The following is a 57671-nucleotide window of genomic DNA, read 5'->3' as shown; positions in this document are numbered from 1 at the left end:
TTCCTCCTCTCCCTCAATAACAGGCCATATTTCTTCGGATTTAAGAGCCTTGAATTTTCGATAGCTGTATCCTCTGGTCTTTAAATCAAAGCCGCAGACGCTGTGGTAGGGGCAGTAATCGCAGGCGCTTTTCATTCCCTGCTTATAGGGAGCCACGTCAACGACCCCATCCAGAATATCCTGGCCCTCTGATTTTAATTTCTCCCGGACAAACTGGCGCAGCGCATCAAAGCGCTTTCCTCCTGCCACTGAAGATCTGGCTTCCTGGATGATTCCGTTTTTCATGGCAACAGGGATGACGTCTGATTCGGTTTCAATCTCATGGTCCAAATGGGAAATGGCATTTAAATCGCTGTTGACCAGGCCATTCATCCGAAGCTGTTTTAGCATCTGCCTGCTGATATCCTCTTCCGTCATGTCTCCTTCCCGTTCAACCACCGGGTCATTAATATTATAATAGAAGATTCCTGCCGGAACTACCGTCTTGTCGGGGCGGCGCCTTCCTTCCATTTCCAGGGCAGCATCCATATAGACCACAAGCTGCATCTGAAGACCGTAGTAAAGGGATGTTAAGTCAAAGGCAGTGCTTCCCGATTTATAATCAATGATTTTAACATAGACTGCATCCTCGTCCTCGTACAAGTCCATGCGGTCAATCCTTCCCCGCAGATGAACGGCTTCATCCTTAGATAAGGGAATCCTCATGGCATTTAAATGATCAGCCGCAGAAAAGGAGACCTCAAATCCCACCGGAGTGAAATCTCCCTTTTTTAATTGTTCCAAAAGAGCCCACACCGTCCTGTCGGTGATCCGCTCCACCTTTCCGGCCAGATAGGCATTTCTGGCAGAGCTTTTTAAAATGGTATTGCCATATTCCTCCGTCACCTCAGCCACACATTGACGAACCAAAGTCTTCCGCTCCTCTTCGGAAAGGGTTTTAAAATCCCGTCCTTCCTCCTTCATCCGGTTGAACCATAAGTCAATGGAATCGTGAAATAAGTTTCCGATGTCCATGGCTGCAAGCTGAAACTCCTGTCTCTCCATTAATTCCAGCCCGTAATTTAAGAAATGGGCGTATGCACAGGAGGCATACTGCTCCATCCTGGTCACGCTTCCGCTTATGACCGGGCCGTAAAGGGCTCTTGCCGCGATCTTTCCGATCCCTCTTTTTTCATAGGAATAAAAGGCAGCTTCCGCCAGCTTCTTCCCTTCCTTCTTATGATCTTCTGAACGGAGAAATGCCTTAAACAGCTCCAGAAACCTTCCGTCCCCTCCCGTATGTTCATATTCCCGCAGCCCTTTAACCAGACAGTCCTTGGCCTCCCTCATGGACAGAGGGACTGCCCCATCTTCCGGCACCTTTTCTGTCAGAAGGGGAAACAGCTTTTTCAGCTCTCCGATCAGGGTGGAGGGACGCAGGCTTTTTCCGCTGCTGTTCATGGCTGAATGGGATAAAATCAATTCCTGTTCCGGTTTTGTCAGGGCCAGATACAGGTAAAAACGCTGTCTTAAGCCTTCTTCGCTTGCAGTGGGGGCCAGTTCAATGGCCTGGTTTCCTAAAAATTCTCTTTCCCTGTCTGTCAGCAGGCTTTTGTTGTCCTTTTTAACGGGAACAATTCCGTCATTTACTCCCACGAAAAACAGGACCTTAACATGGTCTAACCTTGTTCTGGTGATATCACCCACCACCACCCGGTCTACGGAAGCAGGAATTAAGCCCACCTTGACCTCGGAAAACCCTGCATCCAGGATTTCCCCGTATTCCCTGGGGCTTACGTGTTCCTCTCCCAAAAGGCCGGCCAGACGGTCAAATAGGTCTATGACCAGACCGTATACCTGTCCGTACTCCCTGGCAAGGCCGAATTCTCCCATTTCCTGAAATTCCGATTCATAGGCGAGAATCTTTTCTTCTATGCCCAGCTCCATCAAAAGGGCAGTCAACCCTGCCGTCATGGACTTTACTGTGGATTCCTTGCCCCGGAACGCTTCCAGAAGGGGCTTTAAAGGGGTTATGATCTCTTCCCGGAAGGTATTTAACTCCTCCAGATTCAGGTCCTTTCCACCCCGGTACCAGCCCTCCCATAAGCTGTTCCACCGTTTGAATCCCCGGATTCCCATGGCAATGACGTAGTTTTCCATCCGGTCTGTTTTGGACGAATCTTCCTTTGAGGCCACCAGTCCGGTTCTTAGATACCGAAACACCGATTCATAGGAAAAATCCTTCTGGATCATATCAACGGCGGCCCGGATCAGCTCCACCATTGGATTTTTCAAAATGCTTTTTTTGTCATCCAAAAAATAAGGGATGCCGTTTAAGGGAAACTGGTGGGAGATTTCATTGGCATAGGTCCCCAGATCTCCGGTTATGACAGCCATATCCCGGTAACGAAGTCCCTGCTCCCGGATGCGTTCCTCCATGGAACGGACCACAAAGGCGATTTCCTCTGAGGGGCTTAAAGCCTTTATTAGCTTCACGGAGCCGGGAACAGAATCGCAGGATCTGCCTTTATACCGGTATAAATTCTGTTCCAGAAAATCCAGGGCATTTTCTCCATTACACATGCCGGAACACTCTTGTTCCAGTCCTTCCCGTTGGTAACGGACAGCCGGATGGTCTGTAAGGAAAATATCTTCATCTCTGGAGGTTTCAGCTTCCCTTGCCAGCTCATTCAGTTTCCATATCATCTGGCGGCTCATGTAAAACAGCTCCTGGGCTCCGGTTTTCCGGTTCATATTCTCCGACGGATCGATGGTTACGGTGACAATGACCTGCTTGGCATACTGCAGAAACAGCTTTAAAATCCGGTACTGAACCGGAGTAAATCCCGTGTATCCGTCTAAGGTGATGACACTGTTTTTTATCAGCTCAGACCTTGGAAGGGCACCGCATAAAACATCTAAAATCTCCTCTGTGGTGATGTACTTTTCCTTAATATAATCCTTAAACCCCTGATAAATTACGGAAATATCCAAAAGCTTCTGCTTTAACATAGGGCTTACGTGTTCCGTCATTTCCCCGTTTAACATCTCCGGTGTCACGCCGTATTGGTAAAGCTCTGACAGCATGGATTTTAACTGGGAAATAAACCCTGTTTTTGACAAGTGTTCCTTGTAAAGAATCAGTTCCCGCTTTTTGCCTGCGGCCACCTTCCGAAGCACCATGGACTTTCCCATGTCGTCAAGGACCTGGGGATTTACAATGGCAAGCTCCTCAAATATCCGGTAGGCCAGTCTCATAAAGCTTACGATATCAATATTCATGACCCCGTGATTGGGGTGAAGGGTAACGATCTCCTTTTGGGTCTGCATCGTAAACTGCTCCGGGACAATGGCAATGAACCGGGTATCCGGCTCCTCCATGGACCGTCGGATCAGCTCCGTATACAAGCGGCTGGTCTTTCCGGAACCGGAACCGCCTAATATAAATTGAAGGGACATGGCATGTTCACTCCTTTTCCCGTTTTTTCTTCTGATGAATCATAGGATGTGCTCTATATCCATTGATTCGCAAACGCATGTTCGCATCTTATTTTATCACAGATTTCCCCCGTCAACAACGAATTCTAGGAATGAAATTTCCAGCCCAATAATACATTATAACAAAACTGTACGGAGGGCTTCTTTTATGAGCTCTAAAACAAAAATCATTGTTTTACGAATGAAGGAAATCATTTACACTGCAATCTTTGTGGGCCTTGGAATTCTCCTCATCACTTTGTTTTTAGTCATGTTCCGCCCCAAGAGGGATTCTGTTCAGACCTCCGGTGATCCAGTGATCTACGTTCCGGGAGTCTATACCTCTGCTATTATGCTGAACCATCAAGAGGCAAACGTGGAAATTACCGTCGACTCCAAACAAATCACCTCGGTCACCCTGGTTCCTTTAAGCGAAACCGTAGCCACCATGTATCCGCTGATACAGCCGGCCATGAATAACTTATCAGAGCAGATCGTCAAAAACCAGTCCACCAAAAACGTCTCTTATTCCGCTGAAACCAGGTATACCTCAGGGATGCTTTTAAAGGCTGTAGACCAGGCCATTTCCAAAGCACAGGTAAGTGAATAATCGGGATTGTATTTTCCCATTTAAGACTGTATAATGATAAGGCAAAATACATAATTACCTAAAAGAGGAAGCGCCCTCCGGGCATACCATTATGCCCAGAAAGCATGGGCCAAAAGAGAAAGCACCCTCCGGGCATACCATTATGCTCAAAATACATGAGCCAAAAGAGGAAATCAAAATGAATCAGAATACAAAGACACTTGATGCCCCAGGGCATAATCAGATTACAGAGGGAGTGATATGGAAGCAGCTTCTTCTGTTTTTCTTTCCCATTTTATTCGGAACTTTTTTTCAGCAGCTTTATAACACTGCCGATGCCGTCGTGGTAGGACGGTTTGTGGGCAAGGAAGCCCTGGCAGCCGTCGGAGGCCCTACAGGAACCCTGATCAATTTGCTGATCGGAATTTTTGTCGGGCTTTCCTCAGGCGCCGGAGTGATTATTTCCCAGTTTTACGGGGCAAAAAAGGAAAGCCAGGTGAGCCTGGCCGTTCATACTGCTGCCGCCTTTTCCATTATAGGCGGTATTGTTCTGATGTTTGTGGGATTTTTTTTGGCGCCTTCTGCTTTAAGGGCCATGGGAACTCCAGACGACATCATGGATTATTCTGTTTTATATCTGCGGATTTATTTTTTAGGTGCCATTCCAAACCTTTTTTATAATATGGGAGCCGGCATCTTAAGAGCTGCCGGAAATTCCAGGCATCCACTTTATTTTTTAATCGCAAGCTGTTTTACCAACATTGTTCTGGACCTGGTGTTTGTAGTCTACTTTCACATGGGAGTTGCAGGAGCTGCCGCTGCCACCATTATCTCCCAGTTTGTCAGCGCCGTTTTAGTGGCCCGTGTGCTGGCCAGAACAAACCAGTCTTACCGGCTTAAGGTAAAAGACATAGGGATTGACCGGGAAATGTTAAAGCAGATGACCAGAATCGGCTTTCCTGCCGCCCTCCAGTCAGTGATGTACTCCTCTTCCAATGTGATCATCCAGGCTGCCGTCAATTCCCTGGGAACCGACACCATTGCTGCATGGACAGCCTATTCAAAGATTGACAGCATCTTCTGGATGATCATCAGCGCCTTTGGAATTGCAGTCACCACCTTTGTGGGACAAAACTACGGAGCAGGCAAAAAGGACAGGGTGTACAAGGGCATCCGGATCTGCATGGTCATGGGCTTTATTTCCGCCTTTGTCTTAAGCGTTTTACTGTATTACTTCGGCAGCTACATCTATTTACTGTTTACCAATGACCGGGATGTGATTGAAAAGGGAATGGAAATACTCCGCTTCCTCTCCCCCGCATTCTTTACCTATGTGTGCATTGAAATTTATTCCGGCTCCCTCAGAGGAGTAGGAGACAGCTGGATTCCCATGATCATTACAGCTCTGGGGATCTGTGGACTCCGGGTTTTCTGGATACTTGTGGCCGTTCCCATTCGCCCCGGAATCAGGACCCTGATCTTCAGCTATCCTCTGACCTGGGTTATTACCTCACTTTTATTCATCGTGTACTTCAACTGGTTCAGCCCCTTAAAACGGTTGAGGCTGCCCCGCTTGGGCCAGTAAAAATTCACTCCATGGGAGCCCTGTAAAACCTGCCGTAAAACTGCTGTGTTTTTAACATGTTTACGATGACGTTTTCATCCACTTCCAGGAACAGGGTTACCATATCGGGCACCTCATAAGAGGAAACCACTGTATGAAGGAGGTACATATCCCTTCCGCTGTATCCTCCCACTGCCTCCACACAGGAAATGCCATGGCGGAAGGTTTTTACATACTCCTTCGCCATCTCAGGCCCCTTTGTGGTGGTGATCTGAAGGGTGACCCGCTCATACCGGTGATGAAAGGTGGATATGACCATGGTGCTCACAAACTGGAATAAGATGGAATACCCGGCGTAGTCCCAGCCAAAAATAGCTCCAAAAATGGAAAGCAGAATCACGTTGCCCATAAAGACCTGAGTCCATATGGATTTCCCGGTTTTATTGGATACATACAGGGCGATGAAGTCGGTTCCTCCGGAGGAAGCATTTCCCCTGAGGGCCATGACAATGGCAAATCCATACAGCACCCCTCCGTACAGCACATTGAGTATGATATCTTCAAAAATAGGCTCAAAATGCAGGATTTTCAAAAATGCACTGGCTAAAAAAACCTGGATCAGGGAAAACATGGTGAACCGTTTGCTGATGCTTTTGCTGCAGGCCCAGGCAACGGGAAGATTTAAAAGGATCATTCCCAGGGAAGTGGAAAAATTACTTCCAAAAAGGGAAGTGATCCGGTCAATTAAAATCGCAATTCCCGTAAACCCGCCTGACAAAAGGCCAGACGGCCGTATAAATGTCTGTATGACAAACGTCTGTAAAAATGCGGCTGCCACAACAGCCACTGCTGTTATCACATTTCTGCCCCGCTTATCTCTCCTCAACTTTTTCAACATAAACTTAACTTCCTCCTTGTCACTAAGTGATAGTATATGTAATTTTTTCCTCTATATCAATACTTTTCAGAAATAAAGAATCCCGCTTGCGGGATTCTCCGCCTGCGGCGGGTCGCTTTTGCGACATCCAACCCTACTGCCGCAGTGCGATCCCCCGGAGGGTTTTTATCGCATAGGACGAACTTTCCTATGCGATAAAAAAAGGATTGCCCTTCCCCCACAGAAGGCAATCCTTTGTCACGTTCTTAAGCCGTCACATTATAAAATTTCTGCTTTCTAAAATTCACGTGTCAAAACTGTACATCTCGTGCACTTCCTTACGCTTCTCACATCGATGATAATACCATTTATTTCCTCAAAAGTCAATGTTTTTAGTGTATTTCACCAAAAATAACCTTGTATACAAGAAACATTATTGGAATTTTATATATAAAATCCCGAAAAACTCTGAACATATTTTTTATAAAAATGCACATACTATCCTTATATCTTTTCATAAGCCATAAGGAGATCATCACCATGGAATTTTCCCCAAAGTTATCGGACAATATAAAACGCCTCCATGAAAAACTGGACGTTCAATCGAATTTTGATGTGGTATACCGGGTTATACACATGGCAGGCCGGGAGGCCTGTATCTATTTTATCGACGGCTTTACAAAGGATGAGGTCTGGTTAAAAATCCTCCCCGGCTTCGCCGCCATCAAAGAAGAGGACATGCCCCCTGATGCCCATACTTTCTCAAAAAAGTATCTGCCTTACGGTGAGATCGGGCTGGTTAAGGACGAGGATCAAATGATAACCCAGCTTTTAATGGGTATATCCTGCCTGTTTATTGACGGTTACGACACCTGTATCACCGTGGACTGCCGCACCTACCCTGCCAGGGGAGTATCAGAGCCGGAAAAAGACAAGGTTCTAAGAGGCTCCAGAGACGGATTTGTGGAAACCCTGATCTTTAACACTGCCCTCATCCGCCGGAGAATCAGGGACCCAAAGCTCACCATGGAAATCATGAGCACCGGTGAAAGCTCCCACACGGATATTGCCATCTGCTATTTTAAGGGCAGGGTGGATGAAAAGCTCCTTGCCATGATTAAGGACCGCATATCAAAGCTGGAGGTAGATGCCCTGACCATGAACCAGGAAAGCCTTGCAGAGTGCCTTTATCCCCATAAATGGTTCAATCCCTTTCCCAAGTTTAAGTTTTCCGAGCGCCCGGACACGGCTGCAGCTTCGATTTTAGAGGGAAATATCATCATCCTGGTGGACAGCTCTCCTGCTGCCATGATACTTCCCTCGTCTGTATTTGACATCATTGAAGAAGCTGATGACTATTATTTCCCTCCTGTTACAGGCACTTACCTGCGCCTTTCCAGGCTGATCATTTCCATACTGACCCTGTTTATGACACCTTTATGGCTGCTTCTCATGCAGAATCCGGAGATCATTCCCTCCTGGCTCCAATTTACCAAGATGACGGAGGCCCCCCAGGTTCCTTTGATTTTCCAGCTTTTGATTCTGGAGTTTGCCATTGACGGCTTGAGGCTTGCCGCGGTTACCACTCCCAGCATGCTGACCACTCCTCTGAGCGTTATCGCCGGTATTGTACTGGGAGAATATTCAGTAAAATCCGGCTGGTTCAGCAGTGAAACCATGCTTTATATGGCCTTTGTGACCATTGCAAACTACTCCCAGTCCAGCTTTGAACTGGGCTATGCCTTTAAATTCATGAGAATGATCATGCTGATCACAACAGCCCTGTTCAATTACTGGGGTTTTGCGGGAGGTGTCTTGCTTTCTCTTGGCGCCATTGTATTTAACAAGACCATTGCCGGAAAGAGCTATATCTATCCCTTGATCCCCTTCCATTTTTCAGAACTGAAAAAGCGGTTTTTCCGGGGACGGCTTCCTCATAAGAAGAAATAACTTCCTTGATTTCTTTCCTCTCCTATAATACAATAAAGGGCGAGGAGGATTGCCATGAACATCGTTATCATTGACGGACAGGGCGGAAAAATGGGACAATCCGTCATTGTCCAGCTTAAAAAGTCTCATCCCGAGCTTTTCATCACTGCCGTAGGAACCAATTCCATCGCCACCTCTGCCATGTTAAAGGCAGGAGCCGATGCAGGGGCTACCGGCCAAAATCCGGTTATTGTTGCGAGCCGTCAGGCGGATGTGATCATCGGCCCTATAGGAATCGTCATTGCAGACTCTCTTCTGGGAGAAATCACACCGGCCATGTCAGAGGCCATAGGGAAAAGCTCTGCGTATAAAATACTGATTCCGGTAAATAAATGCAACCATCACGTAGTGGGCTGCGAAAGTCTGAATTTAACAGAGGCCATTAGCCTTGTAATCAAAAAGGTGGAGGATCTTTTATGATCTCCACCTGCTTTTATTTTATAAGAAACTTTTATTCATCAACGCTGTAGTTAGGCGCTTCTTTTGTGATATGAATATCATGGGGATGGCTTTCCTTTAAGGAAGCTGCCGTGATCTTCACAAATCTTCCGTTTTCCTGCAGCTCTTTAATGGTCTGTGTTCCGCAGTATCCCATTCCGGACCGCAGGCCTCCCAGCATCTGGAATACGGTATCCTCTACCATTCCCTTATAGGCCACACGGCCCTCTACCCCTTCGGGAACCAGCTTTTTGGCATCAGCCTGGAAATACCGGTCCTTGCTTCCGTTTTCCATGGCTGCAATAGAACCCATGCCGCGGTATACCTTGTATTTTCTTCCCTGGTACAATTCAAATGTTCCCGGGCTTTCGTCGCATCCGGCAAACATGCTTCCCATCATACATACGCTTCCGCCGGCTGCAATGGCCTTTGTCAGATCACCGGAGTACTTGATTCCGCCGTCGGCAATGATAGGCACTCCATATTCCTTGGCTACAGCGTAGCAGTCCATAACTGCGGTAATCTGGGGAACGCCGATCCCGGCTACCACACGGGTGGTACAGATGGAACCAGGTCCGATTCCCACCTTCACTGCATCGGCTCCGGCCTCAATCAATGCCTTTGTGGCCTCTCCTGTAGCTACGTTTCCTGCAATGACCTGAAGCTCCGGATAAGCTTCCTTGATCAGCTTTACGCAGTGAATAACATTTTCAGAATGACCATGAGCAGAGTCTAAAACCACCACATCTACCTTGGACCCTACCAAAGCTCCTACCCGTTCCAGCACGTTGGCTGTAATTCCCACGGCAGCGCCGCACAACAGCCTTCCCTGGTTATCCTTAGCGGAAATTGGATATTTGATCTGCTTTTCGATGTCCTTAATGGTAATCAGACCCTTTAAATTAAAGTCGTCATCTACAATAGGAAGCTTTTCCACTCTTGCCTTGCCAAGAATCTTCTTGGCCTCCATCAGAGTAATTCCTTCTTTGGCTGTTACCAGGTTTTCAGAGGTCATGGATTCCTTGATCTTGCGGCTGAAGTCCTCTTCAAATTTCAAATCCCGGTTGGTGATGATACCCACCAGTTTTTTTCCTTCTGTAATGGGAACTCCTGAAATGCGGAACTTGCTCATAAGATCATTGGCATCCTTTAAGGTATGCTCCGGGGAGAGAAAAAATGGGTCTGTGATAACACCGTTCTCAGACCTTTTGACCTTATCAACCTCCTCTGCCTGCTGATCAATGGACATGTTCTTATGGATAATGCCGATTCCTCCCTGTCTCGCCATGGCAATGGCCATGCGGTGTTCCGTCACCGTATCCATTCCTGCGCTCATAAGGGGGATATTCAGCTTAATCGTTTTGGTAAGACTGGTTGTTAAATCAACCTGATTCGGGACCACTTCTGAATAGGCCGGAACCAGGAGCACATCATCAAAAGTAATGCCGTCGCCAATAATTGTACCCATTAATTTAATCTCTCCTTTTCTTTACGATTTGTACGGTTGCTAAGTATTCTTGCCTGCTTATTAGTTACATAGTTTAACAAATTTTATAAAGGTTGTCAACGGACAAAAACTTAATTAATTGTTTACTTGTTTTTGACTCTGTGGTATCATAAAACCATCATATCAAATATCTTTTTAAATTCTTTTTTCAGCTTCAGAAATTTCTTTTTTGTCATTTTTTATTCCATTTTAAAATTATCTTCCAAGTCTTCCTCTCTATCCCGTTCTTGCAACAGAATCCTTAAAATGATATAATTCTGATATAAGGTATGTTTGCTGCAATGCTCTGAGGGAGATATTTTCCGGCAGGACATTGCTGACTGGCTTTTCCTGCTGTTTATACAAATACCCTGCAGCAGGAGGCACGAATGATTAAAATGAAAACTGATTGGAACTCCCTGGGAATATCCAATGACTTTATTTTTGGAAAGGTCATGACAGATCCGGCGCTGTGCATGGAGCTTTTGCAGAAAATACTTCCGGAATTAAATATTTCCAGCATTCAATACCCGGAACTTCAAAAAAGCATCCGCCTGGATAAAGATGCCCGCAGCATAAGACTGGATGTTTATGTAATCGGAGATAACAGCACAGTGTATAACATTGAAATGCAGACAATCGACACAAAAGAACTTCCCAAAAGAACAAGGTACTACCAGTCCATCATTGATTTGCAGTTAATTGATAAAGGAGAGACATATACAAAATTAAATAACAGCTATATCATTTTTATCTGCCCATTTGACTTATTCGGTAAAAACAGGCACATTTATACATTTGAATATATTTGTAAGGAAGATAACTACATACATTTGCAAGACGGAACAACCAGGATTTTTTTGAATGCTGACGGCAATACCGGTAACATCAGTGAAGGGCTGAAAGCTTTTCTCGACCTTGTGGCCGGGAGACCGGTCAGTGATCCCTTTGGAAAAAAGCTGGAAGATGCCGTAAAAGAGGCAAAAAAGAACAGAGAATGGAGGCATGAATATATGACATTACTAATGCGTGATATGGAAAATATAGAAAAGGGCATGGAAAAGGGTATAGAACAGGGAATGGAACAGGAGCGCAGAAAAATAATCATGAAAATGCTCAGCCAGGAATTTCCGGTAGAGCAGATTATGGCTGTCTGCGATGCATCAAGAGATGAAATAGAAGTCTGCCGGAAAAATCTGTCTTCTTTTTCAGAACTCAACCAAAATCCTTTATAAAATAAAATAAAAAAATCAGGAGGCAGGCAGTCCATTCAAACCGCTTGTCTCCTGATTTCTATTATATTCCCTGAATCACCTTCCGCGGCGCTGTCATTCTCATACAGCGAAGCAGCTTTTCATCGGGCTCAAATATGATTTTGGTCCGTTCTCCGCCGGACTGGCTGATCAGGGTATAAGTCTTTACTCCCGGCATATGGGAAGAAAAATCCAGTACTTTTATATTTCCTGTCTCGTGATCTCTGGCCTCTGTGGAACCTGTAGGCGCAACAATCTGGATATCATTCATGGAACCTTCCCAGGCTTTCTTTCTCTTACTCTTGCCGTAAATCCGGTCAACGGAAAGGCTGTTGGTCACATAAAGATATTCAAATTCCACCTCGCTGTTGCGGAATACAAAGTAGGTTCCTGCAATAGCCGCAAAGAGAATTACCACTCCAAAGACTCCCAAAAGCGGAGTGATGGAAAGGAAAAATGCGATTACACATAGAACTCCCATTGCGATTTTTAACAGCATAGTATAGGCTGGGGATTTGCGTTTTACAAGACATTCTGCATACATTTCATTCATATGGTACTGGGTCCTTTCCTCTTTGGTGCCTGACATTTCCGGGAGTCCGCAGTGCAGATTTCCTGCAGTGCAGTAAGTCCGCAGTGCAGCGGGTAAAGCCTGCGGCTCTACCCGCTGTCGGGCATTCGCCCTATGAAACAAGACATAAACAAGTTTTCTTATGTGCAAGCACAACGAAAATTTGTTCACGTCCTGTTTCGCACTGCTCATTGCTTACATCATATCCATTCCGCCCGGTGCAGGCATTGCTGGTGATTTTTCTTTAATATTAGCAACAACGGACTCAGTTGTCAATAGGGTAGAAGCAACGCTGGTTGCATTCTGAAGTGCGCTTCTGGTTACCTTAGTAGGATCCAGAATACCTGCTTCAACCATATCTACATATTCTTCCTTGTATGCGTCAAAACCAGTTCCAACCTTGGATTCTTTCACCTTATTGATGATAACGCTGCCTTCCAGACCTGCGTTGGCAACAATGTGGTATAACGGAGACTCCAGAGCCTTTAAGATGATCTTTCCTCCGGTTTTCTCATCGCCTTCCAGTTCACTTACAACATGTTCAATCTGAGTAATCGCATGAATATAAGCAGAACCGCCGCCTGCGATTACACCTTCCTCCACTGCTGCTCTTGCTGCAGATAAAGCATCTTCCATACGAAGCTTTGCTTCCTTCATCTCAGTTTCTGTTGCAGCACCTACACGGATTACTGCTACGCCGCCGGATAATTTTGCAAGTCTTTCCTGTAATTTCTCTCTGTCAAAGTCAGAAGTGGTTTCCTCGATCTGACTCTTGATCTGGCCGATTCTGGCGTTGATGGCATCTTTGTCGCCGTTGCCGTCTACGATGACTGTATTTTCCTTCTGAACCTTAACGGATTTTGCACGTCCTAACATATCCAGGGTAGCGCTCTTAAGATCATAGCCCAATTCGTCGGAAATTACGGTACCGCCTGTTAAAACTGCGATATCCTGAAGCATCTCTTTTCTTCTGTCGCCGTAGCCAGGTGCCTTTACACCTACTACATTGAAGGTTCCTCTTAATTTATTTACAATCAGGGTTGTCAGTGCTTCGCCTTCTACGTCTTCTGCAATGATGAGAAGTCTTGCGCCGGACTGAACCACCTGCTCTAACAATGGAAGGATCTCCTGAATGTTGGAAATCTTCTTATCTGTAATCAGGATGTACGGATCATCTAAGTTAGCTTCCATCTTCTCCATGTCAGTACACATATAAGCGGAAACATAACCTCTGTCAAACTGCATACCTTCTACCAGGTCCAGCTCTGTCTTCATGGTCTTAGACTCTTCAATAGTAATAACGCCGTTGTTAGAAACCTTTTCCATAGCGTCAGCTACCATCTCGCCTACTTCATCATCTGCTGCGGAAATAGCTGCAACTCTTGCAATAGAAGCTTTTCCCTTAATGGGCTCGCTCATCTTTGCAATAGCCTCTATGGCTGCTTCTGTCGCTTTCTTCATACCCTTTCTTAAAACGATTGGGTTTGCGCCAGCTGCCAGGTTCTTCATGCCTTCGTTGATCATAGCCTGAGCCAGAACAGTTGCAGTTGTAGTACCGTCACCTGCCACATCATTGGTCTTTGTGGCAACTTCTTTTACTAACTGAGCTCCCATATTTTCAAATGCATCTTCTAATTCAATTTCCTTTGCAATGGTCACACCGTCATTGGTGATTAAAGGTGAGCCAAAGGATTTATCCAAAACAACGTTTCTTCCCTTGGGTCCCAAGGTCACACGAACAGTATCTGCTAACTGATTTACTCCGGACTCCAGTGCTTTTCTGGCGTCCACGCCATATTTAATCTGCTTTGCCATGTTTCATTCCTCCAGTTTTCGTCTAAAAATATTAGTTTTAATATAATTATTTAGGACCTCCGATGAGAATAATGGTGCAAAAATCATCTTACAAGCAAGCTTGACACTGATTTTAACCCCATTATTCCGCCGTACTGAACAGTTACGTTCAAATTCTGATTGCCCGGTTATTCAATTACCGCTAAAATGTCATTCTGCTTTACGATTACAAATTTCTCATCGTCTTCCCCGGTTTCAATCTCTGTTCCGGAATATTTGGAGAAGATTACCTTATCGCCCACTTTTACCTGCATGGAGACTTCTTTTCCGTCTACCAGACCGCCAGGTCCTACTGCGATGACTTCCGCCTGCTGTGGTTTTTCCTTTGCCTGACCTGGCAGGACAATTCCTGACTTGGTTGTTTCTTCAGCAACCAGCGGTTTTAAAACGACTTTGTCAAATAATGGAACTAATTTCATTGCAATTCCTCCTCATAGACATTTGATTATTTTCTTTCTTCAGGTTCACCTAAAGAAGTTTTATTTTATTTACATACTAAGTTATATCACTCATTATTAGCACTGTCAAGAGTTGAGTGCTAACTTTATATATTTTTTACATTTTTCCCATATTTAAGGATTTTTGTCCTCATCTACATAGTTTATAGAAATTTTCTTATTATATACCTTTATTTTTTCTTTTGGAAGTATTACAATATTAAACAGAGTAAATCGCCTTTCAGGCGTATCATTATGCCCAAAAGGAAAGGAGTGTTTTAAATGGCAAAAAAAGGTAATGGTTTTGGGAAATTTGTAGCACTTGCAACGATAGCAGGCGCTGCCGCTGCCGGCATCTCTTACTTTACAAAATACAAATCCTTTCACAAGGAACTGGAAGAAAACTTCCATGACTTTGAAGATGACGACGATGACATTACCAAAATTGACAGCACCATGAACCGCAATTACGTTTCCTTACATGCCAATAAGGACGAATTTAAGATCGCAGCCTCTGATACGGCAGAAGCAGCCAGAGATGCGGCTAATGCGGCAAGAAACATGGTAAAGGATGCGGCAGGCATTGTTACCGATACGGTAAAGGAAGCAGCTTCTGCCATGAAATTTACTGCAAAGGATAAGTTTGACTCTGCTAAAGGACAGGCAAAAGCGGCTTTAGACCAGGAGGACATGACTGAAGACGGAGGCCTGGATTACGCTGCCGGAGCAGCAGATTATCTGGCTGATAAGGCAGTAGACGCAGCAGACGTTATAGAAGATGCTGTTGAGGATGCTGCTGACACCGTAAAAGAAACGGCTGAAGATGTAGTTGATCAGGCAAAAGATACAGCAGAGGATGCTGGAAAAGCTCTGAAAAACCTGGCCGAAGAAACCACCACCATTGTGGAAGATATTATGGAATAACTCCCTTAAGACAGGAGACAAACCGCCGGAACTCAACTGGTTCCGACGGTTTTTTATTTTCTGTCACAAATTACTTTTCATAAAGGAATTCTTCCGGTAAGGCCACCTTGAAATCAACTGCCAGATCGCGGAAGTTTTCTGCGGTTATGGTCTGAAGCTTATCAGGGCGGATTGAGAGCACCTTAACAAGGATTTCAGCAGACTTTTCCACCGTATGCATCAGGCCGAAGGTCAGGTCAAAATCCTCTCCTGAAGCAAACAGGCCGTGATGGGCCCAGATGGCTGCATCGTATTTTTTCATCAGTTCGCTGGTTGCCACCGCAATATCCCGTCCCCCCGGAACCATCCAGCCTACCACTCCAATACCGGAGGGAAATACAACCGGACACTCCGTAGCCATTTCCCATAATTTTCTGGTAAATACCTTGTCTTCTAATGGAAGCACAAAAGTGAGGGCAATGATATTAGTGGGATGGGCATGGTAAATCACCCTGTGTCTTCCATCTGTGGCCTCTTTTTTCACTTCATGGTTCATGAGATGGGAAGGAAGCTCGCTGGTGGGGCGGCCGCCATTTACCAGTCCCCAGCAGATTCTGTATTGTTCCCCTGTTTCATCGATTTCAATGATACACGTATTGGCTTTGGGATCCAGGATCACATTGCGGAAATACTTCCCGCTTCCGGTCACCATAAAATACTCTCCGGCCAATCCCTTTACTGCAGTGCCAATGGGCTGCCAGGGTTTTTCCTTTGTCAGCTCCTCTTTTATCTCTTCCACTTCTGACGGCTTGATCCGGTAGCTTAAGTTGCCTCCGTTTCTCTCATGCCAGTTCTGGCGAAATCCGTCGTCACATAAGCGGATAAAGCCTTTTACAAATTCAGCATCTAAAATTTTCATATTCTTCCTCCTTATTTCCGGTTAACCAGCACTTCTTTTTCATAGGCACGGACTTCTTCAAACCAGTCCTCTTTTGCGGGAACTCCATTGATTTCACAGAAATAATTCCACACATCGCCTATGGGGTAAAGCTTCATCTCCTCCTGAACCATCATCTGCTCGGTGAAATTGCGCTCCTCCTGCAATTTTGCCAGCCTTTCATTGGGAAGAAGGAGGGCATTTAGCAGAGCCTTCTGCATGTTGCGCATTCCCACGATCCAGGCGCTTAAACGGTTGATTCCTGCGTCAAAGAAGTCCAGGGCCAGAAGAACACGGCCAGCGTCTCCCCGTACGATTTCCTTGGCAATCTCCTTCGTTTCATCGTCAAACAATACCACATGGTCACTGTCCCAGCGCACAGGCCTTGTAACGTGAAGGGCCACTTTGTCAAAGAACAGGAGCATGGAAGAAATCTTGTCAGATACTGCTTCTGTGGGATGATAATGTCCGCTGTCCAGCAGGCAGAGAATATCATTTTTAGAAGCATAATTCATATAAAACTCATGGGAACCTACGGTATAACTTTCCATGCCGATTCCAAACACCTTAGATTCCACTGCCACATATACCTTGCTCTTGTCATAATCCATAGAAAGAATCTGATCAAGAGAATCCTTAAGCCTTGCTCTTGGAGCCGTCCTGTCGGCAGGGATATCCTTCAGTCCGTCGGGAATCCATATATTCATGGTACAGGGAGTTCCCTGTTCCTCTGCAAGATACTGGGAAATACGGATACATGCCTTTACATGGTCAATCCAGAAGCTGCGGATTTCAGGATCCTGGCTTGATAAAGTGGCATTCTCGGCCTTTGGATGAGAAAACAATGTAGGGTTAAAATCAATGCCAATGCCCCTCTCCTTGGCAAACGCCACCCATTTTGCAAAATGCTTTGGCTCCAGCTTATCCCTGTCAGCCCATTCTCCTTCTTCAAAAATAGCGTAACTGGCATGAAGGTTAATCCTGTGCTTTCCCGGAATCAGGCTCAGAGCCTTATCCATATCTGCCATCAGCTCCCCCGGATTCCTGGCCCGCCCCGGATAATTGCCGGTTGCCTGGATTCCGCCGGATAAAGCGCCTTCCCGGTCAAATCCATTTACATCATCACCCTGCCAGCAATGCATGGAAATGGGGATTCTTTTTAAGGCTTCCACCGCTGCATCCACATCAATACCTGCTCCCTGATACATTTCTTTTGCCGCCTCATACCGTTCTTTTATTGTCATGATCGTTTCTCCTTCTATATAATTTGATTTAATCCAAGTGAAACACAGGTTTTAATCCGACGGAAACCGGGCTGTTGTCAGGGTTGGTTTCCATAATATCTGCCATAAAGTCCCACCATTTCCGGTTAATAGCCGTATCCGCCGATGCAGCCCATTTCTCCTCATCTTCAATTTCTATGTAGCCGTAAAGGACATTTGTTTCTTCATCCAGGAAAATAGAATAGTTATGGCCGCCGCATTGATGAATCATCTCTTTCATTTCAGGCCATAGCAGGTTGTGCCTCTTTTCATATTCCTGAGCCATTCCTTCATTTAAATACATTTTAAATGATTTCCGTATCATAAAAATCCCTCTCCCTTCCTATCACTGGTGATCCGGCTTGTATTCTGTTATGGCAAAAGAACGGTAAACCCTTTCTCTTGCTGATTTTAAATCCTTAAATTCTCCTGCTGCCAGCATCTGGGCCAGCAGATTACCGATGGCAGTGGCTTCTCCAGGCCCCGCATAGACAGTCCGCCCTGTGCGGTTTGCTGTTAACTGATTTAAATACTCTGCATTGGAGCCGCCTCCCACCACATGAATGGAGGAGTAATGCTTTCCTGTAATGGCTTCCAGTTCCTCAACTGTGTCCCTGTAGCAGGCAGCAAGGCTGTTGTAAATGACAGCCGCCACTTCCCCTGCCGTCTCAGGCACCTGCATTCCGGACCTTCGGCAAAAATCCTGCACTGCTTTCACCATGCTCTCCGGTGCCAGAAATGTACTGTCATTGCAGTCTACTATAGAAGCAATAGTTTCCTTTGAAGCCATCTGACACAGCCCGGCAAAGGAGTAATTCTGCCCTTCAGATGCCAATTCCTTCCTTACGGACTGGATCATCCAAAGCCCCATAATATTCTTTAAATACCGGAACCGGAAATCGTAGCCGCCCTCATTGGTAAAGTTAGCTTCCATGCTTTCCACAGAACAATCCGCCTTGCCCAGTTCTGTTCCCATAAGAGACCAGGTTCCTGAGCTTATGTAAAGAATGTCTTCCAAGGAATCTCCGCTGCCCTCCTCCATTGGAACTGCCATAACAGCGGAACCGGTATCATGAGTGGCCGGAAGAACCACTTGGCAGTTAAATTCCAATTCCGCTTCTATTTCCGGCTTCAATGTTCCCACTAAAGTTCCCGGCATGGAAAGCTGATGAAAAAGCCTTTCCGGAAAGCCCAGTTTCTCAATCAATTCGTAATCCCAGTTTCCTGTTTCCGGGTTCACTAATTGGGTGGTGGTTGCATTGGTATACTCCTGCCTCTTTAACCCTGTCAGAAGATAATGAAAATAGTCAGGAATCATAAGGAAGGAAGCCGCCTTTTCCATATATTCCGGTCTTTCTTCCTTTACAGCCGTAAGCTGATAAATGGTGTTAAAAATCTGCTTCTGGATTCCAGTTTTCTTATATAAGTCCTTCAAAGAAATGATCTCATATACCTTATCATCCATTCCCTTTGTCCTGTCGTCCCGATATCCCACCGCATTTCCCAGCAGCCGGTTTTCCTCATCCAAAAGAACAAAATCCACTGCCCAGGTATCAATTCCCATGGTAACAGGAATTTTCCCAAGTTTTTTACACTGCTTCATGCCCTCTTTTATTTCCGCAAATAAGGACTCCATATCCCAGCACAAATGTCCGTCTTTGAGTTTCATGCCATTGTCAAACCGGTAAATCTCCTCAAAGACTATCTTTCCTTCTTTTAAAGAACCCAGGATATGACGTCCGCTGGAGGCACCGATATCTATGGCAAGATAGTACTTTTCCATATAAACCACTCTCCATTCCTCTTTTCTTTCCCGCCACCCTATTGGGACATGCAGAAATACCCAAAGGATGTTTCTGTTTCTATCATAACGGATATGGAGACAAAAAATAAGGACGCAGTTTAATTAAAACTGCGTCCTTATTTGCACGGCTTCCTAAGCCACATAAATCTTATTTATTCCGCTTTCGATGAAATCAGCAATTCCTTTAAATCCATAATTGACATCTCATGCTCGTCCAATATTGATGATACTTCTTTAAATTCTTCCAGCTTCATTTTATCCTGAATGGTTTTTTCTTTTTCGTTTAAAGTAACAAGGCAGTTTTTATACTGCTGAATGGATTCCTGCACCTCTTTTAACTCTTCCTGAAGCTTTTCAAGCGGTGTTTTTCTTACTCCTCTTGGCATAATGGTCCTCTCCTTTATAAAAATTTTTATATCAGCCATATATTACCAAGTATATGTAATATTCCCTTTGTTTATTACTTTATAACTTCTGTTTCTATAAAATTTCGGATAAACTTTTTCGTAAAATTCTTGGGTTTTAAGGATTTTCAAATTCTTTCTTAACCCTTTACTCCCGTATGTGCCACTCCTTCAATGAATTGCTTCTGGAAGATAAAAAACAGAATAACCATTGGAATAACCGCCAGAACAGATCCTGCCATCTGGGCCGGATAATCATTAATATACTGCCCTTGCAGCGTGGAAAGAGCAGGAGCCAGAGTCATTTTAGAAGTTGTGGTATTGACGATCATGGGCCACATAAAATCATTCCAGGCAAACTTAGCTGTAAAAATAACAAGGGCCACAATTCCCGGTTTAATCAGAGGAACCATAATCTTAACGAGAATCTGGAATCTGCCGCAGCCGTCAAGAATGGCCGCTTCTTCCAGCTCATCAGGCAGGGATAAGAAAAACTGCCGCATCATAAAGGTTCCGAAGGAACTGAATAAATTAGGCAGGAAAAGGGCAAACAGAGTATCTAAAAGGCCCATTTTCTGTATAATAAGATACTGAGGCACCAGAAAGATCTGCCCTGGCACCATCAGGATAGAAAGAACCAGCAGAAACAATGCATCTCTTCCCGGAAACTTAATTCTGGCAAAGGAATAAGCTGCCAGAGTACAGATTATGACTTGTCCCCCAACTGTTACAAGGGTAGAAAAAATGGTGTTCATATAAATCTTCCCAAAGGGAAGTGCGGTTACAACAGAATAATAGGAATCTGTAACCAGTCGCTGAGGCAGAATCGTAGGCGGAATGGCCATTGATTCTCCCTTTGTTTTAAACGAAGTGAAGATCATCCAAAGAAAGGGAAACACGGTAATACCGATTCCTGCAATCAGAATCAGATGGATCAATAGCTTTTTACGGCTGCTCACGTTCTTCATCCGGCTTCTCCTCCTTTAGTCGTAATTAACCCATTTTTTCTGCCCTAACATCTGGAACAGTGTCACCAGCATGATAATAGAAAAGATTAAAATGGATATGGCTGCTGCATAACCCTTATGACCGTAATCAAAGGCATTGCTGTAAAATATCATAACCAGTGTCTGGGTGCTTTTAAAGGCCATATTCTTTTTTCCAATCATCATATATATGGTATCAAAGACCTGAAAACCGCTGATGACAGAAGTGATTAAAACGAAAAATATCGTTGGAGACAGCATGGGAACGGTGATCTTAAAAAACTGACAGATACCGCTTGCCCCGTCTACCGACGCAGCTTCATAATAAGACCTGGATATCCCCTGCATACCTGCCAGGAGAATGATCATATTATAGCCTACGGTCCCCCATATTCCAACGATCATAACCATAAATATGGCGGTTCTGGGGTCAGTAATCCAACCGTGTGCCGGAAGCCCCAAAAGCTTTATTGCTGCATTTAAAAGACCATACTGTTCATTGTAAATCCATCTCCAGACCACTGCCACCGCAGCCGACATGGTCACAGATGGCAGGAAATAAATGGTCCGGTAAAAAGAAGTTCCCCTGATTTTCGTATTAAGCAGGGCCGCTACAAACAGGGACAGCATAAGACCCACAGGCACAGTAATTCCAACATAAAGAAATGTATTGCCAAGTGCTCCCCACACTTCTTTATCGTGATACATTTCTATGTAATTATCAAGACCGCAAAAAGTAGCTACATTGAATTTATTCACATCATTAAAGCTGAACCAGAAGTTCTGAATGAACGGAATAATGTAAAACATAAAGATTCCGGTCAGCAGAGGGGCGATAAATAAATACCCCTCTATCCATTCCCTCCATTGCCGCTTTGCTATTTTCTTTTTTGTGGTACCCTGCATATTTTACACCTACTTATTATTTTTTTGCCAGCACTTCATCCGCGGCAGCCTTGAGCTCTGCACATGCATCCACCAGGGGCCTGCTGCCGGAATAGGCCGCCTTTAAAGCTTCTTCTTCCAGATCGTAAATTTCCGCAGAGGACTTGCATACAGGAAGAGGATTGGCTTTATCAGAATGATTGGTGTAAGCAGCCAGGTTTAAATCCTTGTTGGATTCAGTGAAGTATCCCTGGGCGTCGTTGCGGGCAGAAATAACAACTCCGCTTTCTCCCTGAATCTTCATGGCTTCTTCACTTCCCATCCACAATGCAAAATCTGCTGCTGCATCCTTGTTTTTACTTCCTGAAAATACTGAATAGCCCAGCCCGTTTATGATATTTGGCTCAACTCCATTAAATTCCGGAAACTCCACCAGATCAATTTTGGTGTTAATCACTTCATTTCCCATATACTCCGGGGTCATATAAGAACCGGCTAACACCATGGCAAGCTGTCCGCCTCCAAACATGGCATCAGCATTTGTTTCTGACAAAGAAGCTGCTGAAGGGGAGTAACCTTCTCCGATCAGATCAATCCAGCACTGGATTCCTTCCTGCGTCTTGGGATCTGCATAGCCGGTTTCCGTTTTGTCTTCATTTAAAATCCAGCCGCCGTTTGCATATACCGTAGGATAATACCAGGTCTGGAAATCAATCGGGCAGGCAAAGGGATACACGCCGTCATCAAGCCCTGCTTCTTTAAGCTCTTTGCAGGTGCTTACCAGGTCTTCAAAGGTCCAGTCATCAGTAGGATAAGCCACTCCTGCCTTATCAAAGATTTCCTTGTTATACCATAGGGCATTGGTATCAAAATCCTTTGGTATTGCAATCTGCTTATCATCAAAATTATAAGCGCTTACAAGAGACTGAGGAAAATTTTTCTCTAAATCTAAATCGGATTTTTCCAGGTATTCATTTAAATCCAGCAAAATGCCTCCATCATAATAATCTTCTGCATGGAGCACGTTCAGCCAGAACACATCCGGTGCTGTTCCTCCTGTTGCAGAAGCCTCCAGCTTGGTCCAGTATTCACCGCCCTTATAGCGGGTCAGCTGAATTTCCACCTTCACATTCTCATGATTTTTTTCATAAGCCTGTATCATGCTTTCCATAACAGGACGCTGTTTCTCATCCCAGATTCCAAGGCTGAGGGTCACAGGACCTCCCTTTGAGGCTTGTCCGCCTGTACTGCTGCATGCTGCAAGGCTGGCTGCGGCCATGGCAAGTACCAGGCCTGATGCCAATGTTTTGATCACACTTCTTTTCTTCATAACTGTTCTCTCCTTTTTATTTGAATTTTAAGCTTAACGGACATCCTTTAAATAAACAGGCTTTCCGCCAAGAATTCTGGACTGTTCTGAAGCCAAAGCTACAAAATGGCTCTCAAGGGATTGCTCCAAAGTGGTCATGGTACGGTCTGGCTCTCTCCCTTCCCTGATCATATCAATAAATTCTTCCACCAGCCGCTTATCTCCCCCGGCATGTCCGGAAAAATCATCGGATAACTTGGAAACATCAATGACTTCTTTTTCTTTTCCAAAAGGTCTTACAGTGATAAGATTGGAATGGAGACTGGCCTCAATCTCTCCCTTTGTTCCCATAAACTTTGTATAGCGGGAGTTTTCTTCCGTAAATCCAGTCATGGTAAAACTGATGGTAGAGCCGTCTGTCATGTTTAAATTCACCACCTGATGATCCACTACATTGTTATCACAATGATAGACACATCTTCCGTAAGGGCCTGTCTTTACAGCCTCCACAACGGTTTCTTCCGTAGGGTGAAGGGTCAGTACATCACATGGCCAGTGGGTCTTTCCATGGGCAACACCGGTGGCTTCATTGGTTATGTAAATTTTCTCCGCATCAAAAGGACATTCTTCTTTCACACTGCATCCATCGAGGCAGCGCTTTGCAGCACCTTTTGGAGCTTTTTCTTCTTTAAACAGATAAGTGCCTCCAAAAGAAGTGACAGACTCACACGTTTTTTTGGTGAGCCATAATAAAAGGTCCATGTCATGACAGCATTTTTGAAGAATCATAGGGCTGGTTATATCTGAATTTCTCCAGTTTCCTCTTACAAAGCTATGGGCCTGGTGCCAATAACCTACGTTTTCAATCCCCATAACAGTGACCACGTCGCCGATCACTCCGGAATCAATCACTTCCTTTACTTTCGTGTAAAAAGGCGTATAGCGCAGCACATGGCAGATTACTACTTTCCGGCCCAGCTTATTGGCTGCTTTTAAAAGATCTCTGCACTCATCAATGTCCGGGGAAACAGGCTTTTCCAGCAGCAGGTCGTACCCCTTCTCAAGAGCCGGAATCGCATGGCCCACATGCTGCCTGTCCTGGGTTGTAATAAACATCACATCTGCAAGACGTTCCTGTTTCAACATTTCCTCCGCACTGTTAAAACACATTTCTTCCGGTATTCCATACTCCTTTGCCACTTCTTCCACCTTTGCCCTGTCAATATCTGCAATGGCGGTAACTTCCATCTTTTCCGGAAACAGCTTTGCAACAGGGGCGTAAGCATCCTTTCCCCTGCTCCCAAGGCCTGCAAGGGCAACTTTAATCTTTTCCATGATATCCTCCATTTTTAAGTGTTTAAGATTCTTTTACTATTATATAATGAACCCTGAGGATATGCTTATACTATTGTCCGGACTCCTTGGCAGATTCCTCATTTTTTATGCTATTATGCACAAAATCATTCATAGAGTCTAGGCTCTTTGGGTCAACTTTAACAGGTTCTTATTGCCAGCTTTTCTTTTTTATGTTACCCTAAAAGCCAAAGGAGGTATTCCCATGGCATATTGCAGCACAGCCCTGAATAAAGAATTTGAAATCCATGAGATCATAACAATCCATTATTTTGAGTATATGAAAGATTTTGTATTTTCCGGGGAATCCCATGACTTCTGGGAATTTCTTTATGTGGATAAAGGGGAAATCATTGTACAGGCAGACCAGTCCATTTACTATTTAAAAGCCGGGGATATTATTTTCCATAAACCAAATGAATTTCATGCCTTAAAGGCGTCGGGAAACAAGGCTCCCAACCTGGTAGCAGTCTCCTTTCGCTGTCATTCCAAAAGCATGAAGTTTTTTGAAGGGAAAACCTGTTCCTTGGATCAGGAAGAGCGTTTCCTTATTTCCAGAATGATTGCAGAGGCAAAATCAGCATTTTCCACTCCCCTTCACATTCCCTCCATTGAAAAGGTGGAGCTTGTCCAGCAGCCGCCCTTTGGAGCGCCTCAGCTTATCCTTTTATATTTACAAATCTTTTTAATTTACATAAAACGAAACCATTTTAAAGCAGATGAGGGCTCCATTGACTCCATGCCAACGGAACATAAGGCTCTTTCTTCCAATTCCAGCCACTTAGAACAGATTATCCAGTTTATGGAGTATCACATCTGTGAACATCTTTCTATAAAAGCTATATGCGATGAGTTTTCCATAAGCCGCTCCACCCTTCACTCTCTGTTTCACAGAGAAAAAAATTGCGGAGCCATTGATTATTTTAACTTAATGAAGGTTGAGCGTTCCAAGGAAATTATGAGGGATGGGAACATGAACTTTACAGAGATTGCGCATTTTCTCTCCTACAGCTCCCTTCAATACTTTTCCAGACAGTTTAAAAAGACAACAGGTATGTCTCCTTTGGAATATTTTAGTTCCGTTAAAAAGTATTCCAATGAAGTCACAAATACCAGCAAAAAGAGAATGGGAATCGCTCCATAGCAAAGAAAAGCGTAAAGTCCTTTGACTTTACGCTTTTCTTTGTATACAACATTTATTATTTTACCTGCGGGCTATGAAATCCCTTTGGTCCTCAGTTTATTGTCATGTCTTCTGATATATAAATCCTGAATTTCCTGTTTTGCCTTAATGTCACTGGTAAGGTGGATGGCTTCATCGAGCTTACGGTTTAAATCTAAATGGCCTTCGGCAATTACCATAATATTATGGCTGATTTCATTTTCCAGTGTCAACTCAATCACGGATACTTTTCGTTTTAATTCTGATACGTCAGCTTTGAGTCCCTGCACGTCCGATTTAACTTCCTGCATGTCAGTTTTAAGTCCCTGCACGTCCGCTTTAACTTCCTGCATATCAGCCTGAATACCAGTTACTGCCTGCAATAAAAGATCTATTTTTTCACTTTCAGTCATATTCATCCCTCCCATTCATGAAAATATTATACCACACTCCATAAGCAAAGTCATCCCTTATCTCACCTCTTTTCACCCCTCCCTAAGAAGCCGAATCCCTGTATTCCTTAGGAGAAATTCCATAGTAATTCCGAAAAATCCGGTGAAAATAACTGGTATTGTCATACCCCACTGCAATGGAAATATCAGTCACCGTCAGCCTGGTATTCAAAAGGAGAAAAGAAGCCTGATTTAACCGTTTAATCTGCAGAAGATCTTTATAGGTCCTGCCAGTCAGCCGCTTAATGGCCCGGCTCAGCCAATAAATATTATATCCCAAAATCCCGGCAAGCTCTGTCAGCTCCCCTTCCCTGTAATTTTCATCGATAAAAGCCAGAACCTGAAAAATCAGCTTCTGTTCAAAGCTTTCGGAAGAATGGCTGATCTTATCCGTATAATGCATGAGCTGGAGAAACAACAGCCCCATAGTAACTTGATTGATGCTCCTTTTATTAGGCTGGTCACTGAGCAGGGTCCACACCATATTTTCCACCAGATTCTGCACCGGCAAAGCCTCTGCCACCTTAAAATGAAGATAGCTGGCATAGCGGGGATCAAAACAAAGACAGCCTACCAGAAAATCTCTCAGCAGGTTTTCTTCCTCCCCCATCATTTCAAAGGCAGTATCAAAAAACTCAGGAAGAATAATAAAATTTACCGCAATATCCTCCTCCCTTGCCGGGAGAATTTCCTGGGTGGCATGCTGGTTTAAAAACAGCAGCTCTCCGCTTTTTAAAACCACCTTTTCCCCGTCAATGATATGAGTCGTCTGCCCTTTGCACATATAAGTCACTTCAATATAATTATGCTTATGCTTTGGGAAATGAACAAACCGGGTATGAGGCCTTATGGAAATCAGCTTCCCATGGTCCAGCATTTTTTTGCTGTCAATGACCAGCTCCTGCCCTTCCGTATATCTCTTTCGGTCAATTTCAGTCCGCCCGCCCAATATTTCCCGTTCTTCGTCTGTAATGACGCCCAAACGGTCTATGATTTCCTGATTCACCCCTTAAAAGCCTCCCGCCTTCCAGTTCTCATATACAATCAGATTTTTCCACCGGCTCTCTCCCATAGCACTTTCGCTTAAGGTATAAGCATGAACCTCGTCTCCCTCTGCCATCAGCCTATAGACAACAGCTCCGGAACTGTCCGTCTCCTTAATCCACTTATCATCGGGAACAATTACCCCGCCAGTCACTTCAAACTGCCAGGTTGTCTCTTCTCCTGCCGCATTGATGCTGGTGTAGGTAACTCCCCCCTCCATCAAATCCTCCTGGTATGTTCCCTTCTTTATATTCATCTTGGTAACGTCCTCTGTCACCCCGTCGTAATAATTATAACCGCTCTCTCCCTCTCCCGTCATCTTTCCCTGATCCCAGGTTCCACGGGAATAATCATAACGCTTCCCCTCTTCCAGCTCCAAAACCTGAAGAGCCGTACAGGCTCCTTGAGGACTGCCTCCTGCAAAATCCCCGTAAAAAACCGTGGAAGCCTTTATAAATACCAGTCCTTTTCCATCAGAAACCTCTGCCTTCATAGCCGTTCCGTCATACATGCAGGGAAATTCCTTCCATGGTATTTCATAGCTGTTTAAAGTTCTGGCGGCTCCCTCTAGATCCCCCCGGTCCATCTGCTCTGTCAGCTGATCCAGAAATTCCTTTTGCTCCGGAGTAAGGGAAATCTCCGCCGCTGCCTCCTCAGAAGCCTCAGATAAGGCCTCTTTGGCTGTCAAAGCTGCAAAATTCTCTGTCTGACTCTCTCTTCTCTGAGCCGCTTTCTCATTTTTTACACTTCCCGCAGCACCCAAAGCAAGCAATAAAACAGTGATCAGCCCAATGGCTGCCATAGTCCGTTTTCTTTCCTTCACAAAATCCCTCCTTTCCCCAGGGGGCCTCCCTTTGACCTATGCCAAGTTCACCTTCTCCCCAGGGGGCTTTCTCTTTGTCCCTCGGACAAATTCACCTTGTCTCATAAGCCCCAGGCCAGCTTCAAAAGCTCCAGCCCTTCCCTTATCTCCTTTTCCGTAAGGCTTGCAAATCCAAGAACGACGGTGGACGGGTAGGTATTATGCTCTTCATGGATAAAATATCCCGACATACCATAAACTCTGACTCCTGCCTGCTCCGCTTTTGTAATCAGCATTTGTTCAGATCTTTCCCTTTTGTCAGTCAAAAGCAGGTGAAGTCCTGCATATTCTCCTCTAATGGTAAAATCGCCTTCAAAGGACTTAAGTCCGGCAGTGAGAACGTCATGCTTGGCCTTGTAAACCGATCTCATCCGGTTTAAATGGCGCTCATAATGGCCCTCTGACATGAACTGGTAAAGGATATTCTGGTCAATGCGGGATACGGTGGAGGCATAAAAGCTGACCCGTTCCCGGTAAATATCAAGAAGGGGCCCCGGCAAAACCATATAGCTTACACGGATGGCAGGGGCAATGGATTTGGAAAAAGTTCCGCAGTAAATGACCCGTTCTCTCCCATCTAATCCCTGAAGGGCAGGAATGGGCTTTCCTTTATAGCGGAATTCACTGTCGTAATCGTCCTCAATCAAATACCGTCCCTCTTTTTCATAGGTCCACGCCAGAAGCTCCTGCCTCCGCTTCACAGGCATAACGATTCCCGTGGGGTACTGGTGGGAAGGCATCACATAGGCGATATCAGCCCCGCTTTTCTCCAAAAGCTCCACCGACATTCCCCACCGGTCCATGGAAACCGGGACCACCCGGTATTTTAAGCTGTCAAATACCCGGTAAGCCTGCTTGTAGGTGGGATTTTCCATGGCAATGACCTGCCCCGTGCCTAGAATCTGGGACAGAAGCATCAACAGGTATTCGCTTCCCGCTCCTACGATGATCTGCTCTGCCTGACAATTTACCCCTCTGGCAGAATGAAGATAGACCCGGATGGCTTCCCTGAGGCTTTGTTCCCCCTGAGGGTCTCCTGTTGCAAACATTTCTTTATTATCGTCTACAAGAGTATTTTTTGATATCTTTCTCCAGGTGTTAAAGGGAAATGCCTCCAGATCGATTCCTCTTGGAGAAAAATCCACTTTCCACTGGGCCGAGTCCGCCTTTTTCCCGCCAAAAGCAGGACCTGCCGGGGAAGATATCCCCACTCCCTGAACCTGTCCGGTGTGAACCAGCCCGTCAATGGTGCAGACATAATAGCCCTTACAGGGAATGGATTCAATGTACCCTTCCGAAAGAAGCTGTTCATAAGCCATCTGAGTGGTGCTGCGGCTCACCTTTAAATGATCAGCCAGCAGACGGGTGGAAGGAAGGCGGGTGGAAGGCCTTATGCCTCCCTTTTTGATCTCCTCTTTGATATAGCTGTAAATCTGGCTGTAATAGGGCCAGCCCGGACAGTTTTTTAAGGGTATCATAAGCTCCATGGGAAAAGACCTCCTTTTCCACCCCATAAGGCGGAATATAGGGAAATGCCGCACGTCCTTTTGTCCCAGCCATGCAGCATTTCTTCTTTTAACAAGCCTTGGCCTGCTACGGTTATTTTGTTATTTTAAATGAACTCTTTAAGGACACAATCCGGTTAAATACCAGATGCTCCGGCTTGCTGTCCTTGCAGTCAATACAGAAAAAGCCGTTTCTGACGAACTGGAAGCTGTCATAAGCCTTTGCATTTTCAAGACCCGGCTCTACATAGCAGTCCTTTAAGATGATCAGGGAATTTGGATTTAAGTTTAAGCTTCCGTCTTCGTTAAGCTTTCCTTTTTCCTCATCCACAATATTTTCATATAAGCGGCATTCTGCCTGCACTGCGGTGGAAGCAGCCACCCAGTGAATGGTTCCCTTAACTTTTCTTCCTTCAAAGCCGGAACCGCTCTTTGTCTCAGGATCATAAGTGCAGTGAACCACAGTCACATTGCCGTTCTCATCTTTTTCACAGCCTGTACAGGTTACGAAATAGGCATTCATCAGACGGACTTCATTGCCAGGGAAGAGGCGGAAATACTTTTTAACAGGCTCTTCCATAAAGTCTTCCCTTTCAATATAAAGCTCTTTTCCAAAGGGAACATTTCTCTCTCCCAGCTCCGGATTTTCCAGGTTGTTGGCAACGTCCAGGTACTCTATGGTATCTTCCGGGTAATTGTCGATCACCAGCTTAATGGGATCTAAAATAGCCATGATTCTGGGCTTTTTCAGCTTTAAATCTTCCCGGATACAGTATTCCAGCATGGCATAATCCACAGAGCTGTTGGCCTTGGATACGCCTACCAGATTGACAAACATGCGCAGGGCTTCCGGGGTATAGCCTCTTCTTCTCAAGGCTGCAATGGAAACCAGGCGGGGATCATCCCAGCCGTCTACAATATTGTCCTCCACCAGCTTTTTGATATAGCGCTTTCCAGTTACCACATTGGTGAGGTAAAGCTTGGCAAACTCGATCTGGCGGGGAGGATTTTCAAATTCACATTCATTTACCACCCACTCATACAGAGGTCTGTGATCCTCAAATTCCAGAGTACAGATGGAATGGGTGATCTTCTCAATAGCATCCTCAATGGGATGGGCAAAATCATACATGGGATAAATGCACCACTGGTCCCCGGTATTGTGATGGGTCATATGAGCCACCCGGTAAATGACCGGGTCACGCATGTTGATGTTAGGAGATGCCATATCAATTTTAGCCCGAAGAACTCTTTCCCCGTCTTTATATTTGCCTTCTTTCATTTCCTCAAACAGCTTTAAGTTTTCTTCCACACTGCGGTTTCTGTAAGGACTTTCCTTTCCCGGAGTCTTAAAATCTCCCCTGTACTCCCGGATTTCTTCCGCAGTCAGATCACAGACAAATGCCTTTTCTTTCTTAATCAAAAGAACAGCACAGTCATACATGGTCTGGAAATAATCAGACGCAAAGAAAAGGCGGTCCTCAAAATCAGCACCCAGCCACTTTACATCTTCCATAATGGATTCCACAAATTCTGTCTTCTCTTTTGTCGGATTTGTATCGTCAAAACGGAGGTTGAACTTTCCGCCGTACTTTTGAGCAAGACCGTAGTTAAGCAAAATGGACTTTGCATGTCCGATATGCAGATAGCCGTTTGGCTCGGGTGGAAACCGGGTCTGCACGTGATCGTAAACGCCTTCTGCAAGGTCCTTATCTATCTCCTGTTCAATAAAGTTTTTGGAAATTACTTCCTCTTTGATGTCTTCCATCTCTCTTCCTCCATGTAAGTCATTCCAATAATAGGGCTGCATTGCCTGCAGTCCATCCGATTATGATGACAGCTTTTTATATTCATAATAAGCTATCATACCATATTTCAGCTGTTTCGAAAAGGGGTAAATGTCTCATCCTTGCGCCGGTCCGGCATTTTTCTGCAGTAAAAACGGCGCAGCATTTAAGCTGCACCGCATTCATTTTGTATAACCGGTCTCTTTTCTATCTTCTTGCACCATCCCAGATGCTTTTATGTTCCTCATACTGTTCATTGATCCAGTCTACCACCTGGCCCAGCCCTTCATCGGAAAAAGGAAAGACAACTCTGGTCTTCTTTTCTTCCTCTGTCGCCTCATAGCAGTAAGGTCCGGGATAAACCACTGCCTCCAGGCCGTCTTCTGCCTTTGCCACCCGGTAACGCATTCCCTTCCGGCTTCCGGTATAGGCTTCTCTCTTAAAAAATTGAAGGGGTACAAACTTTTCTTTTACCAGCATCCTTCATTCCTCCCATTCATCAGCGCCGCACTCCCGGCCCTACTTCATTTTTTCCGGAACCACTGGAAACACCCGGCCCTTTTTCCTTATTTTCAGGAGAAGAAGCGCTTGTGGAAGGCTCTGTCTCAGGAGCCTTGGTCACTGCTTCTGTAGTCGGTACAGGCGCAGTAGTTGGGGCGCTTGTGGTGGGCTTGGGAGCCTCAGTCGTAGGTGCTGTCGTCCCTTGTGTTGGTTTTGTTTCAGCAGGCTTTGTCTCTTCCGGCTTTGTGGTTCCGCCTGAAGCCGCCTTTGACTCTGTTCCCGGTAGGTGATAGCATAAAACCGGAACTCCTGAAGCTATATTTTCAAAGATGATCTTTGCCGATGCCGGAGGCAGGTTAACGCAGCCATGGGAACCGCTGGTCTTAAAAATAGTTCCCCCGAAGCTGTTGCGCCATGAAGCATCGTGAAAGCCGATATTTCCGTTAAAGGGCATCCAGTAAGACACCGGGGTTCTGTAATCCTCCCCCTTTAAGGTGGCATTCCGCTCTTTATAAGTAATGGAATATACACCGGCAGGAGTGGACCAGCCCTTTGACTCATTGCCGGATACAAAATCTGTTTTTACCACCAGCTTTCCTTCCTTGTAGAAAAATAACTGCTGGGCAGTCAGGTTGACTTCCACATAAGTATTGCCGTAATCCGTTTCTCCGTGGCTGGCTCCCTTCTGCCTGTAAATCGGCTCTCTCACCTGGCTCTGTCCGGAACGGATAAGCTGTGCCAGCTCATCTGCCTCAGCACTCTGGTCAATCCTCCAGCCGTAAACGCCGCCTGTAATTCTGACGGACTGGCCGTAGGAGGTCTTTAAGGTTTTTGCCTTGTTATATGTATCCCGTTTAGATGCCAGCCCCTTTACATAAGAAGCCACTGCTCCGCTGTCTAAATACGCCTTTCCATCCTCTCCCGTTTTGATCCACTGGGAAATGGTATCGCCGTTTAAAACCGTTTTTTCTCCTCCGAAATTGTAGGTTATGGTAGTGCCTGCATACTGATTCATAGTCTGCACCCGGCTGACCAGATCCGGATCATCGGTGGGAACGTGAGGGCGCACATAAGCCTCCGCCTCCTCTAAGGAAAGCTCCGGCTTTAAGTCCAAAACAGCCTGGGAAATAACGGACAACGCCTTATCCCGGTCAAGCTGGTTTCCTTCCTTTGCCGCCACAATGGCATATCCCGTTCCCGGCTTATAGTCGGATATGTATGCGCTTTCAGGCTTTTCTATCCGTTCCTCCTGAAAAAAGGCCAGACGGTCAATGACTTCCTGAAATTTATCCTGATCATACTGGATCATGGTGTCTATGTCAAAGGTCTGAGGCGTTTTCCGGTGCTGAAACCACTGGTTGGGCTCCTGCTCTGACAAAATTGCCTCCAGCCTTCCGTCAAAAACAGGTTCCAGGCCAATGTCGCTTCCCTTCACCTGCTCCTCATTTCCCCCTCTTCCCCTGATTGATAAAACGTAACTGCGGGCTTCCCTGGAGATCAGCTCCTTTACCTCTTCTACAGATTTTTTTGATGCATCCATGCCATTGATGGTTGTATTGGGAAAAAATACGGTTTCATATTGTTTTCCGATCTGTATGTATACCAGCGTTCCAATCAATGCCGCCGCAGCTACAGTGATGCCGGACACAGCTGCCCATCCTTTTAAGCCAAATGTTTTTTTCTTTCTGCTGCGCGGTTCTCTTTTTTCCATCTATTTCCTACCTCTTTGCTATACTTTTCATAATCACTGATTATTATAACTTATATATGCGAAATATGTCTAAATATTTATGGTATATTTCTTGACTTTTTTATTACGATTTGCATCACCGATGAGCCATGCAGAAATATTAGTCTAAACAGTACGTGTGAGCTCGCTCACTAAGCACTGTTTAAACTAATATTTCTATAGGGCGAACGCCCGACATGAATAATTTGGCGGCCAGTACCTCAGCCTCCAAAAATATACTCCATCCGCCAAATTATGAATGTGCATGGCGGACTTATTTCCAACAAAAGATTTCATACAGTTACTCCTGTCTTCATAAGATATGGTAAAGAATAATGTAGAAGGTAGAAGGTTTCTATGACACGTTATGCCTCCATATACGGAATAGTCAGTTCCGTTACACCGTTAAGGACCTCCCATGACAATGCCAGATGCTCTCTGATGCTTTCCATGATGAGCCAGAGCCTGGGCCAGGTCAATTTGATCGTCACTTCCCAGACCTACGTTCTGGAGCAGCATACTTTTATATCTGGTGATTCCATCATAGCCATTTATGACACAATGGCTCCCGTTCCTCTCATTTATCCTCCCCAGTTTACAGCCATCGCCCTGGTTCGGGATACGGATGGACGTCAGGCCATGCTTGATTACTTTGACGAAAATCTAGTGAGCTCGGACAACACCCTGAAGCTGAGTCTGACCAATAACTATGATACGCAGATACTCCTTTCCAACGGACAGATCTTTTTCTACCCGCCATCAAATCACTATCTTCTGGTCCTTTACATGTTTACTACACGAAGCATCCCGGCTATTACCACCCCTTCAAAGGTGATTGTGTTCTGCTCTCCTGAACAAACGCCTTAAAAGAAATGACAGGAAAAACCGCAGAAGGAACAGTATTCTGCGGTTTTCACATTGTCCTGTATTTATTTCAACTGAATCAGCGGAATATCCTACTGGTTTTTCTCCACTTTGGAGTAAAGAAGCACTCCTCCAATGGTAATAACCCCGCCTATAACCTGTAAAAGAACCGGAATTTCCCCAAAGAGAAAGGCAGCAAACAAAGCGGCCACAGCCGGTTCACAAAGTTTGGAAGCAGACACAAAGGAAGGGGACAAGTATTTTAAGCACCAACTGAAAATGCTGTGTCCAAGCAAGGTGGAAAACACGGCCAGCAAAAGCCCTACAAGCACAGAGCGGACTCCATACCCGGTAAATGGGATTCCTGCTGCCGCAGCAGAAACACAAAGGGTCAGAGCACAGAACACGTAAACAAAATATGTATAAGAGGTGGTTGACATTCCCTTGCGCACCTCACGCCCAATCAGGGTATATATGGCTGAAAACACGGCGGCGGCCAGAGCCAGCCCATCCCCATATAAGTTATCTCCTCCGGCAGAGTAATCGGAAAAGGCAATAAGCAGGCTTCCAAGAACCGTGATTGCAATGCTGAAAATAGCACCACGTCCCATCTTTCCTTTTAAAAACAGGACAAATCCCAGGGCCACCCAGATCACCTCGGTGCAGACAATGGCGGTGGAGCTTGCCACAGAGGTCTGATTTAAGGATTCAAACCAGGCCACAAAATGAAAGGCCAGAAACATACCGCTGACCCCGCATAAAACAATGGTCTTCTTATCTGTTTGCTTCATTTCCTTCCGCACTTCCCTGCTTCCAAATACCAAGGGAGACATAATGCCAACCGTCCACAAAATGCGGTAAGCTGCCGTCACCACGGAGGGGGCATCGGAATATTTTACAAAAATTGCAGAGACAGAGATTCCTATCACTCCAATGATAATCATAATCATGGGATGCTTTTCAAGAACTTTCACTTTTCTTCTCCTTTGTTGTCCATTATCGTTCTTTTTTTAAGGCACTCTCATGATTATATCATTACTTCCTGTATTGTCAAAGGATTCCTGATCTTTAAATCCCCTTATTATAATCATAAGAAAATCCGCAAAGCCTGCTGCTGTTTTGCGGATTTTTTATGATCTGTCTTATTTGCATCCGGAGCTTTTTATCAGTCCTCCAGATACATGTGCATGGGAGATGTCATATACTGAACATTTTCCAGCTTTTCAACCGTTACAAACCCTGCCGGAGCGTTGAGTATGGTTGGGATGCGGTTTACCACTGTAGCACAGGTATGCTCAACCGTAGCCGGTTTCCGGACGAAGAAGGTTACATCCGGTTCTCCAATGATTTTCCAGTCACACATATCTCCATCTTCCGGGCCATAGACCTTTCCAATGCACTGTGTTTCAATGACCGGTCCCTGGAAGGTTTCCGTGGTTACAACCGCACTCATGCCGATGCAGTTACCCTTGGAAATGGTGGCTCCTAAGGTGGCGGAATATAAGTCGCTGTCATAGAAGTAAGGTACACATTTTTGAGTTTGGGATTTGATGGTCCATCCCATCTTATTGCACAGGGCCTCATTGGAATTCCACACATAGGAAGGCTCCAAAGTGGTGGGATGGGCAATCTTTTCTTCAAATTCTTCAGGAGTCATTCCTGCACCGTGAGCCTCAGCAAGGGCCAGGCCGTAGTCTTCCACATTGTAGCTGACTGCGCCCTCGATCTTGTCAATCCGGTGTACGCCGCCTGCCACGGAGCCGATCATATTGATCCAGTAAATGTCCTGCATTCCGGAACCGACGATGGTACAGCCGTTTTCCTTTGCAAGACGGTCTAAGCGGTTGGTAATAGAAGAAGCTGTCGTCCATGGGTAAATGGCTTCTTCACAGGTTGTCACCACATTGATTCCTCTGGAAACGCATTTCTCAAAATGAGGGTAAACATCATCCATAAAGCTGAATAGGGTCACAACGGCGATATCCGCATCGCATTCATCCAGAACTGCATCTGCATCGCTTCGGATGGTGACGCCGATTTTAAATCCAAGGCCGGCAAATTCACCTACATCCATTCCTACCACCTCAGGATTTACATCAATGGCACCTACGATTTCCGCACCCTTTTCATACAGGTATCTTAAAATGTACTTGGCCATCTTTCCGCATCCATACTGCACCACACGAATCTTTTCGTAATTCATCATAATAACTGTCATCCTTTCTATTCATAAAAAAATTTATTGGGAAACGGTTGTTGATGTCTTCAGTATAAAGGTTATAGGCGGTATGAGGTCAATGGAGCAAAATCACCAAAAATCAGGACATCCGGACCGGCACCTGCAAACGCAGAAACATCCCCCTCTCCCTATAGTCAAAGGGCATTTCTACAATGACTTCACAGATATAATCCCCTGTCACCCTGTACCGGTTTTCTTCTATGGCTGCCAGCAGCCGGTCTATATATTCTTTTTCCTTGGAAAAGCGGTCACAGTAAATGCAGAGATAAGAGGCTGCGGGTATGACTGTAATCAGCTCTTCATCCACATAATCCTGATCCACAAATACGAATATCTCCGTGGAAAACAAATTTCGTTTCATAAAGTTATCCTGTTTCAGAATTGTCCCCGCATTTGCAAAGTAAAAGGAAGATATGCTGCGGGCGGTCATATCCTCTTTCAGGCTCCGCAAAAGGCGTTCATATTCATCAATTTCATAATCATAGAAGTTTGTTTTCGTCTTTTTCACGTACATCTGCCGTTTTGGTATGTATTCTAAGACTATGGCCCCATCAGGCGGAGCCGCCTCATAGCGCTCATAGCTGTCAAGGGTTCGTTCTATGGCCCGTTTTTGCAGATTAAGCTCCACAATCTTCTGGTCTATGGCATCCCGATTTTCCCGAAGAAGCTGCCTGACCCGGCCCATATCCCATTTCTTCATATGAATCCGGATTTCTTTTAGAGGCATCCCAAGAGCCTTCATGTACCGGATCATGTCAAGCTGGGCGCTCTGGCGAATGTCATAATAGCGGTATCCGGTCTTCTCATCCCGGTACACCGGAGAAAACAAACCCTCCCGGTCATAAAGCCGCAGGGTCTGTTCTGATATATGATTGATCTTAGCCATTTCTCCAATTGTCATTTTTTTAACATCTATATTTGCCATTTTTATCATATCAATCAATCCTCATCACAAATAACACGTTATTTTAACTTTATTATACAAAATAAACTTGATACTTACAATAAGGTTTCTGATACTTATTTAACGAAATTCCCATAAAAAATATGCGGACTTATGAGAAAGCCCGCATCAATTCCAAATCATTATCCTTCCAGATATTTTAAAATCTCTCTTTTATACTCCATGAATTCCGTTGAAACGGAAAAGTCCTTTCCCCTTGGCCTTGGCTCCTTTATGATGATCTCTTTGGTGATCTTTCCAGGCGCTCCGGTCAGTAGACAGATTCGATCTGATAATAGAATGGCCTCATCAATGTCATGAGTGACAAACAAAGTGGATAGCCTGATTTCCTCCATCACCTTTAAATACCATTCGTGCATCCTGGCCTTTGTCAGCATATCCAGGGCAGAAAAGGGCTCATCCAAAAGGGCGATGCTGCCGGAAAACAAGTATGTTCTCAAAAGAGCCGCCCTCTGTCTCATTCCTCCGGACAACTGGGAGGGGTACTGCTTCTCAGTTCCCTCCAGGCCGAATCTCTCAAAATAAGCCCCTGCCTTTTCCCTGGCTTCCTTTTTCTTCATCCCCTTAATAATCAGCGGAAGAGCCACGTTATCCACAATTGTCCGGTAAGGCAGAAGAAGGTCCTTTTGAAGCATGTAGCTGACAAGCCCCGGTTTTCCCGTAATATCTTGTCCATCCAGATATACATGGCCCTCATCCGGCAGGCTGATTCCTGCCAGAATGTGAAACAGAGTAGTCTTTCCTCCTCCGCTGACCCCTAAGAGGGACACCAGTTCCCCCTCTAAAAGCTCTAAGGAAACTTCTTTTATAATGGTTCTTCCATCAAAGGACTTGGTTATGCCCTCTGCCTTCAAATGTGCCATGGTATTCTCCTGATCGTTTTATTGGGGCAGATAATCGTTGGTAAAGCCTGTATTTTCAGGAATTTCTTCTGAAAGACCCTTCTCATTGAGCCAGCCGTAAAAACGGTTCCAGCGTTCCGGGTCCATATAGCCCCACACATCCACGTCTGCCTTATACTGGTCTGCCAAGTATTTCTGGCTGGCCATTACCAACTCTTCTTCCAGCTCCGGGGCCGCTTTTAAAAGAATCTTTCCTGCTTCCTCCGGATCATTTACAGCATCCTCATATCCCTGGCTCAGTGCACTTAAAAATGCTCTGGCTGTCTCCGGGTCCTGCTTTAAAAACTCATTTCCCGCTATGACCACAGGGGTGTAATAATCAAAAACAGGATTGATGTCAGCAAAGGCAAAGTAATCGGTTGAAAGGTTCTCCACTTCCATCTTCACCCCTGCCCAGGCGTAAAAAATCCAGATAGCATCTACACTTTTTGACTGAAGGGCGGAAACCTCATCAGTTACTGTGCTGGGAATGAGCTGAACCTTGGAGAAATCGCCTCCGGCGGCTGTCATAACGTCCTCAACCATAGCCTTTTCCACCGGCAAATCCCAGGTGGCATATTTTTTCCCTTCCAGACCCTTAGGAGAGTCCATGCCTTCTCCCTCTCTGGAAATAATCCCTGAGGTATTGTGCTGGATCACTGCCGCCACCGCTGTAATGGGCAGGGCTGCATCTCCTGTCAAAGCCGGAGCCATACTGTCCTGAAAGGAAATGCCGAACTGGGCCTTTCCTGATGCCACCAGCACCTCAGCTCCGTCTTCCGGCGGCTGAACGATCTCCACTTCAAGACCTGCCTCTTTAAAATACCCCTTTTCCTGGGCAACGTAAAGCCCTGTGTGATTGGTATTGGGAGTCCAGTCCAGAACAAATGTGATCTTTTTTAAATCCTGTGTTTCCTCTGCCCCACCGCTTGTTTCAGCGGAAGCTGTGCTGCCTGCCTCACTGGAAGCAATACTTCCAGCCTGGCTGCTGCCCGTCTGACTGCTTCCGCCGCCGCAAGCTGTTAAAGCCGCCGCTGCTATGGCTGCAGCTAATATTGCAAAACTTCTCTTTTTCATAATATCCTCTTTCTTGCCCAAGTTTTTTGGGCATAATGGTATGCTCTTGGGCTTAATGGTATAGCTTCCTCTATCTCACTCACGTTCCCAAGGCATACATTTCCTTGAGAGCAATTCCACGCCCTTCATAAGCAAAAGGCTGATCACTGATATGAGAAAAATAACCGCAAACATCCGGTCAAATGCAAATGCCTTCTTCACCCTGGTCATATAAACTCCAAGTCCTCCAAAGCCTCCCAGCCATTCGGAAATAACCGCTCCCACCACTGCATAAGAAGCCGATATCCGCAGACTTGCAAAAAACTGTCCCATGGCGCCCGGCAGCTTAATATAGCGGAAGATCTGCACCCTTCCCGCTCCCATTGCCTTAAGAAGGTTTACGGCATCCGGGTCTGCGGCCTTAAAACCGGTAAGCAGCCCCACTGTAATGGGGAAAAAGGTGGTTATGACAATCAGGATAACCTTTGGCGTCATTTCATAGCCAAACCACAAAACCAGCAGCGGTGCAATGGCTACAGTAGGAACGGTCTGGGACAGGACAATTAAAGGATAAAAAGCCTTATAAAGCCCGTCAAAATGATCCATGACCACAGCCATTCCAAACCCTACCGCCACCCCCAGAAAAAGCCCTGTAAAAGCCTCTGTAAGAGTGATCCTGGCATGTCCCGCTAACGCGGGAAATTCCTTTATAAAGGCTTTTCCCACACTAACAGGAGAAGGAAGCAGAAAAGGGTCCACCAGGCCAAAGGATGTTACGGCCTGCCATAAAACCAGAATCAGTACAATGGCAGACCAGGACCACATCCTATTGGTGATGCTTTGTAACTTTCTTTTCAATGGTGAGCACATCTCCTTCCGGCTTGTAGGTCACCTTAATATAAGCGGCAACAGAAGGCGCACCTGCCCGGATAGCGATATGCTGGCACTCCTTCACAATATCCATCAGTTCATCATAATCGCCTTCAATAGCCGTTTCAAAAGGCCCTACATAATAATTAAGTCCTGTGCTTTTAATATAGTCTATTACCTCATCAACAATACGGATTAAATCTTCATCATTTTTTGCCTCAGGCAAAGTCTGGATTGCTACGCTTGCATTCATAATTTTCTCCTTTTCTTGTATTAAAAAACCCGCCGGATATACTGGCGGGTAAACAGGCGAGCCTGAAAGTTTCCTACGCTGGCATTATCCAGATCAGGTTACAGGGTTTAAAACAAAAGTGTTTTATCTCAGCCGGACTATCTTCCAGCGCCCCTTTTCAATTGTCACAGCAAGTATACAACAAGAACACGGGAATGTCAATCCTGCGGCCATGCCTAATCCAGCAGATTCTGCATACTGGCAAGACTAATCCCCAAAGTAGATGTGTTATGAAGAAGAGCCGAAATCGAAGGAGTTATCATTCCTCCAACTCCCAGCAGGATCAGACCCGTATTAAAGCCCACAATATTCCTGTAATTCTTATGAATCCTCTTCATCAGGCTGTCGCTCAGCAGTTTTAAAGTAACAATTTCATAAAGATTGTCCGCAGCAATGGTAATGTCCGCAATCTCTCTGGCAATTTCAGCACCGTCGCTGATTGCAATTCCCACATCAGCCGCAGAAAGGGCGGGAGAATCGTTGATTCCGTCTCCTATCATAATAACCACATTGCCTGATGCCTTTTCCTTTTCTACAAAACGTGCCTTTTCCTCAGGCAGCACCTCAGAATAATATTCGTCAACGCCCACCTTTGCCGCAACAGCAGCGGCAGTCCGCTCACTGTCTCCGGTCATCATGACCACCTTGCGGATTCCGGCCTTTTTTAAGGAATTCACTACTGCGGCAGCTTCCTCCCGAAGAGGATCTTCCACACAGATGACAGCAGAAAGCTTCTGGTCCATAGCCAGATAGAGATGAGAACAGTCATCGGGCAGATTTTCAAACTGCTGACGGTGCTGTTCATCCACCGTACACTTCTCATCTTCAAAGACAAAATGATAGCTTCCGATGACCACCTTTCTGCCGTTTATAAAGGAAGCAATGCCATGAGCCACAATGTATTCCACCTTGGAATGCATCTCCTCGTGCTCAAGCCCCCGCTCCTTGGCAGCATTTACCACTGCCTTTGCCATGGAGTGAGGGAAATGCTCCTCCAGGCAGGCCGCGATCCGAAGCATTTCATCCGGATTTTCTTCCCCGAAAACCACTACTTCTTTCATGGTGGGCCTGGCCTTTGTTAAGGTTCCGGTCTTGTCAAAGACAATGGTTCCAGCCTCTGCTACTGCTTCCAGATACTTTCCTCCCTTGACGGAAATATGGTACATGCTGGCCTCTCTGATAGCAGAAAGCACCGAAATAGGCATAGCAAGCTTTAAGGCACAGGAAAAGTCCACCATCAGCACAGACAAAGCCCGTGTGACATTTCTCGTAAGAAGCCAGGTAAGTCCTGTTCCTGCAAGAGTATAGGGCACCAGCCTGTCAGCCAGACGGCCGGCCCGGCCCTCTACGGCGGATTTAAGCTTTTCCGATTCCTCAATCATGGTAACGATTTTTTCAAATCTGGTGGAACCGGACACTTCCTTCACGTCAATGACCAGTCCGCCTTCCTCTATTACAGTTCCTGCATACACGTATCCGTCGGTTTCCTTCCTCACCGGAAGGGATTCTCCGGTCATGGAGGATTGGTTGATCATGGCTTCTCCGGAAGCCACAATTCCGTCAAACGGGATAACATTTCCCACATGAACCACAACCTTGTCTCCGGGCACAATAGAAGAAGCCTCTACCAGCACCTCCTGACCATCGGCAAGGAGCCATACCCGGCTGATGTTTAAGGACATGCTTCTGGCTAAATCGCCCACTGATTTCTTATGGGTCCATTCCTCTAAAAGCTCTCCGATTCCAAGCAAAAACATGACAGAGCCTGCTGTCCCCATTTCTCCCCGCACCACGGAGACGCCAATGGCAACAGCATCTAAAACTGACACTTCAAGCTTGCCCTTTAAAAGACTTTTAAGCCCTCTCCAGATATATTTTGCTGATCTGATTCCAATGAGAACGCTTCCCAGAGGCGCAGGAAGAAGATACTTTCCCACGGTCCGCATGACCACTCTCTTCACCAGCTTTTCCTGGTAACTGGCATTGAGCTCCCGGCCGGAATGTTCAATGACACCTGACGGCACATTGACGGATTCATACCGGAAACGGCGCAAAGCAGCAATGACCTCGTCCCTGTCTCCCACATAGCAGACAGAGGCATCGGCAGTTCGCTCGTAAACCTTCACGCCGGTAACATGTTTCAGGCAATGAAGGTAATACAACAGGGTATCTGCCTCTCTGCAGGTCATCCGGGGCTGATCAAAATGAACCCGCAGCCTTCCCGGTATTTCATGTTTAATGATAAATTTCACTTTTATTTTCCTCTGTATTTATTCCTCGCTGTTTCCGCTTCCACAGCATTCTTCTGTCTCACAGACAGTTTCCTTTGCTTCTCTTTTTTCATTGATCTGCTTTGCCTCTGCAAGGATGTCCTCTGCATTCTCCTGAACTGTGGTAGCTGTTTTCATCACACAGTCCTTGGCTCTTAAAGCGGCTGCAGTACAGTTTGTATAAACCTTCTTGGCATCTCTTCCTGAGAGGATCTTAACTCCTGCAGTTCCAAAGAGCACACCTCCTAAAAAGATACCTGCTTTTTGAAGCTTACAAATATTCCACATCACTTAAATCCTCCTTCGTATATTCAAATTTTTATTTCTTTCTATTTTCATCATAGCAGTCATATTTACGGTTCGTCAAATATAACCCTGATTATTGATAAATTTTATCGATTTTACAATTAAATTTTCGGTTAAAAAGGGCCAGCGTCATATCGCTGGCCCAAAGTTTAAGAACAATCTACGCTCTCACATTGACAAGGTTTTACGGTAATGGAGGAAATCTTCTGATCATTTAAATAGCCGCATGCAGCAAGACCGGCCTTAACAACGGAGTTCCAGTTTTTTGCGGACAAGTGATAGGTAGTCGCATCGTCGAGGACAACCGTACACGCATCCTCCATGGAACAATTTTCTGAATAAGCGATCTTATACATATTTTTCCGGCTGATTGCACCGATTTCTTCCAGGGTATTGACCAGCCGGTAAACCGTAGCCGCACCAATGCTTCCATCGGTTTTTGATGCCTTGTAGTAGATTTCCTTGCAGCTGGAGCATTCGTGCTCCAGTATGATATCCAGCAGCACAAGGCGCTGCTTGGTGATCCTGCAGCCTTTTTCCTTCAGCCTCTCAATAATAAGTTCTTTCTGCATTTTCGTCCTGTGATAGTTTCTGGAGTCGGGCAACTTTCTCCCCTCCTTCACTTTATTCCGACTTTCCACCTGTGCACCTCTGCTTACCGTTATTTTTCATCCATCTTTTCTCAGTGGCAGTGACCGCCGCATTGGCCGCAATCGCTTCCGCAATGAAGGGATTTCCCCTTCTTTTTATCTCTGATCATGCTTCTCACAACAAGCCCCACCAGGCCTGCCACAACAGCTAAAACAACTAATGTTCCCATATGCGGTGCCTCCTTTCCGCGTTTCCCTTAAATCTATATTTCAGTTACCTGGCGTTTGCCGTACTCCTTAAGGAAACCTTTGAATCCTTTCCTTCATTTGACGGTCTTACCAGCAGATAAACAAAGCCTGCGACCAGAGCAAAAGCAACAACTGTGAAGAATCCGAACGCTCCTGTTGTCACCAGATTGCCGATCTGGTAAATGCAAAGAGATGCAACATAAGCGAGAATTGTCTGATATCCAACAGCAAACCAGAACCATCTGGTGTTATTCATTTCCCTCTTAATGGCACCCATAGCTGCAAAACAGGGAGCACAAAGTAAATTAAATACCAGGAAGGAATAAGCTGCCAGTGAAGTCATATTTCCGGAGAGGGTTCCCCATATTTCAGAGCCATCCTCTGCCACTTCTGCAAAGCCATAAAGAATACCAAAAGTACCAACTACGTTTTCCTTAGCTACAAGACCGGTAATGGCAGCCACTGCTGATCTCCAGTCTCCCCAGCCAAGAGGTGCAAACACCCAGCTCATAGAGCTTCCAATAGCAGCCAGAATGCTGCGGTCAAGTTCTATATCCTCCAGCATGCGGAACTCGCCGTCCACCCAGCCGAAGAAAGAAGTAAACCATACAACAATGGTTGATAACAAGATGATGGTTCCGGCCTTCTTAATGAAGGACCAGCCACGCTCCCACATGCTGCGCAGAACATTTTCAACAGTAGGCATATGGTATGACGGAAGCTCCATAACAAAGGGAGCCGGTTCTCCTGCAAACATCTTTGTTTTCTTTAAGATGATGCCGGAGCAGATAATAGCTGCAATTCCCACAAAGTAAGCACTGGGAGCCACCCAGGCTGCGCCGCCGAACAATGCGCCTGCAATCAGGGCAATGATAGGAAGCTTTGCGCCGCAGGGAATAAAGGTTGTTGTCATAATGGTCATCTTGCGGTCACGCTCATTTTCAATGGTACGGGAAGCCATAACTCCGGGAACGCCGCATCCGGTTCCGATCAGCATGGGAATGAAGGACTTACCGGAAAGACCAAATTTACGGAAGATACGGTCCATAATAAAGGCAACTCTGGCCATGTAACCGCAGCTTTCTAAAAACGCAAGGAAAATGAAAAGCACTAACATCTGAGGCACAAATCCAAGAACAGCACCAACACCGGCTACGATTCCGTCAAGAATCAGACCCTGGAGCCAGTCTGCACAGCCTACGGCAACTAAAATGCCTTCTACTACTACAGGTACGCCGGGAACTTCCAGTCCAAAGAAGCTGAAGCCTTCGCCAAACAACCCGTCGTTGGCCCAGTCCGTAGCCCAGGTTCCTACAGTTGTAACAGAAACATAGTAAACAATAAACATAACTGCAGCAAAGATAGGCAGAGCCAGGAACCGGTTTGTTACGATCCGGTCGATCTTGTCAGATGTGGTCAGCTTCTCTTCCTTGCCGCGGGTGTAGCATTCCTTTATAATGGAGGAAATATACATGTAACGCTCATTGGTAATGATACTTTCTGTATCGTCATCCATCTCTTCCTCAATCCGGCTGATTTCTTCTGATACATCAGGTACCTGCTTCATCTGGGACTGAATCTTGCTGTCTCTTTCTAAAAGCTTGATGGCGAAGAAACGTTTCTGTTCCTGGGGAATCTCTGAACCCAGTTTATCTTCAATAGCATCAAGAACGCTTTCCACCTCAGAAGAAAATTTATGTACCGGAACTGCATTGCTCTTCTGGTTTGCCAGAGCCACTGCCTTTTCAGCAGCCTTCTGGATTCCGGTTCCCTTTAATGCGGAAATCTCCACCACTTCGCAGCCTAACTTCTGGCTCAATTTGCTGATATGTATCTTGTCCCCGTTCTTATCTACAAGATCCATCATGTTCACTGCCATGACTACCGGGATTCCAAGCTCCATAAGCTGGGTGGACAAATATAAGTTACGCTCAATGTTGGTTCCATCTACGATATTCAAAATCGCATCCGGTCTCTCTCCGATCAGATAATTTCTGGCTACCACTTCCTCCAGAGTATATGGAGAAAGAGAATAAATACCCGGAAGGTCCATGATGATTACATCTTTATGGCCTTTCAGCTTTCCTTCTTTTTTCTCAACCGTTACGCCTGGCCAGTTTCCAACAAACTGGTTGGAACCAGTCAGCGCATTAAACAGAGTCGTCTTTCCGCAGTTTGGATTGCCTGCTAATGCGATCTTAATTGACATATCTTTTACCTCTTTCTGCTGTCAGCACTTGATTTATCAAAGATTAGTTTATTCTAACTATTATGTAAAAAAAATTACTCTACAATGATCATTTCCGCATCCGCTTTCCGAAGGGATAATTCATATCCTCTTACGGTAACTTCCACCGGATCACCGAGAGGCGCAACTTTTCTTACGAAAACATCTACGCCCTTTGTAATTCCCATATCCATAATTCTTCTTCTTACAGGACCTTCACCGGTAAGTTTCACCACCTTGGCTGTCTTTCCGATGCCCACTTCTTTTAATGTCATGATCTTTTTTTCCTCCTCTATCCTACCAGAATTTTATTCGCCATATCCTTGCCAATGGCCACTCTGGAGTCTTTCACATTCACAATCATGTTACCGCCTATTTCAGATACAACGGTAACCACTCCGCCGGTTACAAAGCCGAGGTTTTCCAAGAAACGTCGTGTTTCTTCCTTGCCTCCTATTTTGCGGATTATATTGGGCTCTCCTGCTTTCATCATTGTTAAAGGCATCATTAATCCCCCTTCTTTCACAGTCTGTTTTCACTATTGATTATCATTCCCAACTCCTAAAAGTTAGTATATTCTAACCATAGTCAGTTGTCAAGATTAAATTTTATATTTTTTTCATTTTTTACTCTTAAGTTTTATATTTGATGTTCCGGCTTTCCTATGGTATACTTATTTTATTATCTGAAACGAGGTGAAGCTTGCATGCAAACAAACGAATCATCAGAAAACTATCTGGAAACCATACTGATTCTGAGTAAGACCCTGCCGGTGGTGCGTTCCGTGGACGTAGCTGAAGAAATGGGCTTTAAAAAATCAAGTGTCAGCGTAGCCATGAAACATCTTCGCGAAAGAAATCATATTACGGTTACAAAAGAAGGATTTATCTATTTGACAGAAGAAGGAAAGAAAATTGCCGAAATGATTTACGAGCGGCATGAGATGCTTTCCGACTGGCTGGTCAGGCTGGGCGTCAGCAAGGAAGTTGCTGACAGGGATGCCTGCAAAATGGAACACGTGATCAGCAAAGAAAGCTTTGAGGCCATAAAAGGGCAGATCAAATAAGAAAAAAGCCATGCCGCAGGGCATTGATACATGCCTGTGATATGGCTTTTTTCTTATTTTACCAGATCTTTACCCGCTTGGAAGGCGGAAGGTACATGCCATCTTCTTCCCCTATTTCCGGATAAGCCTTGTAAAATGCGTCTGTAGCGCTTAACACTGCATTGACTCTCACTTTAGCCGGAGCATGGACATCGGTATTAAGCCTTTGTATCATGCTCTCCGGCGTATATTTGGCAGCCCATATGGTAGCGTATTGGGCAAAAAGAAGTTTTAAGCTGTCCGGGTCATCTCCTATAATAGAAGTAACACTGCTTATGGAGCCTAAATCTGCAATATTCTCATTTAAAGTCTGGGCACCGTTTACCCGGCGTCCTTCGTATCCATCCTGGCCGTCATAATAGGCTGCCACACGGTCTGCCAGTTCTTTGAACCTGGCTCTGTCCTCCTCCGTCCACCAGACGTGGTAATTTCCCTTTTCATCGTAAAGAGAACCGGAAGAATCGAAAGCATGGCTCACCTCATGGGCAATGACCATTCCGATGCCTCCTAAGTTTGATGCATGATCTGCCTCAGGATCATAAAAAGGTGGCTGGAGAATGGCCGCCGGGAATACGATTTCATTGCCGCTTGGATTGTAATAGGCATTTACGGTTTGGGGAGTCATCTGCCATTCTGATTTATCCACCGGCTTAAGCACCTTTTCTCTTTCCACCTTGCGCTTGGCCCTGACGAGAGAAAGGGCATTATCAATAAGAGTTCCTCCCTCATCCGGTGAAATAACCAAAGCCTGTCCATAATCATCAGGCCATTGATCCGGATACCCGATCTTCATGGTCATGTGATCCAGCTTTTTTATGGCTGCCGCCTTTGTCTCTTCTCCCATCCAGTCAAGAGCCAGAATCTGCTTTCTATAAGCTTCTAATATCTGATAAACCATGGCCTCGATATCATGCTTATCCTCTTCAGTAAAAGTCTTTTCTGTATAAAGCCTGCCGAACTCAAAGCCAAGAAGGCCCTGAACCATTTCGCTTGCCAGCTTTTCATCCGTCTTTTTCTCTTTAATTCCCTTTTGCCTGCGGTTCCATTCCAGATAAGTGTCTCTGATTTCAGGAGTCAGATAAGGAGCAAAGTCCTGAAGCAGGCAAAACACAGAGTAGTTTTTCAAAAGAGGAAGGGAATCTTCGTTTAAATACTGTCCTATCTTCTGCATCTGCTCCTGCTGAGTCACAATAACAGCGGAAACCTCTCCAATGCCTGCTGCAGTAAGGAATCCATCCATTTCCCCGCCTGGAAACAGGCTCTTAATCATTTCCATGGAATAAGGATTGTAAATGATTTCCGGATTATTCCGTTCCTTCAGAGGCAGAGCGCTGGCTGCAAGATCCCTTTGCAATCCTAATATACCGGAAGCTGCCTGAGCCGCCTCTTCTCTGCCAAGCCCGGAAAGCTCCATCATCCTTCCAATATAAGCCTCATACTCTTTTATGAGAGCCGCCTGGGCTTCATCCTCCAAGGTTTCTTTTCCAGGACCTAAATCAGCTCCGTCCACATATAGCGCATATTTTCCCGAATCGCTCATATCCTCAAACCATTGGAGCACCACAAGGCTTCCTACTCCCAAATCAGAATAAACGGTTCCAAGACTTTCCAGATACTCCTTAATATTGGATGCGTTCTGTATCCGGTCCATATACTCCTTTAATTCCCCAAATCCGGCCTTTCTCCTGCCTTCCATATCCATGGCAGCCCCATACATATCCCCGATCTTTTGTTCCAGAGAACCTTCTTTCGCCTCCTTCCTGTTTTCCACGGCCTCAGTGAGAACTTCATGAAGAACCTGGTAAGCCTCCCTGTCCAGCTTGTAGAAATAGCTCCAGCTATTGGAATCCTCCGGAATTTTGGTTTCCTTCAAAATATCCTGATTTACGTACCCATAATAATCATCTTCCAGCCGAATTCCGTTTTTCTCCCCCTGGACATTGACGGGCCAGGCCAGGGTTTCCTCCTGTTTGGTTTCCGGTTTTTTCCCGCATCCAGCCAGTCCAAAGACGGTCAGCAATGCATAAAGCAGCAAAACCCCTTTCACTTTCACGTTTCTCATATTTCCGTTTCTCCTGTTCTGTACTTTTTTGAAACGAAAAAAGGAAGCGGATACTTCCGCTTCCTCATTTGTTCTATCTTTTATTATGCTTATTCTTCGTCAGAATATGCAGATTCATTCTCTTGTTCGTCCTGTGCCTGAAGAGCCTTGATGCTTAAGCTGATCTTTCTGTCGTCTTCATTGAAGTCAACGATTCTGGCTTCTACTTCCTGGCCGATGCTTAACACATCAGATGGCTTCTCTACGTGATCTCTGGAAATCTGAGATACGTGAAGCAGTGCATCTACTCCTGGCTCCAGCTCAACGAATGCGCCGAAATCAGTCATACGTGCTACTCTTCCGCTTACCACATTACCTGCAGCATATTTTACGGAAGCATCCTTCCACGGATTTGTCTCAGGGAACTTTAAGCTTAAAGCAATCTTGTCGCCGTTAATGTCCTTAATCAGAACATTTACTTTCTCGCCGGCCTTGAAAGCTTTCTTCGGGCTCTCTACTCTGCCCCAGCTCATTTCTGAAATATGAAGTAAACCATCGGCTCCGCCAAGGTCGATGAACGCACCGAAATCGGTTACATTCTTAATGGTACCTTCTACAACATCGCCTGCATGGATCTTTTCAAATAATTCTTTCTGAAGCTCGGCTCTCTTAGCAACCATAAGCTGCTTTCTGTCACCGATGATTCTTCTTCTTCTGGGATTGAATTCTGTAATGATGAATTCAATTTCCTTATCTGCATACTTGGATAAATCTTTCTCATAAGTATCAGATACAAGGCTGGCAGGAATGAAGACTCTTGCGCCTTCTACAACCACGCTTAAACCACCGTCAAGTACCTGCACAACTTTTGCAGTGAGTACTTCGTGGTTTTCAAATGCTTCTTCCAGTCTCTTATTGCCTCTGTCTGCTGCCAATCTCTTGTAGGAAAGGGCAACCTGGCCTTCGCCATCGTTTACCTTGATGACCTTGGCTTCCATCTCTTCTCCAACCTGTACTACGGTAGTGAGATCTAAGTTCTGGTCATCCGTGTACTCGTTACGCGGGATGATGCCGTCAGACTTGTAACCTATATTCAAGACGATTTCATCTTCTTTTACGTCGATGACTTTACCAGTGACGATCTCTCCTGTACGTATAGTTTTTAATGATTCCTCTAACATTTGTTCAAAACTTAACTCTGACATTAGTATGAACCTCCTCGATAATATAATTCGGGGTTGAGGCCCCGGCTGTAATACCTACGCTGCGCACAGAATTTCCACAATCAGGATCTAAATCACCTAGTGTCTGGATATAGTAAGTGTTCTTACACTCCCTTCGGCATATATCGTACAGCTTCTGGGTATTGGAACTGCTTTTTCCGCCAATGACAATCATGGCATCCACTTCTGAAGCTATCCGCTTTGCTTCCACTTGTCTTTCCTGTGTTGCATTGCAAATCGTATTTAAAACAAGTATATCATAACTCGTTTCCGAAATTTTTTCAACTAAATCTTGAAATTTATTGTAATTAAATGTCGTCTGTGATACAATACACAGCTTTTCACCCTCCAAAAGGGGTAAAGAAAGGGCTTGTTCCAGGGTTTCTATCACTAAAGTATTGTCATTTCCCCAGCCTTTAATACCTTGTACCTCGGGATGATTTTCATTGCCGACGATGATGAGCCGTCTTCCCGCCTGATTTTGCTCCACGGCGATCCGGTGGATCTTTTTCACGAAAGGACAGGTTGCATCTACGATCTCAATGCCCTTCTCCTCCATGATTTCATAAACCCGCTTTCCTACTCCATGGGATCGGATAACCACCACTGCATCGTGAATCTTTTCCAGCTCCTCCTCGGAATGAATGACTTTTACTCCCTTTTCCTCTAAGTCCCGGACCACTTCCTCGTTGTGGATAATAGGGCCATAGGTATAGATGGGCTTATTGTCATTTCTCTTTAATTGCTCATAAACCTGGTCCACCGCCCGCTTGACTCCAAAACAGAAGCCTGCGGTTTTGGCTACGATCACTTCCATAGGCCGCCCTCCTTCCCTGTCTTCTCGCAAAACAGCTCCAGAATCCGGTCTACGGTTTCTTCAATGGTGATATGGGAGGTATCCAAAAGAACGGCATCCTCTGCCTGACAGAGAGGTGAATGTTCCCGGTTCATATCCCGTCTGTCCCTCTCTATGATGTCAGCTTCGATGTCCTCCAGGCTGCACGTCTCTCCCTTGGCCTCCATCTCCTTATACCGGCGCATTGCCCGCACCCGGCTGTCGGCTGTCATGTAAATTTTCAAATCCGCATCAGGCAGGACACAGGTTCCGATGTCCCTGCCATCCATGATGATGTTTTCTTTTAAAGCCAGCTCCCGCTGAAGCTCCACCAGCTTTTCCCGGACCGGCATGTAAACAGAGACTGCCGATGCCATGGCGCTGACCTGGGGGGTGCGGATGAGTTGGGAAACATTTTCCCCGTTTAAAAGAACCTGCTGGACGCCATCCACGTAAGAAATGGTCACATTGGCTCCCAGGGCCGCCTGGGAAACAGCTTTTTCATCCTCCGGAGAAATCCCGTTTCTCAAAAAATGCAGGGCCATGGCACGGTACATAGCTCCCGTATCCACATAAACAAAATGAAGCTTTTCTGCGGCAGACCTGGCAATGGTGCTCTTTCCTGCTCCTGCAGGTCCGTCAATTGCTATATTATAAACCTTTGTCATCTTACGTTGTTCTCCTCTCCGGCAGCTTTGCCTGCCGCCCATCCTGTGGACCAGGCGATCTGCAAGTTAAAGCCTCCTGTCACTGCATCCAGATCCAGCACTTCTCCTGCAAAATAAAGGCCGGGAACCAGCTTGGATTCCATGGTAGAGGGATTTACCTCCTTCACAGATACGCCTCCCTGAGTGATTACCGCTTCATTATAGCCTCTCAGGGACGTAAGGGTCACGGTGAAGTTCTTGGTTACGCGTATCAGATTCTGCCGTTCTTCCTTTGTTATTTCATTGACCTTTTTTTCAGGCGGAATACCGCTTAAATCGATGATAACAGGCACTAGCTTGGAAGGATATAAGTTGTTTAAGGCATTTTTAAACTGCTTGTTCACAGCCTCCTCAAAATCCCTTAAAATCCTGGCGTCAAGCTGCTCGGCCGAAAGGGCGGGCTTTAAATCAATGGAAAGGGTCAGTGCCCCTTTTTTCAGTTCCTTTGCCCCATAACTGCTGGCGCTTAAAAGGACCGGGCCGCTGACTCCATAGTGGGTAAACAGCATTTCCCCAAACTCCTTATAAATCACCTTTTTTCCCTTTAAGATGGACGCTTCCACATTCCGCAGGGACAAGCCCTGCAGCTCCTTGACCCAGGGCTCCTCTGCCACAAAGGGAACGAGGGCCGGGGAAAGGGAGGTGACCTTGTGGCCGGCCTGCTTTGCCAGCTCATAGCCGTCTCCTGTGGAACCGGTGAGCTGATAGGATAAGCCTCCGCAGGCCACGATCACCTGATCTGCGTATACCTTTGTCTTTTTGGTTCCTTCTTTTATCACCAGTCCCTTAAGGACGCCTTCTTCCATTAAAAGGGCTTCTGCCTCCGATCTGTAATGAACAGAAACTCCAAGGTCAGAAAGACTTTTTGCCAAAGCCTTGATCACATCGGAAGACCTGTCGGAGACCGGAAATACCCTGTTTCCCCGCTCTGTCTTTAAGTGACAGCCAAGCTCTTCCAAAAGATTCATCATATCAAAATTGGTAAAGCCGTAAAAGCTGCTGTATAAAAACTTGGCATTGGTCACCACGTTTCCGAACAGCTCCTCAACATCACAGGCATTGGTCACGTTGCACCGTCCCTTTCCTGTGATGAAGATTTTCTTTCCCAGCTTTTCATTTTTCTCAAAAATATGGACGGTGCTGCCTGCTTTGGCTGCTGCTATTCCAGCCAGCATCCCTGCAGCACCACCGCCCACGATTAAAACCGTATTCATGCATCTTCCTCTTTCTTGCTTTGTTCGCTGCTTTTCTACTTTACACGAAAAAGAGGAAAAATACAAGCAATCATAAATTTTTCTTTTTTTCCTTTACCTTGGCTTCCAAGGCCTCCACCACAGTCTTTAGCACCTTGACTCTGGCGTAATACTTGCAGTTTCCTTCCACCACTACCCAGGGCGCACAGGCGGTGGAGGTTCGCACCAGCATTTCATCCACTGCCGCCTCATACTCATCCCATTTTTCCCGGTTTCTCCAGTCCTCTTCTGTGATCTTCCACTGCTTGGCTGGATTTTCCTGACGGGCTATAAACCGTTTTTCCTGTTCATCCTTATCAATGTGAAGCCAGAATTTAATGACAACCGCTCCTGCATTTGCCATGTGGGCCTCCATCTCATTGATTTCCTGGTAGGCATGTCTCCACTCCTGCTCCCTGCAAAAGCCCTCGATCCTCTCCACCAAAACCCTGCCGTACCAGGTTCGGTCAAAAATGGCGATGTGGCCTGCCTTTGGCACGTTGTTCCAGAAGCGCCACAGATAATGGTGTACCCGCTCTAAGTCATTGGGGGCTGCCGTTGGGTGGACTTTGTAGCCTCTTGGGTCCAGATGGCCGGTCAGGCGTCTGATAGCCCCTCCCTTTCCGGCGGCATCCCAGCCCTCAAAGCCCAGAACCACCGGAATCCTTAAGCGGTATATCTGGCTGTGAAGAAACTCCAGCTGTTCCTCAAGACGGTCTATTTCCTTCTTATATTCTTCCTTTGTCAGGGTCTTTGTCAAATCCACGCCGGAAAGGACCTTATTGGGAAACTTTCCGGAGGGTAGGACCGTATCTGCCTTCCCCTTTTCTCCCTGAAGACGGCGTTTTCTCAGCGCCTCCTCCAGACAGTCCGCAACCCTTGTCATGATTTTTACAGAGCAGTAATCCTTGTCTGTAGCTTCGATAATGGTCCAGGGGGCATAGTCCATGTCCGTCCGTTCCAGCATTTCCCCGCAGATCCCAATATACCGGTCATATTCCTTATTTCTGCGCCAGTCGTCCTTTGTGACCCGCCAGCTTGTTTCCCTAGAGCTTTCCAGCTTTTTAAACCGCTTCTTCTGCTCGTCCTTTGAAATATAGAGAAACAGCTTGATGATAACCGTTCCCCCATCAGTCAACTGCCGTTCAAAGGACTGGATGTCGTGGAAGGCTCCTTCCAAATCTGAATCAGGAAGCCGGCCGGCAAACCGTTCCGCCGTCACCTGGCGGTACCAGCTTCGGTCAAAGACAGAGATTCTGCCGTCAGCCGGAGTTTTGGTCCAGAAACGCCATAAAAACGGGCGCATCTGTTCCTCTTCTGTTGATTTACTGTTAGCGTATACATCAAAACCCCTGGGGTCTAAGGCCTGAATCAGGCGGTTGATCTGGGTTCCCTTTCCGGAAGCGCCAAGCCCTTCAAACACCGCCATAACGGGAATCCCGGCTTCCTTGCATTCCCTCTGCAAGAGCCCAAGCCTCACCGCCTGTTCTTCCCTTATCTTTTTACAGGTTTCCTTATCCAGCTTTTCTGATAAATCAATTTTCTCCAGCATAAACCGCCCTCCTTCTTCAACAACAGTTAAGCTTCCATTTTTTCAAATACCCTGGCGACCTCAGGCATGACCTGGCTGATCTTTATCATCTGGGGACATTCCTCTTCGCAGTGATGGCAGGACATGCATTCCTCTGCCCTGACAGAGAGAGCCTGATACCCTGACCTGGCCTCTTTTTCCTTATGGGCCGCAGTCATGTTGTAATAGGAAAATATCTCCGGTATTTCAAGGCCAAAGGGACACGGCACGCAGTAACGGCAGCCGGTGCAGCCCACCAAAGCCATGGAATCAAATACTTCCTTTGCCTCTTTATAAATCTGCCCTTCTTCCTTTGTAACCATTCCCGCATAGCTGCGGTCAGCATAGGTAAGGTTGTCCTCAAGCTGCTGTTCGTCGCTCATTCCGCTTAAAAGAAGGCTCACCTCAGGCTGATCCCAAAGGAAGTCAAGGGCATATTCTACCGGGGACTTATCCTCAGGAAATACCTTTTTCACATGGTCTGCCGGATTTGCCAGCCTTCCTCCAAGAAGAGGCTCCATAACCACCACTGCCAGCCCACGTTCAGCCGCGGCCTTCATCCCCTTTGCTCCTGCCTGATGCTCCAAGTCTACGTAATTGTACTGAATCTGGCAGAAATCCCATCCATCATAATAATCTAGGATATCCTGAAATACGTCATATGAATCATGGAAGGAAAATCCAATATACTTTATTTTCCCTTCTTCTCTGGCTTTTTCCATGGCCTTTATCAGCTCAAGCTTTTTCACCTTCTCCTCAAACCGTTCCCGGCTTAAGGCGTGAAGCAAATAAAAATCAACATGATCTGTCTGCAGCTTTTCCAGCTGTTCCTGCAAAACAGTGTCAAAATCCTCCGGCTTTTCCAGCTTCCACACGGGACATTTGGTGGCCAGATACGTTTTTTCCCTGTACCCATCCTTTAAGGCATTGCCCACAATCTTCTCGCTCTCTCCCTGGTGGTAGGGGTATGCCGTATCAACGTAATTCACTCCCTGGTCAATGGCATGACGGATCATGGCCACGGCCCGCTTTTCATCCACACGTTCCTCGTCAAGGAGAGGGAGTCTCATGGCTCCGAACCCAAGGGCTGACACTTTAATTCCTGTTTTTCCAAAATCCCTGTATTTCATGATGATCCTCCATTTTATTTATTTTAACCTTATTGTACCATAATTTTCCAGCAGACCAAAGTGATTTTTCCCATGGTGTATCCGGAAACTGCTTGTCATAATTTGCATGCTCTATGTCTCCGGGTAATAAACCACCATGCTTAAGCGGCATATCTCCTCTCCAGGGTTGTGGTACCGGTGAGGGCAGTCCGCCCGGAAACGAATGGCACCGCCTTCTCCTGTTCTTAAAATTTCTCCTGCCGCCTCCACCTCCAGCTCTCCGGAATAGATCATGAGAAATTCCTGGGTGTTTTCGGGATGAGGCTCTGCCTGCAAAACGCTTCCAGGGTCTAACTCGATGTTAAGCATATCAAACCGCCTTCTGCTGTCATAGAGAAAGACCGGATAATTACGGTAATGTCCCTCATCCTCCAGAAGGGGCTGGACCATTCCCTTGTGAATCACCTCATGCTCTGCTTCGGGACGGCTCACCAGCTCTGTAAAGGGAACCTTAAACCCATTTGCAATCTTCCAGACCGTAGATATAGTAGGATTTACATCCCCTCTTTCGATCTGACCCAGCATGCTTTTACTGACACCTGAGACTTTTGCCGCCATGTCCAGGCTCATCTTTCTCTGCTCTCTCAGCCTTTTTAAATTTTCCGCAACAATTGAATTGATAAAATCCAAAATAAATTCCTCCCAGCCATTGACATTATAATGCACAAATTGTATATTATATTAAACAGTTTAATATACTGCTCATTTCGTATATTATACCACATCTCAAAAAGGAGGAAAAGACAATTTATGAATTTTGCAGCATTTTTTTCTTACATATTTTTAACGGCATTTACCCCGGGGCCAAATAACATTATGTCCATGTCCATTGCAGGCAAATACGGCTTTTGGAAGGGGCTTCGGTTTAATGTGGGGGTCTTTTTGGGATTTCTCTCCGTCATGACCGGATGTGCGGTTTTTACCCGCTTTTTATACCGCTTCATCCCTATTTTAGAACCTGTTATGGTCTATGCAGGAGCCGCATACATCCTGTGGCTGGCCTGGACGGTATGGAGGGATGCCCCTCATTCGGAAAGTTCCGGGCGCATAGAGACCAACAGCGTATTAAACGGCATGATCCTGCAGTTTATCAATGTAAAGGTGATTCTCTACGGCCTGACAGCCATGACCACCTTTATCCTTCCCTATTACAGGAGCATTCCTGCCCTTATAGTTTTCATCCTCATCCTCTCTCTCATGGGACTGGTTGGAACCTGCTGCTGGGCCTTGTTCGGGGCTGCCTTTAACCGCTTTTTTTCCAGCCATAGAAAGCTTTTAAATCTGGGTATGGCAATTTTTCTGGTATACTGTGCTATATCTCTTGTGGCGGAGAGGTTTTAGTCCTTTAATTAAAAAAGCAGAAGCCCCAGAGATCTAAAAAGGTCCCTGGGGCTTCTGCTTTTTCAGTTAAATAAATGCATTTCAAAAATTAATTATTTCCCATTTTCGTGAAGCAAAAAGGAATACCCATGCTGCCGCCAACGATATCACACCATCGCTTATCTAACAGTAAAAATGGATCTCCTCTTCCAAGAAGAATCTTTTCCATTCAGAACAGATTAGGAAAAACTGAGCTGAAATA

The 57671-nt window shown here is 45.7% G+C and carries 54 protein-coding genes and 1 riboswitch (1 of these 55 running past the window's edge); of the genes, 10 read left to right on the top strand and 44 right to left on the bottom strand.

Annotated elements, in window-relative coordinates:
* On the bottom strand, positions 1–3438 hold the 5' portion of the coding sequence (gene addB / locus V7M78_RS15610; RefSeq protein WP_333651205.1) for a helicase-exonuclease AddAB subunit AddB. It extends 24 nt beyond the left edge of the window; the window shows 3438 of its 3462 coding nt (coding positions 1–3438); it begins with the start codon at positions 3436–3438; the stop codon falls past the left edge of the window.
* 187 nt (positions 3439–3625) lie between these two features.
* On the opposite strand from addB, the gene V7M78_RS15605 reads away from it, so the two are divergent.
* Both V7M78_RS15605 and V7M78_RS15600 read left to right on the top strand, forming a co-directional pair.
* The gene (locus V7M78_RS15605; RefSeq protein WP_333651203.1) at positions 3626–4066 is read left to right on the top strand and encodes an FMN-binding protein; all 441 of its coding nucleotides are present in this window, start codon (positions 3626–3628) and stop codon (positions 4064–4066) included.
* Positions 4067–4244: 178 nt separating this feature from the next.
* On the top strand, positions 4245–5630 hold the full coding sequence (locus tag V7M78_RS15600; protein WP_333651201.1) for an MATE family efflux transporter: 1386 nt from the start codon (positions 4245–4247) through the stop codon (positions 5628–5630).
* Between the two features lie 4 nt (positions 5631–5634).
* Here V7M78_RS15600 and V7M78_RS15595 read toward each other — a convergent pair whose 3' ends face one another.
* The gene (locus V7M78_RS15595; protein ID WP_333651199.1) at positions 5635–6507 is read right to left on the bottom strand and encodes a YitT family protein; all 873 of its coding nucleotides are present in this window, start codon (positions 6505–6507) and stop codon (positions 5635–5637) included.
* Between the two features lie 519 nt (positions 6508–7026).
* Here V7M78_RS15595 and V7M78_RS15590 point away from each other — a divergent pair.
* Together V7M78_RS15590 and V7M78_RS15585 are read left to right on the top strand one after the other, a co-directional pair.
* Positions 7027–8436, top strand: a complete 1410-nt coding sequence (locus V7M78_RS15590; protein ID WP_333651197.1) for a spore germination protein — start codon at positions 7027–7029, stop codon at positions 8434–8436.
* Positions 8437–8490: 54 nt separating this feature from the next.
* Entirely contained in the window at positions 8491–8895 is a 405-nt protein-coding gene (locus V7M78_RS15585; protein ID WP_333651195.1) for a DUF3842 family protein, read from the top strand.
* A gap of 31 nt (positions 8896–8926) precedes the next feature.
* On the opposite strand, the gene guaB is transcribed toward V7M78_RS15585, so the two are convergent.
* Positions 8927–10381 carry an IMP dehydrogenase gene (guaB, locus tag V7M78_RS15580; protein WP_333651193.1) on the bottom strand — a complete coding sequence of 485 codons (1455 nt, stop codon included), beginning with the start codon at positions 10379–10381 and terminating at the stop codon, positions 8927–8929.
* 407 nt (positions 10382–10788) lie between these two features.
* Between guaB and V7M78_RS15575 the strand changes: the two genes are divergently transcribed.
* Positions 10789–11634 carry an Rpn family recombination-promoting nuclease/putative transposase gene (locus V7M78_RS15575; RefSeq protein WP_333651191.1) on the top strand — a complete coding sequence of 282 codons (846 nt, stop codon included), beginning with the start codon at positions 10789–10791 and terminating at the stop codon, positions 11632–11634.
* Positions 11635–11695: 61 nt separating this feature from the next.
* Here the strand turns inward: V7M78_RS15575 and V7M78_RS15570 are convergent, their stop codons facing one another.
* The 3 genes from V7M78_RS15570 to V7M78_RS15560 all read right to left on the bottom strand — a co-directional run bounded on the left by V7M78_RS15570 (position 11696) and on the right by V7M78_RS15560 (position 14496).
* Entirely contained in the window at positions 11696–12205 is a 510-nt protein-coding gene (locus tag V7M78_RS15570; RefSeq protein ID WP_333651189.1) for a DUF6106 family protein, read from the bottom strand.
* Positions 12206–12418: 213 nt separating this feature from the next.
* Complete coding sequence (groL, locus tag V7M78_RS15565; RefSeq protein WP_333651186.1) at positions 12419–14038, bottom strand: chaperonin GroEL; 1620 nt, start codon at positions 14036–14038, stop codon at positions 12419–12421.
* Between the two features lie 167 nt (positions 14039–14205).
* Positions 14206–14496: a co-chaperone GroES gene (locus V7M78_RS15560; protein WP_333651184.1), complete on the bottom strand. Its 291-nt coding sequence runs from the start codon at positions 14494–14496 to the stop codon at positions 14206–14208.
* 300 nt (positions 14497–14796) lie between these two features.
* Here V7M78_RS15560 and V7M78_RS15555 point away from each other — a divergent pair, with 300 nt between their 5' ends.
* Positions 14797–15438, top strand: a complete 642-nt coding sequence (locus V7M78_RS15555; RefSeq protein ID WP_333651182.1) for a hypothetical protein — start codon at positions 14797–14799, stop codon at positions 15436–15438.
* Positions 15439–15508: 70 nt separating this feature from the next.
* Here the strand turns inward: V7M78_RS15555 and rhaD are convergent, their stop codons facing one another.
* The 9 genes from rhaD to V7M78_RS15510 all read right to left on the bottom strand — a co-directional run bounded on the left by rhaD (position 15509) and on the right by V7M78_RS15510 (position 24342).
* Entirely contained in the window at positions 15509–16336 is an 828-nt protein-coding gene (rhaD, locus tag V7M78_RS15550) for a rhamnulose-1-phosphate aldolase (RefSeq protein WP_333651181.1), read from the bottom strand.
* 11 nt (positions 16337–16347) lie between these two features.
* Positions 16348–17598: an L-rhamnose isomerase gene (locus V7M78_RS15545; RefSeq protein ID WP_333651179.1), complete on the bottom strand. Its 1251-nt coding sequence runs from the start codon at positions 17596–17598 to the stop codon at positions 16348–16350.
* Positions 17599–17626: 28 nt separating this feature from the next.
* The gene (gene rhaM / locus V7M78_RS15540; RefSeq protein WP_333651177.1) at positions 17627–17941 is read right to left on the bottom strand and encodes an L-rhamnose mutarotase; all 315 of its coding nucleotides are present in this window, start codon (positions 17939–17941) and stop codon (positions 17627–17629) included.
* A 21-nt stretch (positions 17942–17962) separates the two neighbouring features.
* Entirely contained in the window at positions 17963–19399 is a 1437-nt protein-coding gene (gene rhaB / locus V7M78_RS15535) for a rhamnulokinase (protein WP_333651175.1), read from the bottom strand.
* A 173-nt stretch (positions 19400–19572) separates the two neighbouring features.
* A complete protein-coding gene (locus V7M78_RS15530; RefSeq protein WP_333651173.1) occupies positions 19573–19806 on the bottom strand; it encodes a hypothetical protein in 234 nt (77 codons plus the stop codon).
* Between the two features lie 158 nt (positions 19807–19964).
* Entirely contained in the window at positions 19965–20792 is an 828-nt protein-coding gene (locus tag V7M78_RS15525; protein WP_333651171.1) for a carbohydrate ABC transporter permease, read from the bottom strand.
* A 15-nt stretch (positions 20793–20807) separates the two neighbouring features.
* The gene (locus V7M78_RS15520) at positions 20808–21716 is read right to left on the bottom strand and encodes a carbohydrate ABC transporter permease (RefSeq protein ID WP_333651169.1); all 909 of its coding nucleotides are present in this window, start codon (positions 21714–21716) and stop codon (positions 20808–20810) included.
* Positions 21717–21732: 16 nt separating this feature from the next.
* On the bottom strand, positions 21733–23025 hold the full coding sequence (locus tag V7M78_RS15515; protein ID WP_333651167.1) for an ABC transporter substrate-binding protein: 1293 nt from the start codon (positions 23023–23025) through the stop codon (positions 21733–21735).
* Positions 23026–23058: 33 nt separating this feature from the next.
* Positions 23059–24342, bottom strand: a complete 1284-nt coding sequence (locus V7M78_RS15510) for a Gfo/Idh/MocA family protein (RefSeq protein WP_333651270.1) — start codon at positions 24340–24342, stop codon at positions 23059–23061.
* 220 nt (positions 24343–24562) lie between these two features.
* On the opposite strand from V7M78_RS15510, the gene V7M78_RS15505 reads away from it, so the two are divergent.
* Complete coding sequence (locus V7M78_RS15505) at positions 24563–25501, top strand: helix-turn-helix transcriptional regulator (protein ID WP_333651165.1); 939 nt, start codon at positions 24563–24565, stop codon at positions 25499–25501.
* Positions 25502–25572: 71 nt separating this feature from the next.
* Here V7M78_RS15505 and V7M78_RS15500 read toward each other — a convergent pair whose 3' ends face one another.
* The 7 genes from V7M78_RS15500 to V7M78_RS15470 all read right to left on the bottom strand — a co-directional run bounded on the left by V7M78_RS15500 (position 25573) and on the right by V7M78_RS15470 (position 33381).
* A complete protein-coding gene (locus tag V7M78_RS15500; protein WP_333651163.1) occupies positions 25573–25932 on the bottom strand; it encodes a hypothetical protein in 360 nt (119 codons plus the stop codon).
* Between the two features lie 82 nt (positions 25933–26014).
* Complete coding sequence (locus tag V7M78_RS15495) at positions 26015–26977, bottom strand: AraC family transcriptional regulator (RefSeq protein WP_333651161.1); 963 nt, start codon at positions 26975–26977, stop codon at positions 26015–26017.
* A 3-nt stretch (positions 26978–26980) separates the two neighbouring features.
* A complete protein-coding gene (locus V7M78_RS15490) occupies positions 26981–27838 on the bottom strand; it encodes a hypothetical protein (RefSeq protein WP_333651159.1) in 858 nt (285 codons plus the stop codon).
* Between the two features lie 101 nt (positions 27839–27939).
* Entirely contained in the window at positions 27940–29364 is a 1425-nt protein-coding gene (gene pdxR / locus V7M78_RS15485; RefSeq protein WP_333651157.1) for a MocR-like pyridoxine biosynthesis transcription factor PdxR, read from the bottom strand.
* A 112-nt stretch (positions 29365–29476) separates the two neighbouring features.
* Positions 29477–31150, bottom strand: coding sequence for a glutamine--tRNA ligase/YqeY domain fusion protein (locus V7M78_RS15480; RefSeq protein ID WP_333651156.1), 1674 nt, complete (start codon positions 31148–31150; stop codon positions 29477–29479).
* A gap of 226 nt (positions 31151–31376) precedes the next feature.
* Entirely contained in the window at positions 31377–31649 is a 273-nt protein-coding gene (locus tag V7M78_RS15475; RefSeq protein ID WP_333651154.1) for a GNAT family acetyltransferase, read from the bottom strand.
* Positions 31650–31668: 19 nt separating this feature from the next.
* Positions 31669–33381 carry a L,D-transpeptidase family protein gene (locus V7M78_RS15470; protein ID WP_333651152.1) on the bottom strand — a complete coding sequence of 571 codons (1713 nt, stop codon included), beginning with the start codon at positions 33379–33381 and terminating at the stop codon, positions 31669–31671.
* Positions 33382–33756: 375 nt separating this feature from the next.
* Here V7M78_RS15470 and V7M78_RS15465 point away from each other — a divergent pair, with 375 nt between their 5' ends.
* Entirely contained in the window at positions 33757–34266 is a 510-nt protein-coding gene (locus V7M78_RS15465; protein WP_333651150.1) for a hypothetical protein, read from the top strand.
* 89 nt (positions 34267–34355) lie between these two features.
* Here V7M78_RS15465 and V7M78_RS15460 read toward each other — a convergent pair whose 3' ends face one another.
* The 14 genes from V7M78_RS15460 to V7M78_RS15395 all read right to left on the bottom strand — a co-directional run bounded on the left by V7M78_RS15460 (position 34356) and on the right by V7M78_RS15395 (position 46715).
* Positions 34356–35237, bottom strand: coding sequence for a DMT family transporter (locus V7M78_RS15460; protein WP_333651148.1), 882 nt, complete (start codon positions 35235–35237; stop codon positions 34356–34358).
* A gap of 191 nt (positions 35238–35428) precedes the next feature.
* The gene (locus V7M78_RS15455; protein ID WP_333651146.1) at positions 35429–36469 is read right to left on the bottom strand and encodes an NAD(P)H-dependent amine dehydrogenase family protein; all 1041 of its coding nucleotides are present in this window, start codon (positions 36467–36469) and stop codon (positions 35429–35431) included.
* 112 nt (positions 36470–36581) lie between these two features.
* Complete coding sequence (locus tag V7M78_RS15450; RefSeq protein WP_333651144.1) at positions 36582–37436, bottom strand: MerR family transcriptional regulator; 855 nt, start codon at positions 37434–37436, stop codon at positions 36582–36584.
* A gap of 152 nt (positions 37437–37588) precedes the next feature.
* Positions 37589–38329, bottom strand: coding sequence for an ABC transporter ATP-binding protein (locus V7M78_RS15445; protein ID WP_333651142.1), 741 nt, complete (start codon positions 38327–38329; stop codon positions 37589–37591).
* Positions 38330–38347: 18 nt separating this feature from the next.
* Positions 38348–39424, bottom strand: coding sequence for an ABC transporter substrate-binding protein (locus V7M78_RS15440; RefSeq protein ID WP_333651140.1), 1077 nt, complete (start codon positions 39422–39424; stop codon positions 38348–38350).
* A 75-nt stretch (positions 39425–39499) separates the two neighbouring features.
* The gene (locus V7M78_RS15435) at positions 39500–40261 is read right to left on the bottom strand and encodes an ABC transporter permease (protein WP_333651138.1); all 762 of its coding nucleotides are present in this window, start codon (positions 40259–40261) and stop codon (positions 39500–39502) included.
* Positions 40230–40526: a thiamine-binding protein gene (locus V7M78_RS15430; RefSeq protein ID WP_333651136.1), complete on the bottom strand. Its 297-nt coding sequence runs from the start codon at positions 40524–40526 to the stop codon at positions 40230–40232. Before V7M78_RS15430 ends, V7M78_RS15435 begins: the two co-directional genes overlap by 32 nt.
* Positions 40527–40577: 51 nt before the next feature.
* Positions 40578–40691: riboswitch (TPP riboswitch) on the bottom strand.
* 50 nt (positions 40692–40741) lie between these two features.
* The gene (locus V7M78_RS15425; protein WP_333651134.1) at positions 40742–42817 is read right to left on the bottom strand and encodes a heavy metal translocating P-type ATPase; all 2076 of its coding nucleotides are present in this window, start codon (positions 42815–42817) and stop codon (positions 40742–40744) included.
* A gap of 18 nt (positions 42818–42835) precedes the next feature.
* On the bottom strand, positions 42836–43123 hold the full coding sequence (locus V7M78_RS15420; protein WP_333651132.1) for a DUF6110 family protein: 288 nt from the start codon (positions 43121–43123) through the stop codon (positions 42836–42838).
* 167 nt (positions 43124–43290) lie between these two features.
* Entirely contained in the window at positions 43291–43713 is a 423-nt protein-coding gene (locus V7M78_RS15415) for a Fur family transcriptional regulator (RefSeq protein ID WP_333651268.1), read from the bottom strand.
* 110 nt (positions 43714–43823) lie between these two features.
* The gene (locus V7M78_RS15410) at positions 43824–43961 is read right to left on the bottom strand and encodes a FeoB-associated Cys-rich membrane protein (RefSeq protein ID WP_333651129.1); all 138 of its coding nucleotides are present in this window, start codon (positions 43959–43961) and stop codon (positions 43824–43826) included.
* A 44-nt stretch (positions 43962–44005) separates the two neighbouring features.
* A complete protein-coding gene (gene feoB, locus V7M78_RS15405; protein ID WP_333651127.1) occupies positions 44006–46189 on the bottom strand; it encodes a ferrous iron transport protein B in 2184 nt (727 codons plus the stop codon).
* Positions 46190–46263: 74 nt separating this feature from the next.
* Positions 46264–46485: a FeoA family protein gene (locus V7M78_RS15400; RefSeq protein ID WP_333651266.1), complete on the bottom strand. Its 222-nt coding sequence runs from the start codon at positions 46483–46485 to the stop codon at positions 46264–46266.
* 14 nt (positions 46486–46499) lie between these two features.
* Positions 46500–46715, bottom strand: a complete 216-nt coding sequence (locus tag V7M78_RS15395) for a FeoA family protein (RefSeq protein ID WP_333651125.1) — start codon at positions 46713–46715, stop codon at positions 46500–46502.
* Positions 46716–46913: 198 nt separating this feature from the next.
* Between V7M78_RS15395 and V7M78_RS15390 the strand changes: the two genes are divergently transcribed.
* The gene (locus V7M78_RS15390) at positions 46914–47273 is read left to right on the top strand and encodes a metal-dependent transcriptional regulator (RefSeq protein WP_333651123.1); all 360 of its coding nucleotides are present in this window, start codon (positions 46914–46916) and stop codon (positions 47271–47273) included.
* Positions 47274–47331: 58 nt separating this feature from the next.
* On the opposite strand, the gene V7M78_RS15385 is transcribed toward V7M78_RS15390, so the two are convergent.
* From V7M78_RS15385 to V7M78_RS15350, 8 genes are all read right to left on the bottom strand, one after another.
* Positions 47332–49374, bottom strand: a complete 2043-nt coding sequence (locus tag V7M78_RS15385; RefSeq protein WP_333651121.1) for a M13 family metallopeptidase — start codon at positions 49372–49374, stop codon at positions 47332–47334.
* A gap of 89 nt (positions 49375–49463) precedes the next feature.
* Positions 49464–50558, bottom strand: a complete 1095-nt coding sequence (gene rpsA, locus V7M78_RS15380; RefSeq protein ID WP_333651119.1) for a 30S ribosomal protein S1 — start codon at positions 50556–50558, stop codon at positions 49464–49466.
* Positions 50539–51393: a 4-hydroxy-3-methylbut-2-enyl diphosphate reductase gene (gene ispH / locus V7M78_RS15375; protein WP_333651117.1), complete on the bottom strand. Its 855-nt coding sequence runs from the start codon at positions 51391–51393 to the stop codon at positions 50539–50541. Before ispH ends, rpsA begins: the two co-directional genes overlap by 20 nt.
* Positions 51384–52079: a (d)CMP kinase gene (cmk, locus tag V7M78_RS15370; protein WP_333651115.1), complete on the bottom strand. Its 696-nt coding sequence runs from the start codon at positions 52077–52079 to the stop codon at positions 51384–51386. The genes ispH and cmk overlap by 10 nt, the downstream gene beginning before the upstream one ends.
* Positions 52076–53332 carry an NAD(P)/FAD-dependent oxidoreductase gene (locus V7M78_RS15365; protein WP_333651113.1) on the bottom strand — a complete coding sequence of 419 codons (1257 nt, stop codon included), beginning with the start codon at positions 53330–53332 and terminating at the stop codon, positions 52076–52078. Before V7M78_RS15365 ends, cmk begins: the two co-directional genes overlap by 4 nt.
* Positions 53333–53402: 70 nt before the next feature.
* Positions 53403–54902 (bottom strand): polyphosphate:AMP phosphotransferase, encoded by a 1500-nt coding sequence (gene pap, locus V7M78_RS15360; RefSeq protein WP_333651111.1) that lies wholly within the window; start codon positions 54900–54902, stop codon positions 53403–53405.
* Positions 54903–54928: 26 nt separating this feature from the next.
* Positions 54929–56050 carry an aldo/keto reductase gene (locus V7M78_RS15355; protein WP_333651109.1) on the bottom strand — a complete coding sequence of 374 codons (1122 nt, stop codon included), beginning with the start codon at positions 56048–56050 and terminating at the stop codon, positions 54929–54931.
* Positions 56051–56161: 111 nt separating this feature from the next.
* Positions 56162–56719, bottom strand: coding sequence for a helix-turn-helix domain-containing protein (locus V7M78_RS15350; RefSeq protein WP_333651107.1), 558 nt, complete (start codon positions 56717–56719; stop codon positions 56162–56164).
* 120 nt (positions 56720–56839) lie between these two features.
* Here V7M78_RS15350 and V7M78_RS15345 point away from each other — a divergent pair, with 120 nt between their 5' ends.
* The gene (locus tag V7M78_RS15345; RefSeq protein WP_333651105.1) at positions 56840–57430 is read left to right on the top strand and encodes a LysE family transporter; all 591 of its coding nucleotides are present in this window, start codon (positions 56840–56842) and stop codon (positions 57428–57430) included.
* Positions 57431–57671 lie beyond the last annotated feature (241 nt).

Source organism: Lacrimispora sp. (assembly GCF_036758025.1).
Taxonomy (GTDB): domain Bacteria; phylum Bacillota; class Clostridia; order Lachnospirales; family Lachnospiraceae; genus Lacrimispora.
The sequence above is the reverse complement of the archived record's forward strand: the minus strand, read 5'-3'. Positions and strand labels throughout refer to the sequence as shown.

What these genes read in the sequence shown, in the direction of transcription:
- V7M78_RS15480 (WP_333651156.1), bottom strand. Translation starts at nt 31,150, where the DNA reads ATGGAAGACATCAAAGAGGAAGTAATTTCCAAAAACTTTATTGAACAG.
- guaB (WP_333651193.1), bottom strand. Translation starts at nt 10,381, where the DNA reads ATGGGTACAATTATTGGCGACGGCATTACTTTTGATGATGTGCTCCTG.
- V7M78_RS15545 (WP_333651179.1), bottom strand. Translation starts at nt 17,598, where the DNA reads ATGACAATAAAAGAACGGTATGAGGCGGCAAAAGAAATGTATCAGGGA.
- V7M78_RS15500 (WP_333651163.1), bottom strand. Translation starts at nt 25,932, where the DNA reads ATGACTGAAAGTGAAAAAATAGATCTTTTATTGCAGGCAGTAACTGGT.
- V7M78_RS15555 (WP_333651182.1), top strand. Translation starts at nt 14,797, where the DNA reads ATGGCAAAAAAAGGTAATGGTTTTGGGAAATTTGTAGCACTTGCAACG.
- V7M78_RS15450 (WP_333651144.1), bottom strand. Translation starts at nt 37,436, where the DNA reads ATGATAAAAATGGCAAATATAGATGTTAAAAAAATGACAATTGGAGAA.
- V7M78_RS15445 (WP_333651142.1), bottom strand. Translation starts at nt 38,329, where the DNA reads ATGGCACATTTGAAGGCAGAGGGCATAACCAAGTCCTTTGATGGAAGA.
- V7M78_RS15475 (WP_333651154.1), bottom strand. Translation starts at nt 31,649, where the DNA reads ATGCTGGTAAAAGAAAAGTTTGTACCCCTTCAATTTTTTAAGAGAGAA.
- V7M78_RS15505 (WP_333651165.1), top strand. Translation starts at nt 24,563, where the DNA reads ATGGCATATTGCAGCACAGCCCTGAATAAAGAATTTGAAATCCATGAG.
- V7M78_RS15520 (WP_333651169.1), bottom strand. Translation starts at nt 21,716, where the DNA reads ATGCAGGGTACCACAAAAAAGAAAATAGCAAAGCGGCAATGGAGGGAA.
- pap (WP_333651111.1), bottom strand. Translation starts at nt 54,902, where the DNA reads ATGCTGGAGAAAATTGATTTATCAGAAAAGCTGGATAAGGAAACCTGT.
- V7M78_RS15575 (WP_333651191.1), top strand. Translation starts at nt 10,789, where the DNA reads ATGATTAAAATGAAAACTGATTGGAACTCCCTGGGAATATCCAATGAC.
- cmk (WP_333651115.1), bottom strand. Translation starts at nt 52,079, where the DNA reads ATGACAAAGGTTTATAATATAGCAATTGACGGACCTGCAGGAGCAGGA.
- V7M78_RS15420 (WP_333651132.1), bottom strand. Translation starts at nt 43,123, where the DNA reads ATGTGGAATATTTGTAAGCTTCAAAAAGCAGGTATCTTTTTAGGAGGT.
- feoB (WP_333651127.1), bottom strand. Translation starts at nt 46,189, where the DNA reads ATGTCAATTAAGATCGCATTAGCAGGCAATCCAAACTGCGGAAAGACG.
- ispH (WP_333651117.1), bottom strand. Translation starts at nt 51,393, where the DNA reads ATGGAAGTGATCGTAGCCAAAACCGCAGGCTTCTGTTTTGGAGTCAAG.
- groL (WP_333651186.1), bottom strand. Translation starts at nt 14,038, where the DNA reads ATGGCAAAGCAGATTAAATATGGCGTGGACGCCAGAAAAGCACTGGAG.
- rpsA (WP_333651119.1), bottom strand. Translation starts at nt 50,558, where the DNA reads ATGTCAGAGTTAAGTTTTGAACAAATGTTAGAGGAATCATTAAAAACT.
- V7M78_RS15395 (WP_333651125.1), bottom strand. Translation starts at nt 46,715, where the DNA reads ATGATGCCTTTAACAATGATGAAAGCAGGAGAGCCCAATATAATCCGC.
- V7M78_RS15595 (WP_333651199.1), bottom strand. Translation starts at nt 6,507, where the DNA reads ATGTTGAAAAAGTTGAGGAGAGATAAGCGGGGCAGAAATGTGATAACA.
- V7M78_RS15525 (WP_333651171.1), bottom strand. Translation starts at nt 20,792, where the DNA reads ATGAAGAACGTGAGCAGCCGTAAAAAGCTATTGATCCATCTGATTCTG.
- V7M78_RS15455 (WP_333651146.1), bottom strand. Translation starts at nt 36,469, where the DNA reads ATGATGAATTACGAAAAGATTCGTGTGGTGCAGTATGGATGCGGAAAG.
- V7M78_RS15570 (WP_333651189.1), bottom strand. Translation starts at nt 12,205, where the DNA reads ATGAATGAAATGTATGCAGAATGTCTTGTAAAACGCAAATCCCCAGCC.
- V7M78_RS15355 (WP_333651109.1), bottom strand. Translation starts at nt 56,050, where the DNA reads ATGAAATACAGGGATTTTGGAAAAACAGGAATTAAAGTGTCAGCCCTT.
- V7M78_RS15465 (WP_333651150.1), top strand. Translation starts at nt 33,757, where the DNA reads ATGACACGTTATGCCTCCATATACGGAATAGTCAGTTCCGTTACACCG.
- V7M78_RS15600 (WP_333651201.1), top strand. Translation starts at nt 4,245, where the DNA reads ATGAATCAGAATACAAAGACACTTGATGCCCCAGGGCATAATCAGATT.
- V7M78_RS15590 (WP_333651197.1), top strand. Translation starts at nt 7,027, where the DNA reads ATGGAATTTTCCCCAAAGTTATCGGACAATATAAAACGCCTCCATGAA.
- V7M78_RS15415 (WP_333651268.1), bottom strand. Translation starts at nt 43,713, where the DNA reads ATGCAGAAAGAACTTATTATTGAGAGGCTGAAGGAAAAAGGCTGCAGG.
- V7M78_RS15470 (WP_333651152.1), bottom strand. Translation starts at nt 33,381, where the DNA reads ATGGAAAAAAGAGAACCGCGCAGCAGAAAGAAAAAAACATTTGGCTTA.
- rhaD (WP_333651181.1), bottom strand. Translation starts at nt 16,336, where the DNA reads ATGAAAATTTTAGATGCTGAATTTGTAAAAGGCTTTATCCGCTTATGT.
- pdxR (WP_333651157.1), bottom strand. Translation starts at nt 29,364, where the DNA reads ATGGAGCTTATGATACCCTTAAAAAACTGTCCGGGCTGGCCCTATTAC.
- V7M78_RS15430 (WP_333651136.1), bottom strand. Translation starts at nt 40,526, where the DNA reads ATGAATGCAAGCGTAGCAATCCAGACTTTGCCTGAGGCAAAAAATGAT.
- V7M78_RS15605 (WP_333651203.1), top strand. Translation starts at nt 3,626, where the DNA reads ATGAGCTCTAAAACAAAAATCATTGTTTTACGAATGAAGGAAATCATT.
- V7M78_RS15365 (WP_333651113.1), bottom strand. Translation starts at nt 53,332, where the DNA reads ATGAATACGGTTTTAATCGTGGGCGGTGGTGCTGCAGGGATGCTGGCT.
- V7M78_RS15345 (WP_333651105.1), top strand. Translation starts at nt 56,840, where the DNA reads ATGAATTTTGCAGCATTTTTTTCTTACATATTTTTAACGGCATTTACC.
- V7M78_RS15440 (WP_333651140.1), bottom strand. Translation starts at nt 39,424, where the DNA reads ATGAAAAAGAGAAGTTTTGCAATATTAGCTGCAGCCATAGCAGCGGCG.
- V7M78_RS15560 (WP_333651184.1), bottom strand. Translation starts at nt 14,496, where the DNA reads ATGAAATTAGTTCCATTATTTGACAAAGTCGTTTTAAAACCGCTGGTT.
- V7M78_RS15585 (WP_333651195.1), top strand. Translation starts at nt 8,491, where the DNA reads ATGAACATCGTTATCATTGACGGACAGGGCGGAAAAATGGGACAATCC.
- V7M78_RS15385 (WP_333651121.1), bottom strand. Translation starts at nt 49,374, where the DNA reads ATGAGAAACGTGAAAGTGAAAGGGGTTTTGCTGCTTTATGCATTGCTG.
- rhaM (WP_333651177.1), bottom strand. Translation starts at nt 17,941, where the DNA reads ATGATACGGAAATCATTTAAAATGTATTTAAATGAAGGAATGGCTCAG.
- rhaB (WP_333651175.1), bottom strand. Translation starts at nt 19,399, where the DNA reads ATGGAAAAGTACTATCTTGCCATAGATATCGGTGCCTCCAGCGGACGT.
- V7M78_RS15410 (WP_333651129.1), bottom strand. Translation starts at nt 43,961, where the DNA reads ATGGGAACATTAGTTGTTTTAGCTGTTGTGGCAGGCCTGGTGGGGCTT.
- V7M78_RS15515 (WP_333651167.1), bottom strand. Translation starts at nt 23,025, where the DNA reads ATGAAGAAAAGAAGTGTGATCAAAACATTGGCATCAGGCCTGGTACTT.
- V7M78_RS15530 (WP_333651173.1), bottom strand. Translation starts at nt 19,806, where the DNA reads ATGCCAAGAGGAGTAAGAAAAACACCGCTTGAAAAGCTTCAGGAAGAG.
- V7M78_RS15390 (WP_333651123.1), top strand. Translation starts at nt 46,914, where the DNA reads ATGCAAACAAACGAATCATCAGAAAACTATCTGGAAACCATACTGATT.